The organism is Aeromonas sp. 11P (genome assembly GCF_051920165.1).
In the GTDB taxonomy this organism is placed as follows: Bacteria; Pseudomonadota; Gammaproteobacteria; order Enterobacterales; family Aeromonadaceae; genus Aeromonas; species Aeromonas veronii.
Window position 1 is genome coordinate 3,440,001 of sequence record NZ_JBQBDJ010000004.1, and the last position, 55,794, is coordinate 3,495,794.

The 55,794-nt window shown below is 60.4% G+C and carries 49 protein-coding genes, 6 tRNA genes, 2 rRNA genes, 1 pseudogene and 1 riboswitch (2 of these 59 running past the window's edge); of the genes and pseudogenes, 31 read left to right on the plus strand and 27 right to left on the minus strand.

The annotated features are described in order from the left end of the window. Both ACTG1P_RS15905 and rrf read left to right on the plus strand, forming a co-directional pair. Positions 1-1,667: ribosomal RNA gene (locus ACTG1P_RS15905) — 23S ribosomal RNA — on the plus strand; it begins 1,223 nt to the left of the window's first position. Between the two features lie 78 nt (positions 1,668-1,745). After that, positions 1,746-1,860, plus strand: a 5S ribosomal RNA gene (rrf, locus tag ACTG1P_RS15910). Positions 1,861-2,478: 618 nt separating this feature from the next. Here rrf and ACTG1P_RS15915 read toward each other — a convergent pair. Next, positions 2,479-2,566, minus strand: a tRNA-Ser gene (locus ACTG1P_RS15915). 197 nt (positions 2,567-2,763) lie between these two features. Between ACTG1P_RS15915 and ACTG1P_RS15920 the strand changes: the two genes are divergently transcribed. Then, entirely contained in the window at positions 2,764-3,513 is a 750-nt protein-coding gene (locus ACTG1P_RS15920; RefSeq protein ID WP_005340211.1) for a DsbA family protein, read from the plus strand. 296 nt (positions 3,514-3,809) lie between these two features. Then, complete coding sequence (locus ACTG1P_RS15925; protein WP_440001682.1) at positions 3,810-4,712, plus strand: TSUP family transporter; 903 nt, start codon at positions 3,810-3,812, stop codon at positions 4,710-4,712. Here the strand turns inward: ACTG1P_RS15925 and ACTG1P_RS15930 are convergent. After that, positions 4,627-5,442 carry a hypothetical protein gene (locus ACTG1P_RS15930; protein ID WP_440001683.1) on the minus strand — a complete coding sequence of 272 codons (816 nt, stop codon included), beginning with the start codon at positions 5,440-5,442 and terminating at the stop codon, positions 4,627-4,629. The genes ACTG1P_RS15925 and ACTG1P_RS15930 overlap by 86 nt on opposite strands. Positions 5,443-5,658: 216 nt before the next feature. Next, on the minus strand, positions 5,659-6,945 hold the full coding sequence (gene hemL, locus ACTG1P_RS15935; protein WP_440001684.1) for a glutamate-1-semialdehyde 2,1-aminomutase: 1,287 nt from the start codon (positions 6,943-6,945) through the stop codon (positions 5,659-5,661). 244 nt (positions 6,946-7,189) lie between these two features. On the opposite strand from hemL, the pseudogene clcA reads away from it, so the two are divergent. From clcA to erpA, 3 genes and pseudogenes are all read left to right on the plus strand, one after another. Continuing rightward, positions 7,190-8,573, plus strand: a pseudogene (gene clcA / locus ACTG1P_RS15940) (H(+)/Cl(-) exchange transporter ClcA). 91 nt (positions 8,574-8,664) lie between these two features. Continuing rightward, a complete protein-coding gene (locus ACTG1P_RS15945) occupies positions 8,665-9,360 on the plus strand; it encodes a DUF6776 family protein (protein WP_005343032.1) in 696 nt (231 codons plus the stop codon). 87 nt (positions 9,361-9,447) lie between these two features. Continuing rightward, entirely contained in the window at positions 9,448-9,798 is a 351-nt protein-coding gene (erpA, locus tag ACTG1P_RS15950) for an iron-sulfur cluster insertion protein ErpA (protein ID WP_005340225.1), read from the plus strand. Positions 9,799-9,936: 138 nt separating this feature from the next. Here erpA and nhaC read toward each other — a convergent pair whose 3' ends face one another. Continuing rightward, positions 9,937-11,346 carry a Na+/H+ antiporter NhaC gene (gene nhaC / locus ACTG1P_RS15955; RefSeq protein ID WP_440001685.1) on the minus strand — a complete coding sequence of 470 codons (1,410 nt, stop codon included), beginning with the start codon at positions 11,344-11,346 and terminating at the stop codon, positions 9,937-9,939. A gap of 301 nt (positions 11,347-11,647) precedes the next feature. Between nhaC and ACTG1P_RS15960 the strand changes: the two genes are divergently transcribed. Continuing rightward, entirely contained in the window at positions 11,648-11,857 is a 210-nt protein-coding gene (locus ACTG1P_RS15960; protein ID WP_005343034.1) for a hypothetical protein, read from the plus strand. Here the strand turns inward: ACTG1P_RS15960 and ACTG1P_RS15965 are convergent. From ACTG1P_RS15965 to rsmC, 9 genes are all read right to left on the minus strand, one after another. Beyond that, complete coding sequence (locus ACTG1P_RS15965; RefSeq protein ID WP_005343036.1) at positions 11,852-12,124, minus strand: late competence development ComFB family protein; 273 nt, start codon at positions 12,122-12,124, stop codon at positions 11,852-11,854. The genes ACTG1P_RS15960 and ACTG1P_RS15965 overlap by 6 nt on opposite strands. A gap of 109 nt (positions 12,125-12,233) precedes the next feature. After that, positions 12,234-12,319, minus strand: a tRNA-Leu gene (locus tag ACTG1P_RS15970). Between the two features lie 71 nt (positions 12,320-12,390). Then, positions 12,391-12,476: transfer RNA gene (locus tag ACTG1P_RS15975), tRNA-Leu, on the minus strand. Between the two features lie 46 nt (positions 12,477-12,522). Beyond that, positions 12,523-12,608 (minus strand) — tRNA-Leu (locus tag ACTG1P_RS15980). Between the two features lie 44 nt (positions 12,609-12,652). Further along, positions 12,653-12,738 (minus strand) — tRNA-Leu (locus ACTG1P_RS15985). Positions 12,739-12,791: 53 nt separating this feature from the next. Beyond that, positions 12,792-12,877: transfer RNA gene (locus ACTG1P_RS15990), tRNA-Leu, on the minus strand. 128 nt (positions 12,878-13,005) lie between these two features. Then, positions 13,006-14,466, minus strand: coding sequence for a glycogen synthase GlgA (gene glgA, locus ACTG1P_RS15995; RefSeq protein WP_440001686.1), 1,461 nt, complete (start codon positions 14,464-14,466; stop codon positions 13,006-13,008). After that, positions 14,456-15,673, minus strand: a complete 1,218-nt coding sequence (glgC, locus tag ACTG1P_RS16000) for a glucose-1-phosphate adenylyltransferase (RefSeq protein ID WP_440001687.1) — start codon at positions 15,671-15,673, stop codon at positions 14,456-14,458. The genes glgA and glgC overlap by 11 nt, the downstream gene beginning before the upstream one ends. Positions 15,674-15,824: 151 nt before the next feature. Beyond that, a complete protein-coding gene (gene rsmC / locus ACTG1P_RS16005; protein WP_440001688.1) occupies positions 15,825-16,853 on the minus strand; it encodes a 16S rRNA (guanine(1207)-N(2))-methyltransferase RsmC in 1,029 nt (342 codons plus the stop codon). A gap of 280 nt (positions 16,854-17,133) precedes the next feature. Between rsmC and dapA the strand changes: the two genes are divergently transcribed. Beyond that, the gene (gene dapA, locus ACTG1P_RS16010; RefSeq protein WP_440001689.1) at positions 17,134-18,006 is read left to right on the plus strand and encodes a 4-hydroxy-tetrahydrodipicolinate synthase; all 873 of its coding nucleotides are present in this window, start codon (positions 17,134-17,136) and stop codon (positions 18,004-18,006) included. A 56-nt stretch (positions 18,007-18,062) separates the two neighbouring features. Here the strand turns inward: dapA and ACTG1P_RS16015 are convergent, their stop codons facing one another. Further along, positions 18,063-19,031 (minus strand): CYTH domain-containing protein, encoded by a 969-nt coding sequence (locus ACTG1P_RS16015; RefSeq protein ID WP_440001690.1) that lies wholly within the window; start codon positions 19,029-19,031, stop codon positions 18,063-18,065. A gap of 169 nt (positions 19,032-19,200) precedes the next feature. On the opposite strand from ACTG1P_RS16015, the gene ACTG1P_RS16020 reads away from it, so the two are divergent. Further along, the gene (locus ACTG1P_RS16020; RefSeq protein WP_005340244.1) at positions 19,201-19,881 is read left to right on the plus strand and encodes a TIGR00153 family protein; all 681 of its coding nucleotides are present in this window, start codon (positions 19,201-19,203) and stop codon (positions 19,879-19,881) included. A gap of 25 nt (positions 19,882-19,906) precedes the next feature. Beyond that, positions 19,907-21,172, plus strand: coding sequence for an inorganic phosphate transporter (locus ACTG1P_RS16025; protein WP_005343043.1), 1,266 nt, complete (start codon positions 19,907-19,909; stop codon positions 21,170-21,172). A gap of 91 nt (positions 21,173-21,263) precedes the next feature. Here the strand turns inward: ACTG1P_RS16025 and ACTG1P_RS16030 are convergent, their stop codons facing one another. Together ACTG1P_RS16030 and metB are read right to left on the minus strand one after the other, a co-directional pair. Then, positions 21,264-23,720, minus strand: a complete 2,457-nt coding sequence (locus ACTG1P_RS16030; RefSeq protein WP_440001691.1) for a bifunctional aspartate kinase/homoserine dehydrogenase II — start codon at positions 23,718-23,720, stop codon at positions 21,264-21,266. Next, on the minus strand, positions 23,720-24,892 hold the full coding sequence (gene metB / locus ACTG1P_RS16035) for a cystathionine gamma-synthase (protein WP_139494965.1): 1,173 nt from the start codon (positions 24,890-24,892) through the stop codon (positions 23,720-23,722). The genes ACTG1P_RS16030 and metB overlap by 1 nt, the downstream gene beginning before the upstream one ends. A 205-nt stretch (positions 24,893-25,097) precedes the next feature. Between metB and metJ the strand changes: the two genes are divergently transcribed. The 3 genes from metJ (at position 25,098) to ACTG1P_RS16050 (ending at position 26,608) form a co-directional block, all read left to right on the plus strand. Beyond that, on the plus strand, positions 25,098-25,421 hold the full coding sequence (gene metJ / locus ACTG1P_RS16040; RefSeq protein WP_005340251.1) for a met regulon transcriptional regulator MetJ: 324 nt from the start codon (positions 25,098-25,100) through the stop codon (positions 25,419-25,421). Between the two features lie 41 nt (positions 25,422-25,462). Beyond that, positions 25,463-26,185, plus strand: a complete 723-nt coding sequence (locus ACTG1P_RS16045) for a helix-turn-helix domain-containing protein (RefSeq protein WP_440001692.1) — start codon at positions 25,463-25,465, stop codon at positions 26,183-26,185. Between the two features lie 84 nt (positions 26,186-26,269). Next, positions 26,270-26,608, plus strand: a complete 339-nt coding sequence (locus tag ACTG1P_RS16050) for a tRNA-binding protein (protein WP_108541080.1) — start codon at positions 26,270-26,272, stop codon at positions 26,606-26,608. 72 nt (positions 26,609-26,680) lie between these two features. Here ACTG1P_RS16050 and ACTG1P_RS16055 read toward each other — a convergent pair whose 3' ends face one another. Next, on the minus strand, positions 26,681-27,952 hold the full coding sequence (locus ACTG1P_RS16055) for an aromatic amino acid transport family protein (protein ID WP_071913476.1): 1,272 nt from the start codon (positions 27,950-27,952) through the stop codon (positions 26,681-26,683). 243 nt (positions 27,953-28,195) lie between these two features. Here ACTG1P_RS16055 and ACTG1P_RS16060 point away from each other — a divergent pair, with 243 nt between their 5' ends. Continuing rightward, entirely contained in the window at positions 28,196-28,393 is a 198-nt protein-coding gene (locus tag ACTG1P_RS16060; protein WP_440001693.1) for a hypothetical protein, read from the plus strand. On the opposite strand, the gene cysQ is transcribed toward ACTG1P_RS16060, so the two are convergent. Beyond that, positions 28,390-29,202, minus strand: a complete 813-nt coding sequence (cysQ, locus tag ACTG1P_RS16065) for a 3'(2'),5'-bisphosphate nucleotidase CysQ (protein ID WP_108572546.1) — start codon at positions 29,200-29,202, stop codon at positions 28,390-28,392. The two genes, ACTG1P_RS16060 and cysQ, sit on opposite strands and share 4 nt — an antisense overlap. Positions 29,203-29,239: 37 nt before the next feature. Further along, the gene (gene nudE, locus ACTG1P_RS16070; protein ID WP_206829812.1) at positions 29,240-29,848 is read right to left on the minus strand and encodes an ADP compounds hydrolase NudE; all 609 of its coding nucleotides are present in this window, start codon (positions 29,846-29,848) and stop codon (positions 29,240-29,242) included. A 144-nt stretch (positions 29,849-29,992) separates the two neighbouring features. Here nudE and yrfG point away from each other — a divergent pair, with 144 nt between their 5' ends. Continuing rightward, a complete protein-coding gene (gene yrfG / locus ACTG1P_RS16075) occupies positions 29,993-30,673 on the plus strand; it encodes a GMP/IMP nucleotidase (RefSeq protein ID WP_440001694.1) in 681 nt (226 codons plus the stop codon). 67 nt (positions 30,674-30,740) lie between these two features. Here the strand turns inward: yrfG and ACTG1P_RS16080 are convergent, their stop codons facing one another. From ACTG1P_RS16080 to ACTG1P_RS16095, 4 genes are all read right to left on the minus strand, one after another. Next, positions 30,741-30,953, minus strand: a complete 213-nt coding sequence (locus ACTG1P_RS16080; protein ID WP_005348798.1) for a hypothetical protein — start codon at positions 30,951-30,953, stop codon at positions 30,741-30,743. A 128-nt stretch (positions 30,954-31,081) separates the two neighbouring features. Further along, entirely contained in the window at positions 31,082-31,420 is a 339-nt protein-coding gene (locus tag ACTG1P_RS16085) for a DUF1294 domain-containing protein (RefSeq protein WP_440001695.1), read from the minus strand. Next, positions 31,417-32,007, minus strand: coding sequence for a sugar O-acetyltransferase (locus ACTG1P_RS16090; RefSeq protein ID WP_440001696.1), 591 nt, complete (start codon positions 32,005-32,007; stop codon positions 31,417-31,419). The genes ACTG1P_RS16085 and ACTG1P_RS16090 overlap by 4 nt, the downstream gene beginning before the upstream one ends. 86 nt (positions 32,008-32,093) lie before the next feature. Next, the gene (locus ACTG1P_RS16095; protein WP_440001697.1) at positions 32,094-33,356 is read right to left on the minus strand and encodes an MgtC/SapB family protein; all 1,263 of its coding nucleotides are present in this window, start codon (positions 33,354-33,356) and stop codon (positions 32,094-32,096) included. A 217-nt stretch (positions 33,357-33,573) separates the two neighbouring features. On the opposite strand from ACTG1P_RS16095, the gene ACTG1P_RS16100 reads away from it, so the two are divergent. From ACTG1P_RS16100 to ACTG1P_RS16150, 11 genes are all read left to right on the plus strand, one after another. Further along, positions 33,574-34,575 carry a sulfate ABC transporter substrate-binding protein gene (locus tag ACTG1P_RS16100; RefSeq protein WP_440001698.1) on the plus strand — a complete coding sequence of 334 codons (1,002 nt, stop codon included), beginning with the start codon at positions 33,574-33,576 and terminating at the stop codon, positions 34,573-34,575. A gap of 56 nt (positions 34,576-34,631) precedes the next feature. Then, positions 34,632-35,207, plus strand: coding sequence for an RBBP9/YdeN family alpha/beta hydrolase (locus tag ACTG1P_RS16105; RefSeq protein ID WP_058058574.1), 576 nt, complete (start codon positions 34,632-34,634; stop codon positions 35,205-35,207). Between the two features lie 271 nt (positions 35,208-35,478). Then, complete coding sequence (cysT, locus tag ACTG1P_RS16110; protein WP_040067348.1) at positions 35,479-36,318, plus strand: sulfate ABC transporter permease subunit CysT; 840 nt, start codon at positions 35,479-35,481, stop codon at positions 36,316-36,318. Continuing rightward, on the plus strand, positions 36,315-37,205 hold the full coding sequence (gene cysW / locus ACTG1P_RS16115) for a sulfate ABC transporter permease subunit CysW (protein ID WP_440001699.1): 891 nt from the start codon (positions 36,315-36,317) through the stop codon (positions 37,203-37,205). The genes cysT and cysW overlap by 4 nt, the downstream gene beginning before the upstream one ends. A 23-nt stretch (positions 37,206-37,228) precedes the next feature. Further along, entirely contained in the window at positions 37,229-38,296 is a 1,068-nt protein-coding gene (locus ACTG1P_RS16120; RefSeq protein ID WP_042053281.1) for a sulfate/molybdate ABC transporter ATP-binding protein, read from the plus strand. A gap of 123 nt (positions 38,297-38,419) precedes the next feature. Next, positions 38,420-39,367: an HTH-type transcriptional regulator Cbl gene (gene cbl / locus ACTG1P_RS16125; protein WP_040096707.1), complete on the plus strand. Its 948-nt coding sequence runs from the start codon at positions 38,420-38,422 to the stop codon at positions 39,365-39,367. A gap of 194 nt (positions 39,368-39,561) precedes the next feature. Next, the gene (locus tag ACTG1P_RS16130; RefSeq protein WP_040096709.1) at positions 39,562-40,773 is read left to right on the plus strand and encodes a threonine synthase; all 1,212 of its coding nucleotides are present in this window, start codon (positions 39,562-39,564) and stop codon (positions 40,771-40,773) included. Then, entirely contained in the window at positions 40,770-41,435 is a 666-nt protein-coding gene (locus tag ACTG1P_RS16135) for an amino acid ABC transporter permease (protein ID WP_043850026.1), read from the plus strand. Before ACTG1P_RS16130 ends, ACTG1P_RS16135 begins: the two co-directional genes overlap by 4 nt. Before the next feature lie 92 nt (positions 41,436-41,527). Continuing rightward, entirely contained in the window at positions 41,528-42,190 is a 663-nt protein-coding gene (locus ACTG1P_RS16140) for an amino acid ABC transporter permease (protein ID WP_440001700.1), read from the plus strand. Beyond that, the gene (locus ACTG1P_RS16145; protein ID WP_440001701.1) at positions 42,187-42,948 is read left to right on the plus strand and encodes an amino acid ABC transporter ATP-binding protein; all 762 of its coding nucleotides are present in this window, start codon (positions 42,187-42,189) and stop codon (positions 42,946-42,948) included. Before ACTG1P_RS16140 ends, ACTG1P_RS16145 begins: the two co-directional genes overlap by 4 nt. Next, entirely contained in the window at positions 42,945-43,781 is an 837-nt protein-coding gene (locus tag ACTG1P_RS16150) for a transporter substrate-binding domain-containing protein (protein WP_040067363.1), read from the plus strand. Before ACTG1P_RS16145 ends, ACTG1P_RS16150 begins: the two co-directional genes overlap by 4 nt. 150 nt (positions 43,782-43,931) lie before the next feature. Here ACTG1P_RS16150 and gbpA read toward each other — a convergent pair whose 3' ends face one another. Next, entirely contained in the window at positions 43,932-45,353 is a 1,422-nt protein-coding gene (gene gbpA, locus ACTG1P_RS16155) for an N-acetylglucosamine-binding protein GbpA (RefSeq protein WP_440001702.1), read from the minus strand. A 64-nt stretch (positions 45,354-45,417) separates the two neighbouring features. Then, a riboswitch (cyclic di-GMP riboswitch) is annotated at positions 45,418-45,503 on the minus strand. A 264-nt stretch (positions 45,504-45,767) separates the two neighbouring features. Continuing rightward, entirely contained in the window at positions 45,768-47,450 is a 1,683-nt protein-coding gene (locus tag ACTG1P_RS16160) for a methyl-accepting chemotaxis protein (RefSeq protein ID WP_440001703.1), read from the minus strand. A gap of 276 nt (positions 47,451-47,726) precedes the next feature. Between ACTG1P_RS16160 and ACTG1P_RS16165 the strand changes: the two genes are divergently transcribed. Next, positions 47,727-49,592, plus strand: a complete 1,866-nt coding sequence (locus ACTG1P_RS16165; RefSeq protein ID WP_440001704.1) for a M3 family metallopeptidase — start codon at positions 47,727-47,729, stop codon at positions 49,590-49,592. An 80-nt stretch (positions 49,593-49,672) separates the two neighbouring features. Here the strand turns inward: ACTG1P_RS16165 and ACTG1P_RS16170 are convergent, their stop codons facing one another. Continuing rightward, positions 49,673-49,909 carry a hypothetical protein gene (locus ACTG1P_RS16170; RefSeq protein WP_139442957.1) on the minus strand — a complete coding sequence of 79 codons (237 nt, stop codon included), beginning with the start codon at positions 49,907-49,909 and terminating at the stop codon, positions 49,673-49,675. Between the two features lie 306 nt (positions 49,910-50,215). On the opposite strand from ACTG1P_RS16170, the gene ACTG1P_RS16175 reads away from it, so the two are divergent. After that, positions 50,216-51,508, plus strand: coding sequence for a ferredoxin reductase family protein (locus ACTG1P_RS16175; RefSeq protein ID WP_440001705.1), 1,293 nt, complete (start codon positions 50,216-50,218; stop codon positions 51,506-51,508). A 6-nt stretch (positions 51,509-51,514) separates the two neighbouring features. Here ACTG1P_RS16175 and ACTG1P_RS16180 read toward each other — a convergent pair whose 3' ends face one another. Then, entirely contained in the window at positions 51,515-54,682 is a 3,168-nt protein-coding gene (locus tag ACTG1P_RS16180; protein ID WP_440001706.1) for a S41 family peptidase, read from the minus strand. 279 nt (positions 54,683-54,961) lie between these two features. Between ACTG1P_RS16180 and ACTG1P_RS16185 the strand changes: the two genes are divergently transcribed. Both ACTG1P_RS16185 and ACTG1P_RS16190 read left to right on the plus strand, forming a co-directional pair. Beyond that, positions 54,962-55,441, plus strand: a complete 480-nt coding sequence (locus tag ACTG1P_RS16185) for a L,D-transpeptidase family protein (RefSeq protein ID WP_005340284.1) — start codon at positions 54,962-54,964, stop codon at positions 55,439-55,441. A 120-nt stretch (positions 55,442-55,561) separates the two neighbouring features. After that, on the plus strand, positions 55,562-55,794 hold the start of the coding sequence (locus ACTG1P_RS16190) for an AzlC family ABC transporter permease (RefSeq protein ID WP_440001707.1). It continues 475 nt past the right edge of the window; only the first 233 of its 708 coding nucleotides appear in the window; its start codon is at positions 55,562-55,564; the stop codon falls past the right edge of the window.

Here is a 55,794-nt window from a genome sequence, read left to right on the forward strand (position 1 = left end):
AGATATCAGAAGTGCGAATGCTGACGTAAGTAACGATAAAGGGGGTGAAAAGCCTCCTCGCCGGAAGACCAAGGGTTCCTGTCCAACGTTAATCGGGGCAGGGTGAGTCGACCCCTAAGGCGAGGCCGAAAGGCGTAGTCGATGGGAAGCAGGTTAATATTCCTGCACGACTTGTAATTGCGATGGGGGGACGGAGAAGGCTAGGTGGGCCAGGCGACGGTTGTCCTGGTGAAAGTGCGTAGGTGGTGTTTGTAGGCAAATCCGCAGACACAACACTGAGACACGAGACGAACACACTACGGTGTGGAAGCCATTGATGCCCTGCTTCCAGGAAAAGCCTCTAAGCTTCAGATTACAAGTCATCGTACCCCAAACCGACACAGGTGGTCGGGTAGAGAATACCAAGGCGCTTGAGAGAACTCGGGTGAAGGAACTAGGCAAAATAGAACCGTAACTTCGGGAGAAGGTTCGCTCTTGACAGTGAAGTCCCTTGCGGATGGAGCAGTTGGGAGTCGCAGTGACCAGATGGCTGGGACTGTTTATCAAAAACACAGCACTCTGCAAACACGAAAGTGGACGTATAGGGTGTGACACCTGCCCGGTGCCGGAAGGTTAATTGATGGGGTTAGCGCAAGCGAAGCTCTTGATCGAAGCCCCGGTAAACGGCGGCCGTAACTATAACGGTCCTAAGGTAGCGAAATTCCTTGTCGGGTAAGTTCCGACCTGCACGAATGGTGTAACCATGGCCATGCTGTCTCCACCCGAGACTCAGTGAAATCGAATTCGCCGTGAAGATGCGGTGTACCCGCGGCTAGACGGAAAGACCCCGTGAACCTTTACTACAGCTTGGCACTGAACATTGAACCTACATGTGTAGGATAGGTGGGAGGCTTTGAAGGCGTGACGCCAGTTGCGCTGGAGCCGTCCTTGAAATACCACCCTTGTATGTTTGATGTTCTAACGCAGGGCCCTGAATCGGGCTCGCGGACAGTGCCTGGTGGGTAGTTTGACTGGGGCGGTCTCCTCCCAAAGAGTAACGGAGGAGCACGAAGGTTGGCTAATCCTGGTCGGACATCAGGAGGTTAGTGCAATGGCATAAGCCAGCTTAACTGCGAGACGGACAGGTCGAGCAGGTACGAAAGTAGGTCATAGTGATCCGGTGGTTCTGAATGGAAGGGCCATCGCTCAACGGATAAAAGGTACTCCGGGGATAACAGGCTGATACCGCCCAAGAGTTCATATCGACGGCGGTGTTTGGCACCTCGATGTCGGCTCATCACATCCTGGGGCTGAAGTCGGTCCCAAGGGTATGGCTGTTCGCCATTTAAAGTGGTACGCGAGCTGGGTTCAGAACGTCGTGAGACAGTTCGGTCCCTATCTGCCGTGGGCGTTGGATGATTGAAGGGAGTTGCTCCTAGTACGAGAGGACCGGAGTGAACGAACCTCTGGTGTTCGGGTTGTCACGCCAGTGGCACTGCCCGGTAGCTAAGTTCGGAATCGATAACCGCTGAAAGCATCTAAGCGGGAAGCGAGCCCTGAGATGAGTCATCCCTGACCCCTTGAGGGTCCTAAAGGGCCGTTGGAGACCACAACGTTGATAGGTGGGGTGTGTAAGCGCAGTGATGTGTTGAGCTAACCCATACTAATTACCCGTGAGGCTTAACCATACAACACCCAAGAAGTGTTTCGAGCCTTGTAACGAATACGAAACTACTTACATCAGCTTTCACAGATTGAAGAATTTGCCTGGCGGCCATAGCGCCGTGGAACCACCTGATCCCATGCCGAACTCAGAAGTGAAACGCGGTAGCGCCGATGGTAGTGTGGCATTCGCCATGCGAGAGTAGGACACTGCCAGGCACCCAATACAAGAAACCCCGCTCATCGAGCGGGGTTTTTTATTGGCTGCAATCCAGCAAATCGTCTGATATTCGACCTGACTTATCCCTTTCTGCTGTTTTTATTGCTACTCGCTATTGTTTTTCGGTTCAACGAATAGCCTGATGTTACGCTATTACTCTTTCTTCATGTAAAGGCTCCGTATGGTAGCTCTGGTGCCGTCATAACCCGTGAATCCCATGATCGTTTATACGTCATGATCTCTTGCTTGGGGTCTATGCTTCCTGAGTTAGCCGTTCCCTCTTTTTAAGCCGTAACCCCATCGTCCCTGCTTTTCTATGACTGTGTTAACCTGCCCTGACTTTATTCAGAAGAGGGGTTGTTGGCGGTACCAACATGCTGGAGCTGTGGTCGCTGCGTTGGTCGTTGTTGTTTGGGGCAATAAGGAATTGGGAAGGGATGCGCGCAGGAACGCAGAGGTTCGATGTTGGTAGGTGATCTTGTGGCAGCTATTTAGCCCGCAGGTGAGAAGGTCAAGACAGGTGTTGGAGAAGGCTAATGTGTTGAGAGCTATGAGGAATGACAAATCGCAGGCAAATAAAAAGCCCACACAACATGGTTGCATGGGCTCGGTATGAATGGCGGAGGAGGTGGGATTTGAACCCACGGATGGTCGCCCATCGCCGGTTTTCAAGACCGGTGCATTCAGCCGCTCTGCCACCCCTCCGCAGCAGTGCGGCGAATATTACCATGCTGATCCGGCTTGTAAATCCCTGTCCGGTTTGATTGCTGGTTAATTGCGCGAAATGACATGAAAAAGTGGCAATCAGGGCGCATCAAGCGCTTTTTTGGCCAGATAGCTTGACTTGAAAACAGACTCAACCACTATAGTGGCCTCTATCATATCCTCTGCAAGATAACGTTATGACTATTAAAAATGCCCTGTTTTGCGCGCTGGCTGGCGTGACCCTGCTGGCGACGCCAGTACATGCAAGCGAGCTGACCAAAAGCGATGTCGAGCAAATCGTTCGCGACTATCTGGTCAAGAATCCCGAGATCCTGGTCGAGATGTCCAATGCCCTGCGTGCCAAGCAGGAGAGCCAGCAGGCCGAGAGTGACAAGGCACTGATCAAGGCTCACTCCAAGCAGCTTTATGCCAATCAGGATCCCGAGATGGGGAATCCGAAGGCATCTCTGACCATTGTGGAGTTTTTCGATTACAACTGCGGTTACTGCAAGCGGGCCCATCCGCTGGTCAAGCAGCTGATGGCGGAAGATAAAGATATCCGTTACATCTACAAGCAGTTCCCCATTCTGAGCGAGTCCTCCTACTTCGCCGCCCGTGCTGCGCTGGCGGTCCAGCTGGGTCAGCCTGACAAGTACCAGGCGTTCCACGAGAAGCTCTATAGCCATCAGGGCCCGCTCGCTGATGAAGCACAGGTCAAGCAGTTGGCTGTGGCGGCCGGTGTAGACTGGAGCAAGGTGGAGGCCAAGATCAAGGATGGCAGCATTGACCAGAACCTCGGTACCAACCGTGCGCTGGCTGAAGCGCTCGGTATCTCCGGTACCCCGGCCTTCATCATCGGTGATCAGATCCTGCGCGGTGCCCCCCGTGATCTGGCCAGCCTGAAGGGGTTTATCAAGGACGTGCGTGCCGGCAAGAGCATTCAATAAGCGGTTGTCATGGTCGAGGCCCCTGCGCCCCGGCCAGATACAGAAAGAGGGTCGGTATCACTACCGGCCCTCTTTTTTATTATGTCCTTTGGCACAAGTGGTCGTCGCGAAAGGACCATAACAACGTGCTCAGGACCCGGCCTGTTGGCCTCAGTAACAAGTATTAGCAGAGTCGTTCGGAGTCTATTGATAAATATTTCGCCTTGCAGAGGCGTGTCGTGAGCATTGCTTAATTCCGGTCAAGATTTTTTCTGCCGCTTGCCTTAGAATCGCCGCCCGTTGCAGGAGAAACCCCTATGTTAGTTGATATTTTACGGCTGATTTTTATAGCCGGAGGCCTCGTATTCATCTTTATGCTGGTGCAAGCCTGCTGGCGGAAGAAGCAGAGTGGATCCTTTGAGGCGACGCCCTTCTGGCCGGTGGCGTTGATCGGTGGGGTTGCCAACTTCCTCGATACCCTGGGGGTGGGCAGCTTTGCGGTAAAGACCGCCTGCTACAAGCAGTTCAAGCTGATCGATGATCGGGTACTGCCGGGTACCCTCAATGGGCAGTGCGTGCTGCCGACCGTGACTCAGTCGCTGATCTTTATCGGTGCAGTAGCGGTGGAGCCGCTGACGCTGATCAGCATGATGATGGCCGCCGCAGCGGGTGCAGCTTGGGGCGCTCGCCATGTGGCCTCGTTTGATCGGCAGACCATCCGGTTGGTGATGGCCATTTCCTTACTGGTCGTCGCAGGGCTTATCTTTGCCGGTCTGCTGGGTCTTTTCCCTGTAGGCGGCGATGCGATGGGGCTCAGCGGCTACAAGCTGGCGATCGCCCTGCTCGGCAACTTCATCTTCGGGGTGCTGATGAATGTCGGTATCGGCCTGTTTGCCCCCTGCATGACGCTGGTCTATCTGCTGGGTATGAATCCGCTGGCGGCGTTTCCGATCATGATGGGCTCCACCGCCGTGCTTAGCGTCTTCTCCGCAGGCACTTTTATCCGCAAAGGGGCGTTCGATGCCAAGGCGGTGCTGGCGGTAGCCATCTTCGGTCCCATCGGTGTGGTGCTGGCAGCCATGCTGGTCAAATCCATGGATATGGAGATGCTGAAGTGGCTGGTTGCCTTTATCGTCATCTATACCTCCTGGACCATGTACGCTTCTTGGCGGGCGGCGCGTCGCTCCCCTGTGCAACTGGCGGTGGAGCGCGCAGGCTAGCTTGTACCAGTGCAGCCTCGGCCTTGGCTCCCAGAAAGACATAGAGGCCCAGCGCCAGTAACAATCCCACCGCACACCCCATCACCCCTACCGCTGGCCAGAGTAGCTCACTCTGGCCGAGCGATCCTTTGAACAGCAGCAACAGCCCCTCGATGGAGACCGCGATCAGAATGGCGGCGATAAAGCGGGTGATGGTACGGCGAATGGCGCTGTGGCGGAAGATATCCTTATGCAGCAGTACCTCCTCTTCCAGAATGGTCTTGCCCAGATCGAACACCGCCAGTGCCAGCGTCAGGAAGATGATGGCGCTAAAGGCGCCGAGCTGGTTCTGCTGCTCGCCGCACAATAGCTGGTAGAGCTGCTCCAGCCCGTGCCAGATGAGCGTCGCGACGATGAGAAACAGCGCCATGCTGAGCACCACATAGACCGCCTTGAACCAGGGCATGGCGCGGCGGCGCTCCCTGTCTCCCATCAACCAGCCAATCAGCTGATTCAGACAGACGGTGATCTCCCGTCCTTGCCCCTGCACGATAAGGTGTAGCCGGTTATGGGCCGCCGGTGCCGCAGGCTGGATGCACATCGGCCCCTGATAGTGGTCAATGCTGACCACAAAGGGATACCCCTTGAGCGAGGCAAGGGGGGCACTGAGCAGCCCCTGCAGTAGCGGGGTCAACTCCTCCTGATACTCCTGATAGCGCCGCAGCACATCGATGGGGCTCATCTCTGCCATATGGACCTCGGTGACGTGGGCTCTTGTGGTGAATGTGCAAATAGTGGGCCTGCTTTATGACAGGGATTGCGGGGCAAGTTGCACCAGAGAATGACAAATCGGTGAATGACGAGGGGGGAATGCACCAGAAATGGGCGTATTGCCGCCCTGTGTGGTGATGGAGGCTCTGTAATAGAAAAGGGCCCAGACGGGCCCTTTGCGACAACCAGCGGCGATTTAGCCAGCCAGCTTGGCGAAGCTGCGCTCGGCGGCGGCCAGGGTGTGTTCAATCTCCTTGTCGCCGTGAGCCAGTGACAGGAAGCCCGCCTCGTAGGCGCTCGGCGCCAGATAGACGCCCTCTTCCAGCATGAGATGATAGAAGCGCTTGAAGCGTTCCATATCGCAGCGAGTGACCTGCTCGTAGCGGGTGATTTCGCTCTCTTCGGTGAAAAAGAAGCCGAACATGCCGCCCACATAGTTGATGGCGAGCGGGATGCCGTGCTTGGCGGCGGCCGTTTTCAGGCCTTCTGCCACACGAGCGGTCTTGGCACTCAGCTGCTCATAGAGGCCCGGCTCCAGCAGCAGATCCAGCATGGTCAGACCGGCCGCCATGGCTACCGGGTTGCCGGAGAGAGTTCCCGCCTGATAGACGGGGCCGGTCGGGGCGATGTGCTGCATCACCTTCTTCTTGCCGCCGAAGGCGCCCACCGGCATGCCGGCACCGATGATCTTGCCAAGGGTGGTGAGATCCGGGTCGATGTTGTAGTGGCCCTGAGCGCCGCGCAGGGAGACGCGGAAGCCGGTCATCACCTCGTCCAGGATCAGCAGGGCGCCGAACTCGTCACAGATGGCGCGCAGACCTTCCAGGAAGCCCGGCACCGGCGGGATGCAGTTCATGTTGCCTGCGACCGGCTCGACGATGATACAGGCGATCTCGCTGCCGTACTGGGTGAAGGCTTCACGCACCGAATCCAGATCGTTGAAGACGCAGGTCAGGGTGTGCTTGGCGAAATCGGCCGGAATGCCCGGGCTGTTCGGTTGACCCAGGGTCAGGGCGCCGGAACCGGCCTTGACCAGCAGGGAGTCGGCGTGGCCGTGGTAGCAGCCCTCGAATTTGACGATCTTGTCGCGGCCAGTGTAGCCACGGGCCAGACGGATGGCGCTCATGGTGGCTTCGGTGCCGGAGTTGACCATCCGCACCTGCTCCATGGAGGGGACGATCTGGCGCACTTTCTCGGCCATCAGCACTTCGATCTCGGTCGGCGCACCGTAGCTCAGCCCCTTCTCAACGGCCTTGATGACGGCGGCCTTGATGGCAGGGTGGTTGTGACCCAGCAGCATGGGGCCCCAGGAGCCGATGTAATCCACGTAGGCCTGACCATCCACATCATAGAGATAGGCGCCATCGGCGTGATCGATGAAGCGGGGCGTGCCGCCGACCCCATTGAAGGCGCGGACCGGTGAGTTGACGCCACCCGGAATGGTCTGGCGGGCCTGTTCAAACAGCTGATCTGATTTTGACATGGATCATCCTTAATGGGATTTTGGTCGTCACACAAGGGATTGCAGCCGATTGAGACTCGGCAGGCCGGAGCATCAGGAGTATGCTTTGCGCTCTCGCCACCCGGACTCTCGGTCTGCTCCCGTGACAAAAATTTAACGGGCCGACTATAGCAGAAAGCCCCAGCCCTGGGCAGCCGAGCGACGCGCCGGGTGATCCTGATCTCAGCTAGCTGACGATATGGTTTTTCCAAGTTGGTGTAACAAGATGGCGCAACAAGCTCTCTCCTCTGAACCCGATACCTCTGCGCGGGGGCCGTTTTCCCGCATTATCCGGCAAGACAAGATGCCCTTGCTGGTGCTGCTGCTGGCTGCGCTGGTCGGCATCCTGGCCGGACTGGTGTGCGGCCTGTTCGAATCTGGTGTCCACTGGCTGGCAGAACAACGCATCGCCTTGCTGGCTGGCCGTCCCTGGTGGCAGCTCGGTCTGCTTGGCTTTAGCTTCAGCGCCTTGCTGGGACTTGTCGGCTACTTCCTCACTCATACCTTTGCCCCGGAAGCGGGTGGTTCCGGCATTCCCGAGATCGAGGGGGCGATGGACGATCTGCGCCCGGTACGGTGGTGGCGAGTGTTGCCGGTCAAGTTCTTCGGCGGCATCTGCACCCTGAGTTCCGGCATGGTGCTGGGGCGGGAGGGGCCTTCGGTACAGATCGGTGGCAACCTCGGCAAGATGGTGGCGGATATCTTCCGGTTGCCCAAGGAGCATGGCCATGCCCTGTTGGCCGCCGGTGCGGCGGGCGGTCTGGCAGCAGCCTTCAATGCGCCGCTGGCGGGCATCCTGTTCGTGATGGAGGAGATGCGACCGCAATTCCGCTACTCCTTTCTGGCCATCAAGGCGGTGGGGATCTCCGCCATCACAGCGACCCTGATGTTGCAGAACATGAAAGGGCAGGGGGCGGTGATCACCGCACTACGATGCGCCAGCCCTCAAGGCGCTCTGGTTGTTCCTCTTGATGGGAGTCGCCTTCGGGGTGTTGGGCTTTGTCTTCAACAAGCTGGTGCTGGCTTGTCAGGATGGTTATCTGGCGCTGCATCAGAACAAGCGCCACCGTTTCGTGGCCATCGGTATGCTGGTCGCCGGGACGTTTGGTGTGCTGTCGCTGTTTGCCCCCGCGGTGACGGGGGGCGGCACCGAGCTTATCCCCCACCTGATGGGGGATGAGTATGCGATGGCGACCCTGTTCCTCATCTTTTCGGTGCGGCTGGTCGCGACCCTCATCTGCTTCTGCTCCGGTGCCCCAGGAGGGGTGTTTGCGCCGACCCTGGCGCTGGGCACCCTGTTTGGCGTGGTGTTCGGCCATTTGTTTCATGCGGCGTTTCCGGAGCTTGGCATCGAGCCCGGCGCCTTTGCCATCGCCGGAATGGGGGCGCTGTTTGCTGCCACCGTGCGTGCTCCCATCACCGGTATCGTGCTGGTCACCGAGATGACCGACAACTATCAGCTGATCCTGCCGATGATGATCACCACGGTCGGTGCGACTCTGGTTGCCCAGTGGCTGGGTGGCCGACCGATCTATTCCCAGATCCTGGAGCGAACTTTACGGCTCGCCGCGCGTCAAAAGCGGGGTGATGGCAGCGCCACGGCCAGTTAATTTTTCCCTTTATCGCCTTTGGCCCCGGTCAGGGCGGTATAGTGAAGGGAGAGGCGCTGCCGTAAATGGCGTGATAACGGGATGAGGGGCTATGTCCAATCTATTGAAGTTATTGGTCGTGTTAGCCGTTGGCGGGCTCATCGGTTACTTTGTCGGTAACCGTCAGGAGCTGGCCCAGAGCAGTCTGTTGGTGGTACAGCAGGAGACGCTGGATCGTCAGGGCAAGGCCATCGGCCAGCTCAAGACCGAATTGGGGGTGAAAGATACCCAGCTGGCGACCCAGAAAGCGGCCTTCGAGCAGTTGCAGACCACCCTGAAGAGTCAGGAGGCGCAGGTGCAGGAGCTCAAGCGCCAGCTGGCCTTTTTCGAACGGATCATGCGCCCCACCGGCGAACAGGTGGGGGTGGTGATCGACAACCTGACCCTGCAGGAGACCAGCATTCCCGGTCGCTACCACTACCGTCTCGCCCTGACCCAGCCCGCCAAAAAGCGGGAGCTGTTTCGTGGTCAGGTGCAGATCCGGGTCGAGGGGAGTCTGGCTGACAAGCCGAAGACGCTAACCGGCCGCGATCTCGGGATGAAAGTGAGCGAGTGGCGCTATGCCCTGCGTTATTTCCAGCTGCTGGAAGGGAATTGGCAGTTGCCGGAAGGCTTTGTGCCGGATCGGATCCGTGTCACCATCAACAAGGACGGCAGGCAACCGGCGCAAGAGCTGCTGGTTGAGTGGGGCGAGGTGATCAAGCCGCTGGTCGCCGCACCGCCTGCTCCGGTTCCCGCGGCCGGTTAAACGTGGTGAATACTTGAACTGAATGGTCGGGTATTGGATAATTTCGCGGTTTCCATGTTTGTGGATCTAATGGTTGTGAGGTCAGTAATGAGTGCAGTAGCAGAAGCCCCGCTGCCCATCCAGATGACGGATGCGGCAGCCAACAAGGTGAAGAACCTGATCACCGAGGAAGAGAATCCCGAGCTGAAGCTGCGGGTATACATCACGGGTGGGGGCTGCTCCGGTTTCCAGTATGGCTTTACCTTTGATGAGAAGATCAACGACGGGGACACCGTAGTCGAGAAGAATGGCGTCACCATGGTGATCGATCCCATGAGCCTGCAATATCTGGTAGGCGGCAGTGTGGATTACACCGAGGGTCTGGAAGGCTCACGCTTCACCGTGACCAACCCTAATGCCACCACGACCTGTGGCTGTGGCTCCAGCTTCTCCATCTGATCGGCATATCGGTCTGATGAAACGGCTCTCGGCAACGAGGGCTGTTTTTGTTTGTGGTGATCAGTTAGCTCCATCAAACAGCATTTCTCTAAAACAACAAAGGCGCCTTGATGGCGCCTTTGTTGTTTGCAGAATGGCTTAGCGGGAGCTTGCCGCCGCGACCAGCGGGATCCGGTTCACAGCCTTGCCCATGTAGGCGAGGGTGATGGTCACAATGATGCAGGTGAAGCTCAGCCACATGTAGGGGAGGTAGTCGAGGGTGGCCACCCCCAGCACTCCGGCCATGAAGATGCCGTTGTCGCTCCAGGGCACCATGCCGCAGGTGAGGGTTCCGCCAAACTCGGCGTTGCGAGAGAGGTTCTTGCGTGCCAGTCCCAGTCGGTCGTAGTTCTTGGCCATGATCTTGGGGGTCAGGATCAGCGACACATACATGGCTGAGCCAAACACGTTGGCCAGAAACGCGGTACCGATGGTGTGGCTGGTCAGGCTGCCGACGCTATTGATGCGCTTCTCGAAGGCGCTGGCGATCACTTCCAGAATGCCGACCTTCTCCAGCAGGCCGCCAAACCCGAGACCGAAGATGATGACTGCGACCGAGCCCAGCATGGACTCCATGCCACCGCGACCGAGAATGTTGTCGATAAAATCGATGCCGGAGGTGATGGCAAACGGACTATAAGCCGAGTGCATTGCCTTGACCGGATCCATGCCCTGGAAGGCGATGGCCCAGATCAGGCCCAGCAGGGCGCCGAAGCTGATCACCGGGAAGGCTGGCTTGCGATTGGCCAACAGGCCCAGTACCAGCACCACCGGCACTATGGCCAGCGGGGTGATGTTGAACTGGTTGTCGAGGGCCTCCATCACCAGATTGACCTGCTCCAGGCTGACATTGCCCGAATACTGCATGCCCACCACGGTGAACAGCACGGCGGTGATGACATAGGAGAGCAGGCTGATGGGCAGCATCCCCTTGATATGCTCCACCACGTCGACGTTGGACATGGTCGAAGCCAGCACTACTGAGTCGGAGAGCGGAGAGAGCTTGTCACCGAAGTAGACGCCGGAGAGTACGGCACCGGCTACCAGCGGCGCAGGCACGCCGAGGCTGTGGCCGATCCCCATCATGGCGATACCGGCGGTGGCGGCAGAGCCCCAGGAGGTGCCGGTGGCCAGCGAGGTCAGGGAGCAGATGATCAGGGTTGCCAGCAGGAAGATGGACGGATGGATCACCTTGAGGCCGAAGTAGATGATGCTGGGGACGATGCCGCCGGCAATCCAGGTGCCGACCAGAGCACCGACGGAGACAAGGATCAGGATGGCCCCCATCCCCTTGGCAACGCCGTCAACGGCTGCCTGCTCCAGGGATTTGTAATCGTGGCCGAGTTTGATGCCAAGTCCCATGATGACGAACCAGGCGATGAACAGCGCCAGCTGGATCGGCAGATCGAGCACGCTGGTGAACGAGAATGCCAGGGCCAGGAAAATGGCCAGACAGACAAACACCTGTGCCATGCCCGGTAGTCGGATGTGGTTTTGTTGGTTTTGCATAGATACTTCCTAAACTCTTGCTCGCCAAGGTCACTCCCTCTCGTCCTGTGGATACATCGATCCCGAGGAGGCAACCCAAAAAGAGGCCGCAATCTACCACAAACCTGACGGGTTAAAGCCCCATCAAATTGGCAAAAATGCACATTTGATTGAAGAAATCACAAATTAGTTGATCTCATAACCCGTTTTTGAGCGGCCTGTTGACACAAAGGGTCACATACGAAGCTTTCCTGTGACGCCACTTGCATCCCCAACAGATGCAGATGATAATTATTATCAATTGTTGATTGGGGAGAAAACAATGCGCTGGATATTGCGGGGTATGATGTTGCTGGTGGCGGTGGCTGTACTCGCATGGGGTCAGGATAAAGAGTACGGCACCTGGAGTGTAGGTTTTCTGCTGGCTGCCTGGGTGATGCTGGAGCCCGGATTGCGCCCCGCCTTGATCTTGCTGCCAGTGGCCGGGTTGACCGGTATCGTTACCCTGCTCTGGCAGCAGCCCTGGTTATGAGCTTTTGACGGGAGCCTGCTTGATCTTCTGCTGTGCCACCTTGAGCGATTCGACCACCAGTTTCTCCATTTCGGTGCGCTTGGCGTCGGTCAGGAAGTAGATCATGTCGACATTGTGGCGAATATAGTGGGCGGGGAGCTGGTTGAGGGTGAGGCAGCAGAGGTCGGCCATCTGATCGCTGTTGAGCTTCTGCTGCAGCCCCTGTTTCTCAATCTCCTTGAGCACCAGATGTTCGTAAAAGTTGTGAATGTCGGTATCCAGTATCATATGCGTTCCTTGGCATGACGATGAGCGGAGAGTCGTAAAAAGCATAGCCATAACAAGGAGTAAAAACAAAAGGCCCATCACTTTCGTGATGGGCCTTTTGCGTAATGAATGGTGCGAAGAGAGGGACTCGAACCCTCACATCCGTGGGACACTAACACCTGAAGCTAGCGCGTCTACCAATTCCGCCACCTTCGCACACTGATTTTCTCCAGCTGGTTTTTAAATGCGGTTGGAGCGCATTGCTCTGTGTTTACATGTCAGAATCATGGTGCGAAGAGAGGGACTCGAACCCTCACACCCGGGGGGCACTAACACCTGAAGCTAGCGCGTCTACCAATTCCGCCACCTTCGCACATTCGGGTTTCCAGTCTGGATTTACATGCTGTCTGGATAAAGCATGGTGCGAAGAGAGGGACTCGAACCCTCACATCCGTGGGACACTAACACCTGAAGCTAGCGCGTCTACCAATTCCGCCACCTTCGCACATTGTGTTACCAGTTTTGATTTACATGCTGTCTGGAGAAGCATGGTGCGAAGAGAGGGACTCGAACCCTCACACCCGGGGGGCACTAACACCTGAAGCTAGCGCGTCTACCAATTCCGCCACCTTCGCACATTCGGGTTTTCTAGTTGGATTTACATGCTGCTGAATCAGCATGGCAGTATTGGTGCGAAGAGAGGGACTCGAACCCTCACATCCGTGGGACACTAACACCTGAAGCTAGCGCGTCTACCAATTCCGCCACCTTCGCATCACTGCGGAGGGGGATTCTATAGAGTTTTGGGGGAGCGTCAACAGCCAAAGGGGACTTTTTTCGCTGTTGACGCCCAAAGTGGCGCCAAGGGTACAAAACTTCAGCAATTAGCTGACGTCTGGCATTCAGTAACGGCCCAATGCGTTCTGATACATCCGTTCATACTGGGTGACTGAGTCAGGCCAGTTGAAGCGGGTGCTCATGGCATTGCGCTGCACCTTGGCAAAACGCTCTTTGTCCTGCAGGAAATAGAGTAGGCTGCGGCGCATGGTATCGAGCAGGATGGCGGCAGTCGGATCGTTAAAACAGAAGCCGGTGGCATGCTCGGGATCGGCATCCCAATCTACCACGGTATCTTTCAGACCACCCACGGCGCGCACCAGTGGCAGGGTACCATAGGCGAGACTGTACATCTGGTTGAGGCCGCAAGGCTCGAACAGCGAGGGCATCAGGAAGAAGTCGGCACCGGCTTCGACCAGATGAGCCAGCCGATCGTCATAGGTGTTGATGAAGGCGAGCTTGCCCGGATAATCCCGGGCCATGGTTTGCAGTTGCGTGGCGAGCGCAGGATCGCCAGAGCCGACGATCACCACTTGTACTTGATGGTGGAGGAATTTCTCCAGCGCAGGGAGCAGCAGGGGAACGCCCTTCTGCTCGGTCAGGCGGCAAACCATGCCGTAGATGGGCAAGTCCGCCACGGCCAGCCCCGCCTCCTGCTGCAGGCTCTCTTTGCAGATCTGTTTGCCAGCCATGTTGTCGATGCTGTAGGTCGCAGGCAGGAATTCGTCGAACTCAGGATCCCAGTCCTTGTAGTCGCAACCGTTGAGGATGCCGCAGAGATCCGCCGCCCGTTGCTGGAAGATATGCGCCATGCCGTGGGCGCCGAGGTGAGTCAGCAGCTCCTGGGCATAGTTGGGGCTGACCGCATTGATCTTGTCGGCGTAGAGCACCCCGCACTTGAGCAGATTGACGTGGCCGTAGTCGTAGTTGATACGGCGTTCGTAGTCGGCGATCTCGGGCATGGCCCAGAACTGCTCGCGGCCAAACACCCCCTGAAACGCCGCGTTGTGAATGCTGATCACGCTGCGGGTCTGCTGGAAGAAGGGATTGTGGGCGTGACGGGTTTTCAGCAGCAGTGGCAGCAGACCGGTGTGCCAGTCATTGCAGTGGGCGATATCCGGGGCAAAGCCGAGCTGCTCGCAGGCATGGAGGGTCGCGGCCGAGAAGAAGGCAAAGCGCTCGCCATTATCCGGATAGGCCTGATTGTTCTCGGCGTAGAGCTGGGGACGATCGAAATATTGCGGGCAGTCGAGCAGATAGACGCAGACGCCATCCAGCTCCATCTGGTAGATGCGATAACCGATATCCGGCAGCCCGGGGTGGGTTGGCAACCAGCGTGACGCCACCAGTCTGGCCTCATCCCGTCGCTTTATCGTCTTGTAGAAGGGCAGCATGATCCTGACATCATGTCCCTTCTGGGCCAGGTACATCGGCAGGGCTCTGGCGACATCGGCCAGGCCCCCGGTCTTTACCAGCCCCTCAACTTCCGAGGCAACAAACAGGATTTTCAGTGGGTTAATAGCCAACTCTTGCTCCCTTAGGTACCACCACGATACCGCCTTCGGATACGGTAAATCGCTCTCTATCGTGGTCGAGATTTTCACCGATAACGGTGCCGGGCGCAATTTCAACATTTTTATCAATGATGGCGCGCCGGATGGAGCAGCCTTCACCAATCTTCACATCCCCCAGCAGCACGGATTCACTGATATGGCTGCACGCGCCGATATTGCAGCGGAAACCAAGGATGGATCGCTGGATCTGGCTGCCCTGAATGAAGCAACCTGCGGAGATCAGCGAGTTGGCGATCTTCACCTTGCACTCGTCGCTGTCGATGAAGGTAGCAGGCGGCAGCGCTGGATAGTGGGTGTGCAGGGGCCACTTGCGGTTATAGAGGGAGAAGGGGGGATTGTCGGCCACCAGGTCCATGTGCGCTTGCCAATAAGAGTCGAGGGTGCCCACATCCCGCCAGTAGACGTTGGGTTTTTCGCCCGGGATCACGTTGGTGCTGTAGTCGTAGACATAGACCGGCGCCCTTGGGTAGAGGCTGGGGATCACATCTTTGCCAAAGTCATGGCTGGAGTTCTCCTCTGCGGCATCCCGCTTCAGCTCGCGGCAGAGCGCCTCGGTCTCGAAGATGTAGTTGCCCATGGAGACCAGGGCCTGGGTGGGATCGCCGGGAATGTGTTTGGGCTGTTTCGGTTTCTCCTGAAAGCCGATCATCCGCCCTTCGGCATCCACCTCGATCACCCCGAACGAGCTGGCTTCTGCAATCGGCATGCGCAGGGCTGCCACTGTCATGGCGGCATTTTTCTGCTTATGGAAGCTCACCATCTGGCTCACATCCATCTTGTAGATGTGGTCGGAGCCGAAGATGCAGACATGATCCGGTTCGGCCCGCTCGATAAAGCCGAGGTTCTGGTAGATGGCGTCGGCGGTGCCGTCATACCAGCGCTTGCCCATCCGCATCTGGGCCGGGATGGGATCGATAAAGCGGTCGGTGATGCCGACGATATTCCACCCCTTCTTCATGTGCAAGTAGAGGGACTGTGATTTGAATTGGGTCAGTACATAGATGCGCAGAAAGTCGGCGTTGACGAAATTGTTGAGGACAAAGTCGATTAGCCGGTAGCTGCCACCAAAGGGGACGGAAGGCTTGCTGCGGGTAGTGGTCAGAGGCTGCAGGCGAGTACCTTCGCCACCAGCCAGGATCATGGTCAATATGCCTGCCATCGTATTTCTCTCCCTGAATGAACAACATGAAAAGGCTTTCAAGGCTCGGCATAAAAACACCCCTAAAGGGGTGGTTTTTATCGTGCTCTTAGTACCTTACCAGATCCCGTATGGGGCTCTCTAGCTGTTTTCTTGTACTGCTTACACTTAATTACACTTTGCTCAGATAGACCTTGAATTTGGCATCACTGCTGATCACTTCAGTCCGTTTGAAGTGTGTCTCCAGTATAGGCTGGTAGCGCAAGAAGGCGTTGGCAACAATGGTCAGCGAACCATTTGGCAGCAAAAATTCCGGCGCCTTGGCCAGGAACTGCTCGGTTGCCGCATAGAAGGTTTTGAGACCCGCATGGAATGGCGGGTTGGAGACGATGTGCTGGAAACGGGTGGAGACATCCGAGTAGACATCGGAAGCGGTGACCTTGCCCTGCAGACCGTTGATCGCCAGGGTGCGGCGGCTCGATTCGAGTGCCAGTGCGCTGATATCCACCATGTTGACCCGCAGATCCGGATTGCGCTTGGCCAGTACGGACCCAATCACCCCGGCGCCGCAGCCGAAATCGAGCAATTCGCCCGTCATCGGTGGCACTGCAGCCAGCAGCATCTGGGTGCCGAGATCCAGCTCGGCGGCGCTGAAGACGCCGGGCAGCGCCAGCACGGTCAGTTCGGTATCACCGGCCTTGCACTGATAGCGGCCAAACCAGCTATCCAGATCGAACGGGGCGACCGGTTGGCTCAGCTCACCGTGATAGAGGGAGCAGCGGCGGGCCGAATCGCGCTTGATCGGTTTTTCGCCATAGGGGGCCAGCAGCTTGTCGGCGCCATTGATGCCGCCGCGGTTTTCACCGGCGAGGAACAGATCTGCACCCGCTTCCAGCAAGGGGGTCATCATGGCCAGCAGATATTGTGCCTCGGCCTTGGCCTTGGGCATCAGCAGCAACAGGGCATCGAAGCGGGGGGCGCCACCGAGCTGGTGGTCGAACAGGATAGCCTCGCCGAGGGCGGCCTGCTGGCTGCGGTAGTAGCAGTAATCGGTGGTAAAGACGGTCAGGGTTTGGGCCAGAGTGGCCAGCTGGCGGGGGTAGTCATCCTCCAGCGCGCCGCAGACAAGTAGCCGCTTGCCGACAAAGAGGACTTGGTTTCGTTCCAGCATCTGGCTGACGGCACTGATAGGGCTGCTCATCGGGTCTCTCCACGCAATTTTGGGCGGCCATTATACATAGCCCCTTTCGCCTTGACATTTATGCCGTGTTCCCGAAATATGCCTAGACACCATTTTTTGACCAGAGATGACGAAATGCGGTTCAACGGGTTGAAACGAAAGCACAAAAAAAGCCTGAAATTCGGGCCTGCTGACGTTCGCGCGTAACCTCTCATCCCTGAGAAGATTCAAACCCCGGTTGCGCACATCGAACCGGGGTTTTTTATTGCCATATGAGCGTCAAACCGGAGAAGGAGATCCCATGTTTCAAGGTTCAATCGTTGCGTTGATTACCCCGTTTCGACAGGGAAAGCTGGATGAAGAGGCGCTGCTGCGTCTGGTGGAGTGGCATATCGAGCAGGGTACTCACGGCATTGTGCCGGTCGGTACCACGGGTGAGAGCCCGACCCTGACCCACGACGAGCACTGCCGGGTGGTGGAGCTGGTGGTCAAACAGGTCGCTGGTCGCATTCCGGTGATTGCCGGAGCGGGTTCCAACAATCCGGTCGAGGCGATCGAATATACCCAGTATGCCGAGCGGGTCGGTGCAGATGCCACCCTGCATGTGGCCGGTTACTACAACCGCCCCAATCAGGAGGGGCTCTACCACCACTTCAAGGCAGTGCACGACGCAACTACCAAACCCATCATCGTCTACAACATTCCGCCGCGTGCAATCGTTGACGTGCAACCGGCGACCCTGGCCCGTCTGGCCGAGCTGCCGCGCATTGCCGGGGTGAAAGACGCGACTGGCGATCTGGCCCGCCCCTGGACCGAGCGCCAGCTGATCAAAAAGCCCTTCGCCTGGCTCTCCGGTGAGGATGCCACTGCCGTGGCCTACAACATCGGCGGCGGTCAGGGCTGTATCTCGGTGACCGCCAACGTGGCGCCCAAGCTGGTGGCCGAGGTGCAGAACCTCACGCTGGCTGGCAAGTGGCAAGAAGCGCGTGAGCTGCAAGACAAGCTCATTCCGCTCCATCAGGCGATGTTTGCCGAGCCAAGCCCCGCTGGTGCCAAATATGCCGCTTCCCTGCTCGGTTTCTGCAGCGAGGAGTGCCGCCTGCCGGTGATGCCACTGTCGGAAGCGACTCGCGAGCGCATTCGCAGCGCCATGCAGCAGCTCAACCTGCTGTAATGCAAAACGGGTGAGCCAAGGCTCACCCGTTTTGTTTTCTGTATCAGATGGGCCGCTCAGCGTGTGCTGTGCAGCCAGTCGGCGATAGCCAGCTGCAGTGCGACATAATCCGCTGAGAGGAAGAGGTTGCCCAGCTCGGCGGGCCACTGGCGATCAGAGATCGGCGCGGCTTGCAGATGTGCCAGCAGGCTTGCCAGCTCTGAACCCCAAGGGGTCGGCTGCGTCAGCTCGGCCGCCCGACGTTCAATCAGCGCAATCCCTTCACACAGGGCGGCGAATGCTTGCTGTCGAATGGTTTCATTCTGCGGATTTTCCAGCCAGAGCTGCTCGTGATGCTGCCAGTGACTCAGGCCAGCGGCGATGGCGGTTGCCACATCCATGGCTTCGCTGGTGGCCAGAGATTGCAGGGCCAGCGGCTTGCCGAGCCCGGCGAGTCGATAACCGCGCTGTGCCTTGGATTGCGCCCCCAGACGCACGCCACCCAGCCGGGCGAGGCGCTGCGCCAGTGCAAACAGCGCCTTGGTATCGCCCGACTTGAGCTCCAGTTCCAGCTCGTTGATCGCTGTGCGCCCCTGACTGCCGACTATCTCCCCCTGATCCCAGGCCAGCTCGATCTCGGCACCCTCTAATGTGATGAGCCAGTGGCGGCGCAGGAAGTCGGTACTGAATTGTGCGACCAGCTGCTGCTGGATGCGGTCACGTTCTGTCACATCGGGCCAGATTTCTGCGGGAAAGGAGCTCAATGTCGGCAGATCGCCACCAATAGGCGCATTGTATTCGGGTCTGGCATGCAGGCCACCCACCGCCAGGCCGCGGCATTTGATGGTCTGTTCGGCGTAGGCATCGCAGCGGCGAATGCGCAACCCCATGTCCAGGCGACGCAGGTCGAGGGTCGGCGTGTCGAAATAGACGTTGCCGAGCTGCTGTTGTGATGATTCTTTAATATCAAAAGAATTCAACAGGTTGGATAAATCTGCCGCAATGTCGCGGGCGACAAAAAACTTTATCTCGATCTCAGTTTGCATACTCATTCCGGGCTGGCAGGCAACTTTGGGGGGCAGGAATCGGGTCGCGGGGATATAATGCCCGCGAAACGACTAGATTAATTCGCGGTTTAATTGAGGGCGCAGTTCGGTTAACATGCGCGCCTCATAAAATCGTATCGAGTGTTTTTTCACCGACACAGGTTTGGCCATGCCAGTAAATACTATTTTGGGGCTTTTTGCCAAGTCCCCCATCAAGCCGCTGCAGAAGCATATCGTCAAGGTTCACCAGTGCTCCCAGCAGTTGGTTCCCTTCTTTGACGCCGTTGCCGAAGACCGTTGGGAAGATGCCGAGAAGATCCGGCAGCAGATCGCCCAACTGGAAAAAGAGGCAGATACCCTCAAGCGTGAAATCCGTCTGAAACTGCCTCGCGGCCTGTTCCTGCCGGTTGCACGTACCGACCTGCTGGAGCTGTTGACCCAGCAAGACAAGATTGCCAACCGTGCCAAGGATATCTCCGGCCGCATGCTTGGTCGTCGCATGGAGTTCCCCGCCGAAATGCGGACGGATTTCATGGCTTACCTCAAACGTTGTATTGATGCGACCGCTCAGGCCGAGAAAGCGATCGGGGAGCTCGACGAGCTGCTCGAAACCGGCTTCAAAGGACGGGAAGTGGAAATGGTTGCCGAGATGATCCATCAGCTGGATCTGATCGAGGACGATACAGACACCATGCAGATCGGACTGCGCCAACAGCTGCAAGCTGTTGAGCACAATTACAATCCGATCGATGTGATGTTCCTTTACAAGATCCTCGAATGGGTAGGTGACCTGGCAGATCAGGCCGAGCGCGTAGGCGCCCGTCTGGAACTGATGCTGGCTCGTTCGTAATCGACTGACTGGGTAAACACTACTAATGGACATTATCGCGAATTACGGCACCACTCTGGTGCTCGTGGCGGCCTTGTTCGGCTTTTTGATGGCTTGGGGCATTGGCGCGAATGACGTGGCCAACGCCATGGGGACATCGGTCGGCACCAAATCCCTGACCATCCGTCAGGCGATCATCATTGCCATGATCTTCGAATTTGCCGGTGCCTATCTGGCCGGTGGCGAAGTGACGGCCACCATCCGTAACGGCATCATCGACAGCAATGCGTTTGTCGATAGCCCGGATCTGTTGGTGCTCGGCATGATCGCCTCCCTGCTGGCGGCAGGAGCCTGGTTGATCCTCGCCTCCTACTTCGGCTGGCCAGTCTCCACCACTCACTCCATCATTGGCGCCATCGTCGGTTTCGCCGTGGTGAGCATTGGCCCGGAAGCGGTGCAGTGGAGCAAGTTTGGCGGCATCGTCGGCTCCTGGGTCATCACCCCGGCTATCTCAGGTGTCATCGCCTACTTCATGTTCATCAGCGTGCAGAAGCTTATCTTCAACACCGATGATCCCCTGAACAACGCCAAGCGCTATGTGCCGTTCTACATGTTCCTGACTGCGCTGGTGATCTGTCTGGTGACCATCAAGAAGGGGCTGACCCACGTCGGTCTGCACCTGAGCGATGGCGAGGGCATTCTGCTCTCCATCGCCATCTCCATCGCAGTGGCGTTTGCCGGCTGGATCTACATTCGCGGTCAGAAGTACAACCCGCAGGATGACAGCAAGATGCACTTCGCCAACGTGGAGAAGGTGTTCGGCATCCTGATGGTGATCACTGCCTGTGCCATGGCCTTTGCCCACGGTTCCAACGACGTTGCCAACGCCATTGGCCCGCTCTCTGCGGTGGCCTCTATCGTGGCTTCCGGTGGCGAGATTTCCAGTCAGGCTGCCATTGCCTGGTGGATCCTGCCGCTGGGCGGTATCGGTATTGTGATCGGTCTGGCGACCATGGGCGAGAAGGTGATGGCGACGGTCGGTACCGGCATCACTCACCTGACCCCGAGCCGTGGCTTCGCCGCCCAGCTGGCGACCGCCGCGACAGTGGTGATTGCCTCCGGTACCGGTCTGCCCATCTCCACCACCCAGACCCTGGTCGGTGCTGTGATGGGGGTCGGTCTGGCGCGCGGCATTGCGGCGCTGAACCTGGGGGTACTGCGCAACATCGTGGTCTCCTGGATCATCACTCTGCCTGCCGGTGCCATCCTGGCTATCGCGATCTTCTACGTGCTGCAGGCCTGCTTCTCCTAATCGAAGCTGCATTCAGCAAAAAGCCCGAGTCATCGACTCGGGCTTTTTATTGTCGCGGGAGCTGAGGTGCAGCTCCCTTTGCATATCAGCCTTAGAGGCTGGCGCAGATCTGCCACAGATCGTACTGGATAGCGGCGGCGGTCACTTCCCGACCCGCCCCCGGCCCCTGGATCACCAACGGGTTGGTGCGGTAGCTGTCGCTCTCGATGGCGAAGATGTTGTCGCACGGCAACAGGTTCGCAAACGGGTGGTGGGGCTCCAGCGCCTCCAGTCCGACCCGCGCCTTGCCGTCATGCTCGAAGCGGGCCACGTAGCGCAGTACCTTGCCGAGGCGCTTGGCCCCTTCGAAGGCGGTCTGGATCGGGCCATCCAGCTCTTTCAGGCGATCCATGAACTGATCGGCGGTCACCTTGCGCAGCGTGACGGGTACCAGATTCTCCAGCTCGATATCGGCGGAGTCGAGCTCGAAGCCCGCCTCCCGCGCCAGAATAAGCAGCTTGCGTCGCACATCCTGACCAGAGAGATCTTCGCGGGGATCCGGTTCGGTCAGGCCGTGCTGCCACGCCTCGTCCACCAACTCGGAGAAGGGGCGGGTGCCGTCATACTGCTGGAACAGCCAGGAGAGGGTGCCGGAGAAGATGCCGGAGACCCCCTGAATGCGGTCGCCGCTCTGGCGCAGCATCTGGATGCTGGACTGGATTGGCAGCCCGGCGCCCACGGTGGCGTTGTAGCGCCACTGCACCTGATGGTCGCGACAGGTCTGCTTGATGCGCTGGTAGAACTCGCTGTCGGCGGCACCGGCAAACTTGTTGGCGGCGATGATGTGAATGCCGAGCTGGGCAAAGTCCGGGTAGTAGCGGCTCACCGTCTCGCTGGCGGTCATGTCCAGTGCAATCAGCGCATCGAAGCCATGCTGCTCAAGCTGGGAGAGCAGCTCCGGCCAGATCAGCGGTTTGGGGGCGAAGTTGTCCTGTACCTTGAGGAGGTTGAGCCCCTCTTCATCCAGCAGGCCCCCTTCCGAGCTGAACACTCCGTAGAGGGTGAGCGCCAGATTGAGCTCATGTTCGAGCCGTGCCTTTTCACGGGCGTAGAGGCTCAGCCAGTGGCCGCCGATATTGCCCTTGCCGAACACCACCAGTCCGACCCGGGTCGGGCGGCTGAAGAGGGCGCTGTGCAGGGCGATGAGCAGCGGCTCCAGCACTACCTGACGCAGCACGGCCACCAGACTCAGGCCATCTCGGGCCACCTGTACGAACTCCAGCGGTTGATCTGCCAGCAGCTGATAGAAGCGGTGACACTGCTCCGCGTTGTCGGTGACACCGGCGCCGACCAGCGCCACCAGACTGAACCCCTCTTTCTGGATGAGGCTGGTGAAGCTCCCTTGCAGCTGGAAGTCGCGCAGCAGCTCGAAGGCGCCTTGTGCCACCTCGAGGGTGTAGGCGAGGCGCAGGATCCGGCGATCCGGCTGGCGCTGCAGGGTGAGCGGGTTGAGGCGGTGACGGGCCAGATGGGCCTCGATGGTGGCCACCGTCTGCTCATAGTTGGTCTGCGGCAGCACCTTCAGCTCGATGAGGGCGATCTGATCCACCGAGGAGACGATGCGGGCGCCACCGGAGCGGGGGGCGCGGCGCAGGATGTGGGTGCAGCCCTCGTCCGGGTTGTAGCTGCAGCGCAGGGTGAGGCGTTGGCGGCTGTCGGCCACCGGTTGCAGGGTGCGCGAGTGCAATACCGAAGAGCCAAGGCGGGCCAGCTCGTTGGCTTCCGCGAGGCTCAGGCGTTCCAGCAGACGCGCTTCTTTCACCCGACGCGGGTCGGCGCTGTATACCCCGGCCACGTCGCTCCAGATGGTGGTGGATTCGCCGTCCGCCAGCAGCGCCAACAGGCTGGCGCTGTAGTCGGATCCATTGCGACCGAGCAGCAGGGAGCGTCCCTCCATGTCGGCGGCGATAAAGCCGGTTACCACGATGCAACCGGCATGCTCCGCCAGTCGCGCCTTGAGCAGTTCGCTGGAGAGGGCGGTATCCACCTTGACCAGAGCGCCATCCTCGGCGCGCAGGAAACTGCGGGCGTCGAGCCAGATAGCCTTGTCGCCGCGGCTGGTGAGCAGGGCTGCCAGCAGGCGCGCCGACCACACTTCGCCAAAGGCGAGCAGTCCGTTGCGGGCGAAGCGGTCAAACTGTCCTTCCAGCGTTTTGGCGATCAGCTGCATGTCGTCGGCCAGCTGCTTGCTCAGATCGAGCTGCAGTTCACCCTCCAGCAGGCCGTCGATCAGGCTCTGCTGATAGGCCTGCAGGGCAGAGATGGCTTCACCGGCGGCTTCGTCCCCCGCTTCGGCCAGCTCCACCAGCTGGATCAGCCGGTTGGTGGTCTTGCCGGCGGCAGAGACCACGATCAGTTCATCCCCGCCCACCTGTTGTTCAACGATACTGGCGACCCGGCGATAACAGACCGGATCCGCCAGACTGCTGCCACCAAATTTGTGGACGTGACGTCGCTTCAATCCTGCTTCTGCTGCCACCGCGATCTCTCCTTGTTGCTGCTGTTCCATTACTTCGCTACCTGTTCTGCCTGCTGCGCCTGTTCAAAAGCCTGAGCCAGATCGGCCACCAGGTCTTCACCGTGTTCAATACCGACCGACAACCGCAGCAGCTGGGCGCTGATGCCTGCTGCCTGCTGCGCCGCCGGGGTCATGGCCCTGTGGGTCATGCTGGCCGGATGGGCCACCAGACTCTCCACCCCGCCGAGGGACTCGGCCACCGAGAAGAGGGTGAGGGCCGCGAGGAAGGCGCGAATGCCCGCCTCGCTGCAATCGAGTTCAAAACTTAGCATGGCGCCGAAGCCGGACTGTTGACGGCGCGCAATATCGTGGCCCGGATGGCTCGACAGGCTGGGGTGATAGATGCGTTTCACCAGCGGCTGCTGTTGCAGGAAGGCGAGGATGCGGTCGGTGTTCTCCTGATGGGTGCGCAATCTGGGCGCCAGAGTGCGCAGGCCGCGCAGGGTGAGGTAGGAGTCGAACGCCCCGGAGGTGAGCCCCAGACAGTTGGCCCACCACACCAGCGACTCGGCCAGTGCTGCCTCCTTGGCAATCGCCACTCCGCCCACCACGTCGGAGTGACCGTTGATGTACTTGGTGGTGGAGTGCACCACCACGTCGGCACCAAGTGCGAGCGGCTGTTGCAGCAGGGGGGAGAGGAAGGTGTTGTCCACCACCACCTGTGCACCCACCTCGTGGGCGGCGCTGGCAATGGCGCTGATATCCACCACCCGCAGCAGCGGGTTGGAGGGGGTCTCGACCCATACCAGCGCAGGCTTTTGCGCCAGTGCGGCGGCCAGTGCGGCCTCGTCACCCTGATCGACAAACTGCACCCGGTAGTGGCCCTTGGCCGCCAGATACTCAAACAGACGCCAGGTGCCGCCGTAGCAGTCGTGGGGGGCGAGCAGCAGATCCCCCGCCTTGAGCAGTGCTGTGGTGACCAGATGGACGGCCCCCATGCCGGTGCCGGTAACCACGGCGCCTGCGCCCCCTTCCAGCGCCGCCAGCGCGTCCGCCAGATTGGTGCGGGTCGGATTGCCGGAGCGGGCATAATCGTATTGACGGGGCTCGCCAAAGTCGGCAAAGGTGTAGTTGCTGGAGAGGTAGATGGGGGGCACCACGGCACCGTGCTGCTGGTCTGTCTCAATCCCGGTGCGAACCGCCAGGGTGGCCTTGTGGGTCATATCACTCTCCTTGATGTCTCTTCACACGCTGGCATCTTGCTGCCACGCGCCATCCCGCCATTGCGGGCTCATGGACAACCACACTACGCCAGCTTAAAAAAGCCGTCAACACTTCCAGACGTCTAAATGGCTTTGCTGTTGGATTGCCATTAATTTCCTTAAGGGTTAAAATCCGCGCTCACGGCTAAATGAGAACAGGTGAGTCATGGGAACAGAGTGGAACGGCGACTACGTCAGCCCCTACGCGGAACACGGTAAGAAGAGCGAACAGGTCAAGAAGATTACCGTCTCGATCCCGCTCAAGGTGTTGAAAGTGTTGACCGATGAGCGCACCCGCCGTCAGGTGAACAACCTGCGTCATGCGACCAACAGCGAGCTGCTCTGTGAAGCCTTCCTGCACGCTTTCACCGGCCAGCCGCTTCCTTGCGACGAAGACTTGCGCAAGGATCAACCGGACAGTGTCCCGGCCGAAGCGCGCGCCATCATGGAAGCGCTGGGCAAAGAGATCGAAGATTTCGACAAGGAATAACCCCCAATGACGCGGCCCTGGCCGCGTCATTGCTATCTGTCATGTCCCGCTTCAGCCTGCGCCACTATCACCACCACGTTTGCAGCCATAGTCACGACTTTGCCCAGCTGGTGATCCCCCTCGACGGCCCCCTCGAGATCGAGGTGCAGGGTCGGGGGCGCAGGCTTGCCCCCGGTTCTGCCAGCGTCATCGCTCCCGGCGAGCGGCACGACTACGCTGCCGATCCCGCGCTTTCGTTTCTGGTGCAGGAGAGCGACTGGCTGCCCGGCGATCTGGCGGCCCGCCCCTTTATCGAGCTGGATGAGCCCCAGCGCCACTACCTCGCTTTTCTGCACCGCATGGTGGCCGAGGGGCGGCAGGTGGCGGGCATGGAGCAGGTGTGGCTCTCCCTGCTGGCTGAAGGGCAGGGGATGCAGAGCACTGCCACCCCGCGTCTTGCCGCTCGCATCCTCAAGGTGCAACGCCATATCGAGGCCAACCTTGCCTCCCCGCTGACCAATCAGCAACTCGCCGCCATCGCCTGTCTTGGCCAGAGCCAATTCAAGCTCGCCTTTCGCCAGCAGTTGGGGGTGAGCGTCTCCCACTACATTCGCAGTCGACGCATGGCGCTGGCGCGTACCCTGCTTGCCGGCACGCAACTGCCCGTTGGCGAGATTGCCAGCCGCTGCGGTTACCAGAATCAGGGGGCCTTCGGCGAGCGCTTCCTGGCCGAGACCGGGCTCACTCCGTCCCTCTGGCGCCAGCAAAACGGCCGCCTGCCGTAACGAAACGGCTGATCGCCGAAGACGGGATGCTCTCTTTGGGTCATGCTGCGGGTTATGCAAGGTGCACGATAAACAGGAGCCGAAATGGAGACGATTAGCTGGCAGGATTTCGAGATGGTGGAGCTGAGGGTGGGCACCCTGGTGCGGGTCGAGCCGTTCCCCGAGGCGCGTAAACCGGCCTACAAGGTGTGGGCGGATTTTGGCCCTGAACTGGGGGTTCGCAAGAGCAGCGCCCAGATCACCGCCCTCTACCAGCCAGAGCAGCTGGTGGGCCGCCAGATCATCGCTGTAGTCAACTTCCCGACCAAACAGATAGGGCCGTTTCAGTCGGAGTTTCTACTGACCGGTTTCTACCGGCCGGATGGCGCTGTAGTGATGGCCATTCCCGAGCAGGCGGTGGAGAACGGCGCCAAGCTGGGCTGAGCTCACTCCCGAACAGAGACAAGAGAGGCGACCCCGGGGTCGCCTCTCTTTTTTGTTTTCTGCTGCGAGTCGTTACTTCAACAGGCTGAAGATCAGCGCCGATACCGCCAGCGAACCGGTCAGCAGGATGAAGCCGTTGGTCCAGCCGTGACGGAAGCGGGCCAGCGCCTCCACCTTGTAGATGGCAATCACCGGCATGATGAACAGGATCATGGCGATGACCGGGCCGGAGAGGGTCTCCATCAGCCCCAGAATGCCCGGGTTGATGACAGCGGCACCCCAGATAGAGAAGAACATCAGGGCGATACCGACTTTGTCTGCCTTGGCCAGCGGCAGGCCGGTGGGCTTGGCGATCAGGCTTTTCAGGCTTTCGCGGGCACCGAGGAAGTGGCCGAGGAAGGAGGAGCTGATGGCGATAAAGGCAATAAGCGGCCCCAGAGTCACGATCACCGGGTTGTCGGTGATGTTGGCGAGATAGGAGAGCACAGAGACGTTCTGGGCCTTGGCTTCAGCCAGCTGGGCTGGCGAGAGGCTCAGCACGCAGGAGAAGACGAAGAACAGCACGAAGCCCACCAGCATTACTGTGGTGTTGCGCAGGATCAGGCCGCTCTTGGCTTCCGCCTGCTCGCCATATTCACGGCGCTGCACGTTGGCAAAGCCGGAGATGGCTGCGGCGTGGCTGAAGGCGAACACGGTGACCGGCAGCGCCAGCCAGACGGTATTGAGGAAGCTTACCCCTTCAAACGCGGTCACTTCCGGCCACTGCCACTGGGGAATGAGGTAGCAGGAGAGCGCCGCCAGAATGGCCGCCAGCGGATAGACCATAAAGGCGAAGGCGCGCAGCATCGCTTTCTCACCCGCCAGCATCACGGCGATCATGGCAAACACCAGCACGCCGGAGAGCATCACCCGATCCGGGGTCGCCATGCCGAGCTGGTTGACCATAAAGCTCTCCACCGTGTTGGTCAGCCCGACCCCGTAGATGAGCAGGATCGGGAAGATGGAGAGGAAGTAGAGCGCCGAGATGAGGCGACCGGCCATCTTGCCGAAATGCTCCTCCGCCACTTCGGTGAAGTCGGCATGGGGGCGTGACGAGGAGAGCACGAAGCGCGCCAGCCCGCGGTGGGCCAGGAAGGTCATGGGGCCTGCCAGTACCGCGACGATGACGAGAGGCCAGATCCCGCCCAGACCCAGATTGATGGGCAGGAACAGGATACCGGCGCCAACGGCGGTGCCAAACAGACTGATGACCCAGTGGGTGTCGTGACGGCGCCAGCGGGTGGTGCTGGCAGTGGTGGAGCAGGAACCGGATAGCTCCTTGGTAGCCTCTACAGATAAACTCATTACTAATTCACTTTTTGTTAGTGTTTTAATCTGAGTTCATTGTGGTTTATCGGGATTTAATTCTCAAAAAGCGAGACTGAAACATATCACTGCCATTGCGGGGTTTAGCCAGCGAGATTGGGAATGGAATCTGGTTCACAGAATTGAACAAAACTGATATTTGTGATTTTTGTGAAATATAAAACCAAAATTTGATCTACTATCATTTTTTTATTTTGGCTAATCAGGTGTTTTCAGGATTACGTGAAAAATCGCACCATTTCTCGCCGACCGATTGTGATGTTTCACTATCATTATGCCGCTTTGCCAGCGTATCACGCTGTTCAAGAGCGCCTTGACCAGCTGATCACACCGGCCATCACCCGGGGCAACTTCCCTGAAAAAGCAGGCGGCCATCGGGCCGCCTGCTTGTCTGGTGTGATGATATTGCTACTCGCCTAGTGGGCCAGAATGCTACCCCAGGCGAGATCCGGATCTCCCATCACGATAAAGTCAGGGTTCTCCAGCGATTCGGTTTCGTTGTAACTGAGTGGCTGCAACGCCAGGCTGAGGATGCGGCCACCGGCTGCCTCGACGATGCACTGGGCGGCGGCGGTATCCCACTCGCCGGTGGGGCCGAGCCGCACGTAGCAATCGGCTGCCCCTTCCGCCACCAGACAGGATTTGAGGGAGCTGGAACCAAGCGGGATCAGCTCGTAGTTGATGGCCGGGTTGAGGCGGCGGGTGAGCTTCTCCAGCTTCTGGCGACGGCTGATAGCCACCACCAGCGAGTCGGGCTGGTCATGCTCGTGATGCATGGCGCTGATGGGCAGTACCTCGCCATTCACCTCCTTGAAGGCGCCGTAGCCGCGCACCGCCCAGTAGAGCACGTTGGACTCGGGAGCGTAGATGACCCCGAGCACCGGCACATTGTCCCGCACCAGGGCGATCAGGGTGGCAAAGTCGCCGCTGCCCGCGATAAATTCGCCGGTGCCGTCGAGGGGATCCACCAGCCAGTACTGCCGCCAGTTGGATCGCTGGCTGAAGGGGATGTCGGCCGCCTCTTCGGTCAGCACGGGAACGTGGGGTGTGAGCGCCGAGAGCGCCTGCTTGAGGTAGGCATCGGCAGCAAGATCGGCACTGGTGACCGGGGTCGCATCCTCCTTCAGCTGACGCTCGAACTGACCGCCGTGATAGATGTCGTGAAGGATCCTTCCGGCTTCGCGGGCAATCTCCTTGACCCCCGGCACCCAGGCCAACAACTCCTGCATCTCGTTATCCTCTGTCTGTTAACTGCCCGTCTGCGGGCTACTCTGCCTGCTCCGCCAGCCACTTTTGGGCCAAGAGCAGGGCACTGATGCTGCGCGACTCGGTGAAGTCGGGTCGCGCCAGCAATTCGTCGATCCGGTTCAGCGGCCAGGGGATCACTTCCAGCGGTTCGGGTTCATCGCCGATCCGCTGCTCGGGGAAGAGATCCCGCGCCAGTAAAATGTCCATCCGACTGGAGAAGTAACCGGGCGCCAGCGACACCTGTTTGAGCAGGGTCAGGCTGTTGGCGCCAAAGCCCGCCTCTTCCATCAACTCCCGGTTACCCGCCTCGAAGGCATCTTCGCCCGGGTCGATCAGCCCTTTGGGAAAGCCCAGCTCGTAGGAGTGGGTGCCGGCGGCATACTCGCGCACCAGCAGCAGGGTGTGGGCATCGAACAGCGGCACCACCATGACGGCGCCCCGGTTGCCGCCGCGCATCCGCTCGTAGACCCGCTCTTCGCCATTGGAGAATTTGAGGTGTAGCGATTCCACCTTGAACAGTCGGCTCTCGGCCACGATGTCGGCCTTGAGGATCTCCGGCTTGCTCTTGGGGTGATCCAGTTGGTCGGCAGAGATGTGCTCGGGTTTGCTCTTGTGGTGGTCGCTCATCGGACGCTGGCTGCTCGTTAAAAAATCGTGCTTCAAGAGTAAACGACTCTCACACCGAACACCACGGGCCAGGGATGGCAAAGGGGGAGGAAAAATCCGTTATACTGCCGCCCCGTTTTCCGAGATCCGCGATCAAGAGGCCCGATGCCACACTCCCGCTCCACCACCTTGCCATGGCACCAGATAGATACCGTCTTGCTCGATATGGATGGCACCCTGATCGATCTGCATTTTGACAACCACCTCTGGCAGCAGCTGGTGCCGGAGCGTTACGCCGAGCGGCTCGGTCTGTCGCTGGATGAAGCCAAAGCGCAGATCGATGTCCACTATCACGCCGTCAACGGCACCCTCAACTGGTACTGCGTGGATTACTGGAGCGAGACCCTGGGGCTCGATATTCGCGCCCTCAAGCAGGAGCTGCTGGCGAAGATCCAGTGGCGTCCCCATGCCATCCCCTTTCTGGCCGAGCTGCGCGCCGCGGGCAAGCAGCTGGTGCTTTTCACCAACGCTCATCCCGCCAGCCTGTCGGTGAAGGATGCGCAGCTGGGACTGAGCGAGCATCTGGATCTGATGGTGAGTACCCACGAGCTGGGCTGGTCGAAGGAGAGCCAGCAGTGCTGGCAGGCGCTGGCACAGCGGCTGGCGTTCGATCCGGCCCGCACCCTGTTTGTGGATGACAGCGAGCGGATCCTGCGAGCCGCCGCTGATTATGGCATCGGCTATCAGCTGGCGATCCAGAATCCGGACAGCTGCAAGCCGGAGCAGAGCATCACCGCTTTTCCGGCGATCCGCGACTATGCGGAGTTGCTGCCGCTGGCAATCTGAATCTGCTGAAACGAGAGAGGGCTGCATCATGCAGCCCTCTCTGTATATGAAATCTGGCGGTGGAACATCACAGCTCCCGGAACGGGCGCCGCTTCTCCTCTTCGATGACGATCGCCTCCAGATTGGCGACCCGCTCTTGCAGCTCCCGAATGACCAGATCCTGCTTGCCGAGGCGGTCGGTGATACGGGCATCCCCCATCTGGTAGCGAGCCCGCTTGCCGAGGTATCCGAACAATACGCTGATAAATACGATCAGGACTATGCCTGTCCACATGGTCATGTCACGACTCCTTGTCGTTATAAATACAGTCGTCATAAACGGCGAAAACGCTGATGAGATCTGCTCTGTTTTCTCACAGCCGCCGGGCGGCCGCAATGGGGCCTATTGTCCCTTTGTGATGCAGTTGGCTATTGCTGCCAGAGAGGGCGGCCAAGCCAGAGTGCCCACAGGGTGAGGTGCAGCAGCACGATAAACCAGAAGACCAGCCGGTAGCTGCGCTTCTGGGTCTTGTGACGCAACCACTGGCGGGCCACCAAGGCGCCCGGCCAGCCGCCGCACAGCTCCAGCAGATGGAGCCTCGATTCGGGAATGCGCCACTCACCGCGCACTGCCTGCCGCTTGTCCCAGGCGTAGGCCGCCAGCGTCAGCAGGCTCATGGTGAGCAACACGGCCAGCGGCCACCACTGTTGCTCGCCGAGGCCGAGCCAGAGGGCGGCGCCCAGTGGCAGCAGTGCCAGCGACATCATTGGGCCAGCTCCCAGCAGCGCTCCTCATCCTGCTTGAGGGTACGGATCACCCTGGCCGGATTGCCCACCGCCACTGAGTCGGCCGGGATGTCGCGGGTGACCACGGCGCCTGCGCCAATGATGGAGCGCGGCCCTATGGTGACGCCGGGGCAGATGATGGCGCCGCCGCCAATCCAGCAGTCGTCACCGATCCGCACCGGTTTGTTGTAAGCGGTCCAGTTACGTCGCTCCAGATAGTTCATGGTGTGGGTGGCGGTATAGATCTGCACGTTGGGGGCCAGCAGCACATGGCTGCCGATGTGCACTTCGCCCACGTCGAGAATGGTGACGTTGAAGTTGAAGAAGGTCTTCTCGCCGATATGGATGTTGCGGCCAAATTCGCAGGTAAACGGCGTGCTGATCCAGCAGGAGTGCGGGCAGTGGCCAAAGAGCTCGCGGCAGATCTGCTGGCGCAGAGGGCCATCGCCCGCCGATGAACCATTGAGCCGGGCCAGCAGCGCCTGACCGCGGATCCGGTCGTTGGCTATCTCCTCGCTCTGGCTATCCAGTGCCCCGCCTGACAGTACCTTGTCCCAGTCGCTCGCCATTACTACCTCCTCATGCTGCAAGAGCAGGCAGTATACGTGACTGTCAGGGGCGCCGTCAGTCTGTCACTTGTTGCAGGTGATCCCCGTCAACCTGCGGGCCAGACGAGGGGCAGGATCAGCAGGGCCGAGACGAAGTAAGGGAGCAGCACCCGCAGTCCCAGCCGGCGGCCGCCGATGCCAAGGGCCAGCAACCCCTTCACCAGCGAGTTGACCAGCCCGGCTAGCAGGATTCCGCGGGCCGCCACCTCCAGCGCCAGCTCCTTGTGGGAAAGCTGGGAGAGCGACAGCGTGATGGCGTCCACATCGGTGATCCCCGACACCAGCGACAGCAGATAGACCCCGGAGTTGCCCACCTTGTCTTGCAGCAGAGTTGCCATAAAGCCGATCAACGCCAGCAGTAGGCCGAACTTGATGGCGGTGGCCAGATCGAGCGGGTTGCTGGTTTCCGGCTGCACCGGGCCGTCGGTCAGCTCTTCGCGCTGACGCCAGAACCAGAACGCGAAGCCGTAGACAGTGGTGGCCAGCAGCAACAGGGGGGCGACGAGGCGCATCGCCAGTTCGCTGTGAATGAGCAGCACCAGTACCAGCAGCCGTAGCCACATGGTGGCCCCCGCCAGCAGGATGCCGGTAGCCAGCAGCCGCTCCAGCCCGCCCTGCTCCTTGTTGAGGCGAGCGAACTGCAGGGTGAGAGCGGTGGAGGAGGCCAATCCCGCCAGTATGCTGGTGAGCACCAGCCCGGCGCGGGTGCCGAGCAGGCGTACCGCGAAGTGGCCGCAGAACGAGATGCCGGCGATCACCACCACCATCAGCCAGATCTTGAAGGGGTTGAAGGCATCGAGGGGCCCCATCTCTTCGTTGGGCAGTACCGGCAGCAGCACCAGCGAGATGAGCAAAAAGCGCAGGGTGGCGTGAAATTCGGTTTCGCTGAGAAACAGCATCCCCTGCTGGATCTTGCCCTTGAGCCCCATCAGCAGGGCCGCCAGCACGGCGCAGGCGACCGCCTCGCTCGGGCTCAGCAGCACCGACATCAGCCCCAGCAAATAGGTGAGCAGCATGGCTACCGAGCTGGTGAGGCCAAACTCCCCCTGCCAGCGCTGGGCCAGCCAGACCGAGAGGCCGCAGCCGATCACCACCGCCAGCAGGCCGAGCAGCGGCAGCCAGGGGCCCAGGGTGGGCAGCAGCAAACCGCACACCCCGCCGAGCAGGCCGATAAGGCCGTAGGTACGCATCCCGGCGATGCGCTGGTTATCCCCCAGTTGGCGCACCTGCCAGCCCCGCTCCAGTCCGATGATGAGGCCGATGGCCAGCGAGACCAGGGCGCCATTGACGGGCTCTCCATTGATCCACATAACGACTTCCTTTTCGTCATCTGTCTGCCTTGTTCCCATGATGGCACAGCGAGCAAGGGGCCAGAGGGGCATGGCTCACAGAGTCTGCGTCCGTCTCCCGGTGCGGGTGGCTGAGTTGATATGAGCAAAAGAGATAAGCAAAGAGTTATTTCTTTCTTCTGGGTATAACAACTCCACGGCATGCTGTCCTCAACCCAACAAGATATGGAGAATCACCATGAAACTGCGAATGACCGCCCTGACCCTGCTCTCCCTGCTGGCATTTGGCCAGGCCAATGCCGCCGAGATCCGCCTGCTCAACGTCTCTTACGATCCGACCCGCGAGCTGTTTCAGGAGTACAACGCCGCCTTTGCCAAGGAGTGGAAGGCGAAGACCGGTGACGACGTGGTGGTGAGCCAGTCTCACGGTGGCTCCGGCAAACAGGCCCGCGCCGTGGTGGATGGGCTGGAAGCCGACGTGGTATCGCTGGCGCTGGCCTACGATGTCAACGCCATCGCCAAGGCGGGGCTGACCGCTGCCGACTGGCAGAGTCGCCTCGGCAACAACGCCTCGCCCTATACCTCCACCATCGTCTTCCTGGTGCGCAAGGGCAATCCCAAGCAGATCAAGGATTGGGATGATCTGGTGCGCAAGGATGTGGCCATCGTGACTCCCAACCCCAAGACTTCCGGCGGGGCTCGCTGGAACTATCTGGCCGCCTGGGGCTATGCCCTGAAGAAGAGCGGCAGTGAAGAGGGGGCCAAGCAGTTTGTTGGCGATCTATTCAAGAACGTGAAGGTGCTGGACTCAGGCGCTCGCGGTGCCACCACCAGCTTTACCGAGCGTGGTCTCGGTGACGTGCTGCTGGCGTGGGAGAACGAAGCCCTGCTGGTGCTTGGTCAGGCGGGTGCCAGCGACAAGTTCGAGCTGGTGGTGCCTTCGGTCTCCATTCTGGCAGAGCCGCCAGTCGCGGTGGTGGACAAGGTGGCCAAGAAGCACGGTACCGAAGCTGTGGCCAAGGCCTATCTCGATTATCTCTACTCTGACGAGGGGCAGCATATCGTCGCCAAACATCACTATCGCCCCAGCAACCCGGCGATCCTGAAGGAGACGGCAGCCCAGTTCCCGCAGCTTGCCTTCTTTACCGTCAAGGATCTGGAAGGGGATTGGGAGAAAGTCCAGAAGAAACACTTCGCCCAGGGCGGTCTGTTTGACCAGATCTATCAGCCGGGTCGTTGATAGCTTCGTTATCCATCACTGAACTGGCCCCTGTGCCAGCCGATAGGAGCACCAAGATGAACAAGATCCTCCTGGTTCCCGGTCTGCACAACAGTGGGCCGGATCACTGGCAGAGCCGCTGGCACGATCATTTTCCCCAATGGCAGCGGATGACCGGGCTACCGTGGGACAAGCCGGACCTCAGGGTCTGGAGTGCCAAGCTGGCGAGCAAGCTGAAACGTCGCCGCAGCCGGGTCCATCTGGTGGCCCACTCTTTCGGCGCCCTGACCGCCATCGCGGCGGCCCGCTTGCAGCCGGAGAAGGTGGCCTCGATCTTTCTGGTGGCGCCCGCCGATCCCGCCCGTTTTGGCATTGCGGATGAGGCCTTGGCCGGGCCGCTGCAGGTGTCGGCCCAGCTGGTGGCCAGCCGCAATGATCCCTGGATGAGCTTTGAACGCGCCGAATACTGGAGCCGTCAGTGGCAGGTGCCGCTGTTCGATGCCGGTGAGGCGGGCCATATCAATGCCCAGTCAGGTCATGGGGACTGGCATCAGGGGCTGCATTTGCTGGGGGCACTCTACCGCCGTGGTGAGCTGGTAGTGGCACCGGTCAAGACCGCATCGCCCCGGCCGGTCGTACTGGGCTTTCGCTAGGTATCTGTGAAGTGGTTGGAGGGTTGGCGAGCGCGCTGTTCGCTGGCTACTCCATGCCCCCGTTCTTTGAATGCTCCGCTCCGTATTGCTCCATTTCTTAGGTCTTTTATTTATATAAAAGACCTTTTTTTATTTGGATCGCTCTAAAAGCCTTGTCCCACCGTTGTTAGATAAAAAAGTAATTAGCAAAGTCGCAAATGGTGTTTGTTGCCGATGAGGGGAGTGAGCAGAATCACCATATCGAAAATTCTTCATAACAGATGGATGTGTTATGCGATTTGGTTCTTATTCTGTCCTGCCCGGTTTTGGCCCCACCTTGGGGTTCAGCCTGCTCTATCTGGGCCTGCTGGTGCTGTTGCCGCTCTCGGCCCTGGTGCTGTTTGCGATCAACAACCTGACCGCCGCCGAGTTCTGGCAGGTGATCGGTTCACCCCGGGTGCTCGCCTCCTTTCGCCTGAGCTTCGGTGCGGCCTTTGTCGCGGCGCTGCTCAACAGCCTGTTTGGCCTGATCCTGGCCTGGATCCTGGTGCGTTACACCTTCCCCGGTCGTCGTCTGGTGGATGCGCTGATCGACCTGCCATTTGCCATGCCGACCGCCGTTTCCGGCATCGCCCTGTGCGCCATCTTCGCCCCCAACGGCTGGATCGGCCAGTTGCTGGCGCCGCTCGGCATTCAGCTCGCCTACAACCCTATCGGGGTGGTCATCGCACTCACCTTTATCGGATTGCCGTTTGTGGTGCGTACCCTGCAGCCGGTGCTGCGGGAGGCTGAAACCGAGCAAGAGGAGGCGGCCGCCAGCCTCGGCGCCGATCGCTGGCAGACCTTTCTGCGGGTGCTCTGGCCGACCCTGGTGCCTGCCCTGCTCACCGGTTTTGCGCTGGCGTTTGCCCGTGGGGTGGGGGAGTACGGCTCCGTCATCTTCATCGCCGGCAACCTGCCAATGGTCTCGGAAATCGCGCCGCTGATGATCATGAGCCACCTGGAAGAGTATGACTACGCAGGTGCCTCCGCCATCGCCGTGGTGATGCTGCTGATTTCGTTCATTTTGTTACTGCTAATCAACAAGTTGCAGGCCTGGAGCTGGTCTCGCATCGGAGGGAGCCGGATATGAGTTCATCTGCTATCGCCATTGAGGCGGCCTCTGTGGAGGCGACCCCCGCTCGCAAGGCACCGGTCGTGATCCGTGAACCCCAGTGGGTCAAGTGGCTGCTCATCACGGTCGGTTTGGGCTGGTTTGCCGCCCTGTTGCTGCTGCCGTTGGCCACCGTCTTTATTCAGGCGCTGACGCAGGGGCTCGCCTTCTTCTGGCACGCCATCAGCGAGCCGGATGCCTTGAGCGCCCTCGGTCTCACCGCGTTGGTGACCCTCTGTGCGGTTCCACTCAATCTGCTGTTCGGGATTGCGGCGGCCTGGGCTATCGCCCGCTTCCGCTTCCCTGGTCGGCAGCTGCTCATCACCATCATCGATCTGCCGTTCTCGGTGTCGCCGGTGATCGCCGGTCTGATGCTGGTGCTGCTGTTTGGCAGCCGCGGCTGGTTTGGCGACTGGCTGAGCGAGCACGACATCAAGATCATCTTCGCGACGCAGGGGATCATTCTGGCCACCACCTTCATTACCGTGCCCTTCGTGGTGCGCGAGCTGCTGCCCCAGATGGAGGCGCGCGGCCCGGAAGAGGAGGAGGCGGCCATCATGCTGGGGGCGAGCGGTCTGCAGATGTTCTGGCGCGTCACCCTGCCCGGCATTCGCTGGAGCCTGATGTATGGCCTGCTGCTCTGTACTGCCCGCGCGGTCGGGGAGTTTGGCGCCGTGTCGGTGGTTTCCGGTCATATTCGCGGCCAGACCAATACCCTGCCGCTGCATATCGAGATCCTCTACAACGAGTACCAGACCGGCGCCGCCTTTGCGGTGGCAAGCCTCTTGGCTCTGTTCGGGATCTTCACCCTGCTGGGGGAAACCCTGTTGGCCCGGCTGCGTGCACAGCCCACCAAATCTCACTGAATCACCGTTTTAAAGAGGCAGCCATGAGCATTCAGGTTCAACAACTCAACAAGCATTTCAATCAGTACGCGGCGCTGGCAGACATCAACCTCGACTTTCACGACGGTGAGCTGGTGGCGTTGCTCGGCCCCTCCGGTTGCGGTAAGACCACGTTGCTGCGGATCATCGCCGGGCTGGAGCAGGCCGACAGTGGCAGCGTCATCATCCGCGGTGAGGACGCCTCGGATCTGCATGTGCGAGAGCGTAACGTCGGCTTCGTGTTCCAGCACTACGCCCTGTTTCGCCATATGACGGTGTTCGAGAACGTGGCGTTTGGCCTGCGGGTCAAACCGCGCAGTGAGCGCCCGGCCGAGGCGGCTATTCGCGCCCGGGTCAAGGAGCTGCTGGATCTGGTGCAGCTCAGCCATGTGGCCGAGCGTTATCCGACCCAGCTCTCCGGCGGTCAGCGTCAGCGGGTTGCGCTGGCCCGCGCGCTGGCGGTGCAGCCCAAGGTACTGCTCTTGGACGAGCCCTTCGGTGCCCTCGATGCGCAGGTGCGCAAGGAGCTGCGCCGCTGGCTGCGCGAGCTGCACGACGAACTGCACGTCACCAGTCTGTTCGTGACTCACGACCAGGAAGAGGCGCTGGAGGTGGCGGATCGGGTGGTGCTGATGAACGCCGGACGGGTCGAGCAGATCGGCACCCCGGCCGAGGTCTACGACCAGCCCGCCAGCTCCTTCGTCCACAGCTTCCTTGGCAGCGTGAATCAGTTCCGCGGTCGGGTGGCGGAGCAGGGATTCGGTGTCGGCGAGCAGCTGCTCGGCGGGCCGTCGGCTTCTCATCTGGCCCACGGCAGTGCCGCCATCGCCTATGTCCGTCCCCATGAACTGGAGATCTTGCCAGCCGATGCGCCGGGCGGGATCCGCGCCACCATTACCCGCCTGCTGCCCATGGGGCCGCGCATTCGGGTGGAGCTGCGCGGTGACGGTGAGACCAAAGGGGCTCACTATGAGGCGGAGCTGACCAAGGAGGCGGCCAAGCTGTTTGCCCCGGGTCAGGGGGTGAAGCTGGTGGCCAGACAGGCGCAGTTCTATCCCGACTATCAGATTTGATGCTGTGTTGCGGGTGGTGTGGCCGCCCGGTTCAGGCGCTCTGCCGGGGCATGATCCGGCCAAATAACAAAAATGAGAGGGGCGAGCAGATTGTGTCGTCCACTCTTCGCAGGAGGCGACAAGGTGAATTTTCAGCAGTTACGAATTATCCGGGAGGCAGCGCGGCGGGATTACAACCTGACCGAGGTGGCCAACGCCCTATTTACCTCGCAATCCGGGGTGAGTCGCCATATCCGCGAGCTGGAAGAGGAGCTCGGTATCGAGCTCTTTATCCGCTACGGCAAGCGGCTGCTCGGTATGACCGAGCCTGGCAAGGAGCTGCTGGTGATTGCCGAGCGCATTCTCAATGACGCCAACAACATCCGCAAACTGGCCAGTACCTTTGCCAACCGCGACTCGGGCCGCTTGCTGGTGGCGACCACCCATACCCAGGCCCGCTATGCCCTGCCGCGGGTGGTGAAGGCGTTTCGCGAGCAGTTTCCGCTGGTACAGCTGGAGCTGCGTCAGGGCAGCCCGGAGGAGATTGTGCGGCTGGTGCAGACCGGCGAGGTGGATATCGGCATCAGCAGCGAGCAGCTCGACAAGAGCGAAGGGGTGGTGGCATTTCCCTACTACCGCTGGCACCACAATATCGTGGTGCCCGAGCAACATCCGCTGGCAGGTGAGCGGGATCTGACGTTGGCGGCGCTGGCCAACTGGCCTATCGTCACCTATCAAGCCGGGTTGACCGGGCGGGTACGGGTGGATGAAGCCTTTGCTGCGGCTGGTATCGAGCCGCAGATCCTGTTGACGGCGCAGGACTCCGATGTCATCAAGACCTATGTCGAGCTGGAGATGGGGGTCGGCATACTGGCCGACATGGCGTTCGACACCCAGCGCGATCAGGGGCTGGTGCAGCTCGATGGCAGCCATCTGTTTGCTCCCCACACCGCCTGGATTGGCCTCAAGCAGGGGCAGTTCCAGCACAACTTTGCCTGGCAGTTTATCCAGCTCTGCAACCCCGAGCTGGCGCTGGCGGATATTCAGGCCCGCGCCATGGGCAGCGAGCCCGCCCTCGACTTCCAGATTTGAATCGGAAGAGATGACAGAAGGGGAGCCAATGGCTCCCTTTCTTTATTGCTGGCAGATGAGATTGCCAGCGAAAACAGACGGCTTCATATGAATTTTTTCACTTAGGTTTGCCAGTTAATTTTGTTTGTTATCCGGTACTTGGGTTGCAGGATGGAATAAGTGACTGACCAAAGTCGATCCATTCAGGATAAAGCATGCCGTATAGCTACCTATCACATCTGCGTTGCAGCAAGAGTGGCGAGATCCATGAGGCTGACCAGCCCTGGCAACTGAGCCGGGCAGGTGCGCCACTGCTGGCCAGCTACGATCTCGATGCGCTGAAGCGAGCATGGCACCCGGCGGCATTGCTGGGGCGCCCGGCCAGCCTGTGGCGTTATCACGAGTTGCTGCCGGTACGGGATCCCGCCCACGTTGTGACGCTGGGGGAGGGATTCACCCCACTGCTACGGCTGCCTACGCTGGGCAAGCAGATCGGTATTCCGGATCTCTGGATGAAGGATGAGAGCGTCATCCCCACCGGATCTTTCAAGGCTCGTGGTGCAGCGGTGGGCATTTCCCGCGCGCGTGAACTCGGCGTCACTCACTTCGCCATGCCGACCAACGGCAACGCAGGCGCTGCATGGGCGCTCTACGGTGCCCGTGCCGGACTGCGCAGCACCATCGTTATGCCGCAGGCAGCCCCCGCCATCACTCGACTGGAGACCTCTCTCGCCGGTTCCCGTCTATATCTGGTGGATGGCCTTATCAGCGACGCCGGTCGTCAGGTGGCGCAGGCGGTAGCGGAGCAATCCCTGTTTGACGCCTCAACCCTGAAGGAGCCCTACCGGATTGAGGGCAAGAAGACCATGGGGCTGGAGATTGCCGAACAGCTGGGCTGGACCCTGCCGGATGTGATCATCTATCCGACCGGTGGCGGGGTCGGCCTCATCGGTATCTACAAGGCGCTGCGCGAGCTGCAGGAGCTGGGCTGGGTCAAGGGCGCGTTGCCCAGACTGGTCGCGGTACAGGCAAGTGGCTGCGCGCCCATTGTGCAGGCGTGGCAACAGAGAGCCACCGAATCGAGCTTCTGGCCCGACTCCCAAACGCTGGCGTTCGGCATCAATGTACCCAAGGCACTGGGGGATTTTCTGGTGCTGGACGCCCTCTATCGCACCGAGGGTTGCGCCATCGCGGTGGATGACAAGGCCATCCAGAGCGAGATCCGCCAGCTTGCCTCTCGCGAAGGCAGTTTTGTCTGCCCTGAGGGGGCCGCCGCGTTTGCTGCTGCTCGTCAACTGCGCGAGGCTGGCTGGATCCGTGGGGGAGAGCAGGTCGTGGTGCTCAATACCGGTACCGGCATCAAGTACCCGGATGCGATCACTGTGCTGCCCCAGCGTCTGCAGCGTGACGGGAGGATCCCGGCATGAATCTGGATCTGCCCTTTATCGTCACAACGCTGCCCGCCTTCGGCAAGGCGGTCTGGGTCACCTTGCAGCTGGGAACCATAGTGATCCTCACTTCGCTGGCGGTCGCCCTGCTCAACGTCGCCCTGCTGAGCCTGCACAAGCGGCCGCTCAGCGCCCTGATCCGCGGGTATGTCGAGCTGGCCCGCAACACGCCGCTGCTTATCCAGCTCTTCTTCCTCTATTTCGGCCTGCCTGCGCTCGGCTTGTCGCTCTCCGGGTTTACCACCGCGGTGATTGCCATGACCTTCCTTGGCGGTGGTTATCTGACCGAGGCCCTGCGTGCAGGCATTCAGGCGGTGCCCGCCAGTCAGCTGGAGGCTGGCAGGGCTATCGGGCTTTCTCGCTGGCAACTGCTGCGCCACGTGCAGTTGCCCCAGGCCTGGCTCGCCAGCCTGCCCGCGCTGTTTGCCAACTTCATCTTCCTGCTCAAGGAGACGACGGTGGCTTCGGCGGTGGCGGTGCCAGAGCTGCTCTACACCACCAAGAATTACATCGCCCTCTACTACAAGACCTACGAGATGCTGGCGGTGCTGACATTGATGTGCGTGCTGATCTTCCTGCCGCTCTCCCTCGCTCTGCGCGTCGTTGAAAGGAGGCTGCAACATGGTCAGTTCGGTCACTGAATCATTAATGCAGGCGAGGATCCCGATGTGGGCACTTATCTTCCAGCTGCCGCAGTCATTCGCCACCGAGGCGCAGGAAAGGAGGGCTCAATATGGCCAGTTCGATCTCTGAGCAGCTGACGCAGGCGCTGCCACTGTTGGCGGTGGGTGCGGGTCAGACCCTCGCTATCTCGCTGCTGGCCATCCTGCTTGCCACCCTCGGCGGTGTCGCTTACGGCGTGTTGGCACAACAGGGCGGCCGGTTGGTGCGGGGGCTGCTGCGGCTTTATCTCGAGCTGTTTCGGGTGGTGCCGGTGCTGGTGTGGCTCTATCTCTTTTTCTTCGGGTTGCCGATCTTTTTCGGCCTCGATATTCCGGCCTTCTGGTGCGCCGTGCTGGTACTCGCCCTCTGGGGCGCCAGCGAGGTGGGAGAGGTGGTGCGCGGTGGCCTCAACTCCCTCGCCCGTGGTCAGCAGGAGGCCGGCTTGGCGCTCGGGCTCTCGACCTGGCAGATCTATCGCCATGTGTTGCTGCCACAGGCGTTGCAGCGGCTGACGCCGCCGACCATCAACATCTACACCCGCATCATCAAGACCAGTTCGCTGGCGGTGCTGATCGGGGTGGTGGAGGTGATCAAGGTGGGCCAGCAGATCATCGAGCGCACCTATGGCTCGCTGCTTATTTACGGTCTGCTGTTTCTGTTCTTTTTTCTGGTCTGCTATCCGCTCTCGCTCGCCTCGCGCCGGCTGGAGCAACAATGGGGTAATGCGGTATGACACCTCTGCTTGAACTCGGTTCTGTCAGTAAACAGTTCGGCCCGAATCTGGTGCTGGATCGGATCAGCCTCAGCGTGCGCGCCGGGGAGGTGATCGTCATCCTGGGGCCAAGCGGCTGCGGCAAGAGCACACTGCTGCGCACTCTCAACGGGCTCGAGCCCATTCAGGGGGGCGAGATCCGCTTCGATGGTGTGCTGCTGGATGGTGCCACCGACTGGCAACGAGTGCGCCAGCGGATCGGCATGGTGTTCCAGAGCTATCACCTCTTCCCCAACCTGACGGTGCTGGAAAACGTGCTGCTTGGCCCCCTTCAGGTGCAAAAGCGGGAGCGGGCAGAGGCGCTGCTGCAAGCCGAGCCGCTGCTGACCCGCATCGGCCTGTGGGAGCGGCGCCATGACTATCCGCGCCAGCTTTCCGGCGGCCAGCAGCAGCGCATAGCCATCGTGCGGGCGCTGTGCATGAACCCGCAGGTGATGCTGTTTGACGAGGTAACCGCCGCCCTCGACCCCGAGATGGTGCAGGAGGTGCTGGAGGTGATCCGCGATCTCGCCGGCAGCGGCATGACCCTGCTTATCGTCACTCACGAGCTGGCCTTCGCCCGGGCGGTGGCGGATCGCATCGTCTTCATGGATGGCGGCCACATTCTGGAGCAGGCCGCCCCCCACCAATTTTTCGACAATCCCAGGAGCCAGCGTGCGCGCCAGTTCCTCGCCAAGTTTTCTTATACAAATGTCATCAAACGAAAGGAGTCAGCATGAAAAAAATCACCTCGGTTCTGCTTAGTGCCTTATTGGGACTGGGTATCGCCAGTGGCGCTGCCCATGCGGCGGACGGTTCCCTCGACAAGATCAAGGCGCGGGACAAGCTCATCGTCGGTGTCTTCACCGACAAGCCGCCTTTTGGCTACGTGGACGAGAAGGGGAACTACGTCGGTTTTGACACCGATCTCGGCCGCCGCTTCGCCAAGGATCTGCTGGGGGACGAGAACAAGATCGAGTTCGTGGCGGTGGAGCCAGCCAGTCGCATCCCCTTCCTGCAGAGCGACAAGGTGGATCTGATCCTCGCCAATATGACGGTGACGCCGGAGCGGCGCGAGGTGGTGGATTTCACCAACCCGAACCTGCGAGTGGCGGTACAGGTGCTGGTGCCGGAAGGGAGTCCGGCCAAGAAGCTCGACGATCTGGCCAGCAAGACCCTGATCGTGACCACCGGCACCACGGCCGACATCTGGCTGACCCGCAACCACCCAGAGTGGAAGGTGCTCAAGTTCGAGAAGAACACCGAATCCCTGCAGGCGCTGGCCCAGGGCCGTGGCGATGCCTACGCCCAGGACAATCTGGTGCTGTTCAGCTGGGCCAAGGAGAATCCGGGCTATCGGGTACTGCCCGAAAAACTGGGCTCGGAAGATCCCATCGCCCCGGCGGTGAAGAAGGGCAATATCGAGCTGCGTGACTGGGTCAACGATCGTCTCGCCAAGCTGGGTGAGGAGAAGTACCTGCTGAAACTCTATGACCAGTATGTGCGTGACAAGCTGAGCCCTGATACCGACCCGAATGATGTGATTGTCGAAGGAGGAAAATGGCAGGGTTAATGGACAAACCCTGTTTTGAAGAGTGTGTTGAGTGTGTGAAGTAAGTGAAGAGTGAGGTCTTGGTTCCGTTGGTATGCAAACCGCAAGGTTTGATTTTTCCGGGCGTCCCCTGCTAGAGAGGACGCCCTTTTTTATGTGCCCAAGCGTGGGTTAGTGCACTTCATCCCACGCCATCTGCCAGTGGGAGCCGATGCCCGGCTCGTACTGGGTGGCTGTGGTGGTCCACTGCTGGCAGTAGCCGCTGTAGGGGAAGGGCTTGCACTGATAGACCTTGCCATTTTTCGGCTGCTGCACCTTGGTGCCGGCGGCATAGGATTTGAGCGAGTTCGGGAAGACGAAGTCGTATTCGCCGCTGCTCTGCTCCTTGAACATCAGATCCATGGTCTGCTGGATGGTCTCGCCGCCCGCTTTCGGAGTGGCCTTGATCACCAGCTGGTGGTGACCAGCCTTGAGCCCTTCCAGCGCCATGGTAAAGGTGTGGCTGCTGTCCTTGATGTCAGCACTGCTTTCACCCTTGGCGACGCCGCCGTGGTCATAGAGGGTGTTGGTGACGGCCAGATCGCCCTGTGCGGTGACGGTGAAATCGAGGGTTGCCTTGCCGTTGTCCAGCACATAGTCGCTGGCCAGACCGCTGACGCTGATGCTGTCCACTACCGGCGGCTGCAGCTGTTGCAGGTCAATCTCGACTCGATCCAGTTTGCTGTCTCGATGCAGATAGACGGGGTTCATACCGTAGATCGGATTGAACTGGCCATCGGCTCCTTGCTGACCGGCGCGGATCAGGCTCTGCTCGGCGTTGATCTTGCTGGCGAGGGCATGAGCCCAGCTGTTCTTCTGGCCCTGCTCGGCGGTGGTGATGGTCAGCACGGTCTGCAGATCGGGGCGCTCGCCGTTGGCATCGAATACCCGGGTCATCGCCTTGTCACCCACCGCGAGATCGATGGAGGGGTAGATGGTGCCTGCCTGGCTCCACTCCAGCGGCGGCTGGCTGCCATCTTTGAACTTGGCGTCGATGATGTTGTAGAAGCTGTTGCTGGTGTCGCCCACTTCCCACACGCCGAGGATCACTTGATAACCGGTGCGCTCCGGCAGGACACAGTTGTGGGTCACCTGCTTGGGCGGCTGCACCATGTTGCCGTCGATGACGCAGAATGGGGTCAGGTCGAACGAGGCGCGGGTGAGCGGCTGGTTGGGGTTCCACTCCTGCTTGGTGAGGTAGTAGCGCCAGTTGCGGGTGACGTGGTTGGCAGTGAAGGTCCAGCTGATGGCGAAGGGGCCGGGCTGTACTTCACGCTTGGTCCAGCGGTCGCTGGTCTGGATGTTCAGCTCGCTCCAGCGCGGGCTGCCCGCCGAGGCGATTTGGCCATCCTGCGGGCCGCTTTGCGGGAAGCCTGATGGGCCCTCCACGCTCTGGGGCTCCCACTGCACACCGCCACACTGGCTGTTGCCGCCGGTCTTGCACAGGTAGTTGCGGCTCTCTGGCTGGCTGATGTAGCCATGAGCCAGGGCGCTGCCGCTGACCAGCAGGGCCAGCACCGCCGCAATGTGATTGAGTTGGATTTTTGCTGCCATACATTCCTCTGTTCGATAGATGTGGGCGTCAGTTGGCCGGGGAGATCCCCGATGCACACTTGCGTGTGGCAACCCCGCTATCCTGGACAAAACGTCTGTAGACCGGAGGCTTTGCGTCCCGACCTTTCGGTCAGTTTGCCAAATGACTAGATAGTTACTGATGGGCCAAATGTTCGGCCATCGGCATTGTGCACCGCATTGATTAATTATTTGAAGTTAAATGTTTAAATTCGCCATTCAATGGCGCGAAAATCAATCTAACCAACTGTTTTCAAATCACTCTCTTCATCCTGAATTGTGCTTAATATCGTTGAATATGCCGATAAGGTGCATGCTGATTGCGTGTTGTTGGCGTAAAAAAACCTGCCAGCAGAGCTGGCAGGTCGAGTGACAATGCGACACGGATTGACGCCATCAATGGCGGGCGCGCTGCTCTCCGGAGGGGGGAGATACGGGAGCCATCATCGGCGCAGTGGAGGACTCCTTGCCCAGTTTGAACACTGCAAGCCGCTCATCCAGACTGCGGGAAAGACCGGCCAGCAGCTCGCTCTCCTGCGCCAGTTGCGAGGCGGACTGGGACATCTCCAGCGCCGAGTCGTTGATGCCGCTGACGTTGCGGTTCATATCCTCGGCCACCATGCTCTGCTGCTCGGCGGCGGTAGCGATCTGGGTCGCCATGTCGCTTACATGCTGGATATGGTTGACGATCAGGGTGAGATCCTGGCCCGCCTGCTGGGACTGGTTGACGCTGCTCTCCGCCAGTTTGCGGCTGGTATCCATGGCATTGGCGGCGGTGACGGCCCGTTGCTGCAGCTGGGCAATGGTGCTTTGGATCTCTTCGGTAGACTGGCGAGTCCGGCTGGCCAGCTGGCGTACCTCGTCGGCCACCACGGCAAAACCGCGGCCTTGCTCGCCAGCCCGTGCTGCCTCGATGGCGGCGTTGAGGGCCAGCAGGTTGGTCTGCTCCGAAATGGCGCTGATGACGGCGGTCACTTCGCTGATCTGCATCACTCCCTCTTTAAGCTGGTTGACCTGCTGGGTGGCCTGCTCCACCTCGGTGGCCAGTGCCTTGATGCCGTGCACGCTGGCATGAACGTCGCGGTTACCGAGCCCGGCTTCTCCGGTCGCTTCTTGGGTATCCCGCGCGGTATTTTCGGCGTGCCCTGCCACATCGGAGATGGTGGCGCTCATCTCGTTCATGGCGGTAGCGAGCTGGGCCAGCTGATCCCGCTGGCTGGTGACCGCCTGATTGGTCTGCTCGGCAGAGGCTGCGATGCGCAGGGCGGCATCCGCCACGTTGCGGGCCCCCTGGCTGGCTTCCAGCAGGGCGTGACGGATCGCATCGAGGCTCTGGTTGGTGCAGCGGGCGACCACTCCCAGCTCATCCTTGCCCTGTACCGGGATGCTTACCACCAGATCCCCCTTGGCGACCCGTTGCATGGCGTTGTTGATCTGGCTGAGGGGGGAGACGATGGAGTGGGTGATGCGCCAGCCCAGCAACCCCATCAGCAGGATAACGATGGCGGTGGCGGTCCCCATCTTCATGTACTGGGCCCAGATGGTCTGCTGAATATCTTGCAGTAGCATGCCGGAACCGAGGATCCAGCCCCAGGGCTGATAGCCGGATACCATGGAGAGCTTGTCGGCGGTTTCGCCCGATGGGCCGGTCCAGACATATTGCAGGGTACCTTGCTTGCCACTGCGGGCGATATCGACCATCTGTTGCCAGAACTGTCCTGCGGTGGCACCCGTCCCTTCTCCCATGGTCTGGCCGACCAGTTCGGGCCGGATGGGGTGAACCAGCATCTTGCGGTTTTCGTCGATGACAAACAGGTAGTTGTTGCCATCAAAGCGGGTGTTGGTCAGCAGCTTGCGCGCCTCCTGCTGGGCCTGCTCTGCTGGCAGGGTACTGGCCAGAAACTGGATCTGGCTCATGGTCTGGCCCAGCACCGCATTGAGCCGGGCCTCTCGCTCGCTCATCAGATTGCGCTGGAGCGCGTTGGCCGAGATAAGCAGCAGCGAGACAAAACCGACAAACGCCAGCGTGAGCAGCAAAATCAATTTGCGGCTCACGGTGATATCACCGAGCTTGAACATGACTAAATCCTCGTTTCCCTGTTGATCTTATGTGGCTCTGTACCGCGGCAGCCAGCTCGTAAAAGTTAACAACTCATTTACTTTCAGTCTCTTGCCGACCTTTCTCAAATGAGCGTTTTAACATCAGTATAGTCAGCAGACAGCAACCCCCACTTTTTGGTAGCGTGTTGATGCGCATCCCTGCGCAATTTTTGCCAAAGAGTGTGAATGGTTTGGCATTTCATCAAAAAAAGGAGTGGGCCCCGCTGCGGGTGACCCCATAACAAGAGGGAATTTATGAGTTCCATTGCCAGGAATTACTTCAACCAGCTCAACGCCGACTACCTGCAGGTACACAGGCGCAAGGAGGATCTCTTCTGGTCCACCTATATGGGCACCAGCGATGATCAGGCCGGTTTCACCGTGGCCGAGCAGGCCTATAAGGCCTTTTGTGCCAATCCGGCCCGTCTGCCCGCATTGCGGGAAATGCTAGCCCAAGCCGACGAGGATGATCTCAAGCGTGGTCTGCAAGGCTGGATCGCCTTCTTCGAGTGCAATGTGATTGAAGATCCCGCTGCGGCTGCCCTGATGGATGAGCTGGTGGCTGCCGAGGCTGAGCTGTTCGCCCGCCGCAAAGGGCTGAAACTGACCCTGCTGGATGAGCAGGGCCAGCAGGTGGCTGGCAGCCTGCCCGCCGCCAGCACCTCCCTTGCTGCCAGCCCGAACGTGGCGGTGCGCCAGAGCGCGCTCGCCATGTTCCGCACCCTGGAGCAGTGGGTGGTCGGCAACGGTTTTCTCGAGGTGGTGGCGATCCGTAACCGCTTTGCCCGCGCCATGGGCTATCGCAATTACTTCGACTACAAGGTGCGCAAGAACGAGCAGATGAGCCCGGAGCAGCTGTTCGCCATCCTCGACGACTTTATCGCCCGCACCGACGCTCGGTTGCAGCAGAGTCTGGAAGAGCTGAAGGTTGCCAAGGGGGAGGCGGCCCTGCTGCCCCACAACCTGCGTTACAGCGTGAGCGGCGACGTCACCCGCCAGCTCGATCCTTACGTGCCCTTCTCACGGGCGTTGCGGGATTGGGTTGAGAGTTTCCGTCGGCTCGGCATCCAGTATCGCGGGGCGACTCTGACGCTGGACTTGCTGACCCGGGAGGGGAAATACGAGAACGGCTTCTGCCACGGCCCGGTACCGAGCTTCTTCCAGCAGGGGGAGTGGGTGCCGGCGGTGGTCAATTTCACCAGCCTGGCCGATCCGGCGCAGGTGGGCAGCGGCTGGAGTGGCCTCAACACCCTGTTCCACGAGGGGGGCCACGCCGCACACTTTGCCAATGTCACCGGCAACGCCCCCTGCTTCTCACAGGAGTTTCCGCCTACCTCCATGGCTTATGCCGAGACCCAGTCGATGTTCTGCGACAGCCTGCTGGACGATGCCGACTGGCTCAAGCGCTACGCCAGAAATGCGGCGGGAGAGGCTGTTCCTGATGCCCTCATCAAGGAGATGATCGAAGCGCGTCAGCCGTTTCGTGCCTTGAACGAGCGCCAGCTCGCGCTGGTGGCCTACTTCGAACGGGATCTCTACGCCATGGATGAGGCCGAACGCACTCCCGAGGCAGTGTTGGCGCTGGCCCGCAAGTGGGAGCGCAAGATCCTCGGTGTCGAGAGCCCGCGCCCGCTGCTGGCCATTCCGCACCTCCTTAATCAGGAGTCGGCCTGTGCCTATCACGGCTACCTGCTGGCGCTGATGGCGGTGGAGCAAACCCGCGCCTACTTCCTCAAGCGTGATGGCTACCTCACCGACAACCCGCGCATCGGGCCGGATCTGGCTGCCCACTACTGGGGGCCGGGCAACGGCATGACTCATGATGAGACCCTGCGCAGCCTGACTGGCGAGGGATTCAGCGCAGTGCCGCTGGCCGAAGCGTGTAACCTGAACGCCGCCGACGCGTGGCAACAGGCGCAAGCCTGCATGGCCGCCGCGCAGCAGCGCCCCGCGGCGGGTGAGGGAAGCCCGCTCGATGCCCATATCCGGGTGGTACACGGCGCCGAGCTTATTGCCGACAACAGCGAGTCGGAAACCCGCATGCTGGCAGATTTCGAGGCGTGGATTACCCGGTGCTACTTTGCTGGAGATGTCAGAGAGGCGCTGAGCTGCGTGCAGTAAGTGATGTGATGAAGGCAGGCTTGATATGAATAGGCAATTGGCAGGAGGGGCGACCTTCCTGCCATTCTTTTTTTCATTATTCACGATTCATCAATGACTTTATTTCCGCAATTTTCACAGATGGCGTGGCGTTCAAAGCGATCCATGTTGGCCAGAAAGGGGCCGGCGGCCCAGCCGGTAATGAAGTCCTTGATAAAAGCTTTGCGCTTTTGCGCCGGTGTCAGCTGCTGGCCAAAGGATTTGTCGACCAGTACCACGACATGGTTGGTTTCGCGCTGACAACTCGGGCAGACGCGTTGTTCGGTGGATGAAAGCAAGGGGGATCTCCTTGTCCAGAAGAGTGGGCGGCAGGTTTTCCGCCGCAGATATGTAACATCCCCATTTGATTCCTTCTGCTGGCAGGTCGTCAATCACGGCAGAGGTGGATTGTGCGCCATCTCCTGTGAAGAGGGGCGAGCCAACAAGGGTGATCACGAGGGGCCAGTCGGCCCCTCTTTTGTTTCCGTTTGTCACAAATTGCCACACAAGCTTCCCCCTCTGGCAAAGTCTTGTGACCGGACGGGGTTGTAATGGAACCATGAGCAGGGGTGAGGCCCTGCCACGATGGAACCAGGGAGCATGTTATGACGAGTAAACGGGTGTGGTGGCTGTTGCCGCTGCTGGCGGTCGGGGTCTGGTGGCTCGGTTATGCGGGGGATGCCAACGGGGTGTGGCCCTGGCGCCATGAGATGTTGCTGCTGACGGGCCTGCTGGGGATGGCCTATATGGCCATTTCGCTGTTGCTGGCGTTGCGTCTGCCGCGGCTGGAGGTGTGGTGTGGCGGTCTGGACCGGATGTTGCGATTGCACCGTCAGACGGCCATCGGCGGCGCATTGGCACTGACCGTTCACTGGCTGCTGGTGGAGGCGCCCAAGTGGGCGGTCTCGGCGGGTTGGCTGAGTCGTCCCGCGCGGCGTGGGGCCAGCGGTGCTGGGGCTGGTGCAGGTAATGGCATCTCGCTCCATGCCCTTGGCAATACCCTGGGTGAGTGGAGTTTCTATCTGCTGATCGCACTGGTGGTGGTGAGCTTGTTGGCGCTGGTGAGTTATGGCCGTTTTCGGCTGATCCACCGGCTGGCGCCGCTCATCTATTTGGCGGGGTGGGGACACGGGCTCTGCCTGTTGCCTCAGGTGGGGGCCATGACCCCGGTGGGGGTATCAATCTGGCTGGTTGGCGGGATAGGTGCCATTGGCGCCCTCTACTCCCTGCTGGGGCAAGTGGGAGCACGGGATCGCCATCCGGGCCGGGTCATTGCGGTGCGGGCGTTGGCGGATCACACCAGCGAGCTGACCATGCAGCTGGAGCGGCCGCTTGCCCATTATCGCCCGGGCCAGTTTGCCTTTTTCGAGTTTGACACCAAGGAGGGGCCGCACCCCTTTACCCTGGTGCGGGTGTCGGCGGATCGGCGCCAGCTGGTGATCGCGGTGCGGGCGCTCGGGGATCATACCCGTCAGCTGGTGGCAGAGGCGCGCGTCGGGGATGAGGTGGTGGTGACCGGCCCCTATGGTGCCTTTGTCGCCCCGCAGAGAGGAGGCCGAGCCCTCTGGCTGGGGGCCGGGATCGGCATCACGCCGTTTGTGGCCTGGCTAGAGGGACTGGCTGCCCGTGGCGAGCGGGGCGAGGGGATCACCCTGATCCAGTGTGCGCCGGATCTGGCGGGGGCTGTCTACCACCGACGGTTGGCCGAGCTCTGTCATCGCACCGGCGTGCGCTATCAGCTGCATCTGGACAAGGTGGCCGGGCGGCTGGAACTGGCTCGCATCGCGCAGGATGCGCCCGAGCAGGTGTGGTTTTGCGGGCCGGAGAGGATGGCAGATGCCCTGACCCGGCTGTTGCCGGACGGGCATCTGCATCGCGAGCTGTTTCGCTTTCGTTGAGCGCAGTTATTTGGTGCTGGCTGGCAACTGCTTGAGGGCGGCTTGTACCGCCGCTTCCAGCTGCGGGTCGCGTCCGGCCACCATGTCGACGGGGGTGAGGGGCACCTGCAGATCCGGGATCAGCTCCTGATTCTCGTAGAAGGTGCCGTCCGGCTTGCGCAACCCCAGGGTCGGAATGCCATAGGAGAGGCCCGGGATCAGCCGGGAGTCGTGGCTGTAGACCATGGTGCCGGTGCCGGGCACCGGATCGCCGACGATGGGGCCGACCTTGAGGGCGCGGTAGTACTCGGGAAAGGCGGAGCCTTCCGAGTAGCTGGCGGCGTTCACCAGCACCACCGAAGGCTTGGTCCACTGGCGAGTGGCGGCGTCGGTTTCACCCTTGCCTTGACGGGGCCAGCTGCTGGCCATCCCCTTGGTGCTGCCGCTGCCGGTCAAAAACTCCACCAGGGTATTGGCGAGATAGCCGCCGCTGTTGAAGCGGACATCGACGATCAGCGCATCGCGATTGCGCTGTCTGCCGAGGGCATCCGCCACCACCGCATCGTAGATCTCGCTATTCATTGCCGGCAGATAGACGTAGCCGACCCGTCCTCCGCTCAGCCTGGCCACCAGCTCCCGCCGTTTCTCAATCCAGCGATCCTGTTGCAGCTGGTACTCCTGCTGCTTGTCGATGGCGGTGAGCACTACCTCGTCAGTTTGCTTGTTGCCCTCCTGCTGGAAGGTGAGGGCGAGCCGAGCACCGGCCTGATGGTTGAGGGCCCGATCCAGCTCGGCCAGATTGGCAATCGGGACGCCGTTGATTGCGAGCAGGCGGGCGCCCGGGGCGATATCGCTCTCCTGATCCAGCGGGCCGCCAGAGAGCAGGGCGGTGAGCATCACCCCTTGCTCGCCATCCTGCCAGTAGCCGCCGAGGCTGGCGGTCTCGTCCGCCATGCGCGGGAAGGGGGCGGGGCCGCTGCCCCAGGTGTGGGAGACATTGAGCTCGCCAGCCAGCTCTGCCAGCAGGTTGCCAAAGTCCCGCGGGTTGCCGATGCCCGGCAGCAGGCGGCGGTAAGCGGCGACATAGCTATCCCAGTTCACCCCGTTCATATCGTCCAGATAGAACTCGTCCCGGGTGAGCCGGGCGATCTGATCGAAGGCGGCGGTCATGCGTTCCTGCCAGCGGCTGGTGGGCTGCAAGGCGAAGGGGGCGCTGGTGGTCTCGCCGGAGTCGAGGTGGATCCGGGTGATCTCCCCATCCTGCACCAGGGTAGCCAGGGTGCCCTGCTGGTTGAGGCTTGCCAGCGCTGGGCCGGGCTGCTCGCCAAACAGTTTGCTGGTTTTGCCCTTGCGCAGATCCTGGCTGTAGCCCTTGATCTCGCTCTCGCTGTTGACCCCCATCTCCTCTACCAGATAGATCACTTGGTCGCCGATGATGCGGCTGGCGATCAGGGTGCCGGTGGGTTGCAGCAGCAGCGCTTCGCGATGGTTGAGACGATCGATCTCAAAGCCGTATCCCCCTTTCGGCGGCTCCAGTTCGGCAATCGCATCGGCTCTGGCGGCGCGGCTGCTGTAAATGCCGAGCAGGTTGGTGACGAGGGGCTCGCCATCGGGCCCCAGTGCGCCAAATCGGGTCGATTGCCAGTAGAGGATGGCGCCATCCTGGCTCCAGCCCGGTTGCCCATCCTGATAGCCGTTGAGGCTGACATTGACCGGTTTGGCCTTGGGATTGGTCGTATCGATCACCGCGATCTCCTGCTCTGCCGCATCGGGGCGGAAGGTGAGCGCCAGATGGCGGGAGTCGGGGGCAAAGGCGAGATGCACCTCGTGGCGCGACGGGTTGAAGCTGGCAGGTACCAGCTCCCGCTGCTTGTTGCTCGCCAGATCCAGCAGATGGATGGCCTGGCCATCCACCACGAAGGCGAGCTGTTTGCCATCGGGGGAGAGCACCGGACGGCTGATCCCCTTGCCGGGAATCGCCAGCAGCAGACTCTCGGTCAGAGTGCCGGGTTCGCTGAACAGCAGATCCGGATCCCCCTTGCGCAGGCGATAGAGGGCGGCGTGCCCCTGCTGCTCCGACAGATAGATGAGGGCGCGGCCCTGCTCGGCGAAGAGGGGGCTGGATTGCTCGCTCGGATCGCGGGTCAGCTGACGCACCCGCTCCCGCTCGGGGTCGACGGCAAACAGGTTGCCCTCGCTCACCAGGATCAGCTCGTCCGCCTCTTCGCTGACCAGCGCTTCGTCTGCCAGGGTCAGGGCCTCGCTCGCCTCATCCGGCGCGCTCGCCACTTGCGGGGTGAGGGTCAGCTTGCGTGGCTCGCTGCTATCGGCATCGAGGCGATAGAGCTCGCCCAGCCATGACCAGACCAGATCGCCATTGCGAGAGGCGCTGAGCCCCCGCACCGGATGGCCCTGATAGTGGGTCAGCTGTTGCTCCTTGCCGCTGGCAAGATCCCGGCGCCAGACGTTGAAATCGCCGCTGCGCTCGCTCAGGTAAAAGAGGGTATCTCCCTTGTCGCTCCAGACCGGATCGGTGGCCGCCACCCGATCTTCGGTCAGCTGCTTGTGCTGCTTGCCATCAAACAGCCAGAGACGGGGCACCGCGAACGAGTGCTGATGCTTGCGAAAGGGTTGATCCGCCGCGGGCATCTGATAGGCGAGCCGCTCCCCGTGGGGACGGGCGAGGGTCGCAGGCAGCGGCAGATCGGCCTGCAAGGTGCCGCCGGTGATCGGGGTCCAGTAGAGCTCGCCCCATTGGTAGCCTTCCGCGACAAAATGGTCGGCATCGGGCGCCCCCAGGCGCTGGCTGCTCAGCAACAGCCGTTTGCCATCGGCGCTGAAGGCTTGCGGCAGATCGGTGCGTGAATCGCGGGTGAGGCGCACCATCTCGCCGCCGTTGGCAGGCACCACGAACACATCCTCGTTGCCGTAGAGATTGGCGGCAAAGGCGAGCTGTTTGCCATCCGGCGACCAGATTGGCCGCTGGCTCAGGTAGTCGCTGCCGGTGAGCGCCGTGGCGGGGCCACCCTCGGCACTGGCGACAAAAATGCGCCCCTGCCAGGTGAAAGCAAGCTGCTTGCCATCGGGGGAGAGGGCGGGCTCGCGCAGCCAGAGTGCATCGGCGGCGACACTGGCAGGCAACCAGAGCAGGAGTGGCGAGAACAGCAGGGTGGCGAGGCGGCACGAAGAGCGCATGGCATGATCCTGTTGGGGAGTGGAGTGGTATCTTCGCCGATCATTGCCCTGGGTGCCAGCGCGATAATTTTTGGTATCTTGTTGTTTTAACTGTTAATTACCAATGCCAAATGACAGCGTTCAAGGAAGATGGCCTTGCTGCGGCAAGATATGTTTTGCCGGGCATATTGAGTATTGATGGCGATCCAATATCATGGCGCTCGCTCGCCGCTCGGCGGGCATCGTTCAGATGATCTGGTAACAAGAAAAGCCCGCACCAGAGGCTTGTCGAGGGATGGAATGAGAGCCGTATTACTGTGTTTGTTGGGGCTTTGGCCCGCATTGAGTTTTGCCTTGACCGAAAAAGCCGATTTGGTGGTGGTCAAGAAGTCGACCTATAGCCTGACCCTGATGAAGGATGGCAAAGAACTGAAGCGCTACTGGATTGCTCTGGGCCCGGCGCCCAAGGGGCACAAGCAGCAGGAAGGGGATCAGCGTACGCCGGAAGGGCGCTACACCCTCGACTACAAGAAGACCAATTCCGGCTACTACAAAGCCATCCATATCAACTATCCGAACTTGGATGACATCAAGCGCGCCAATGAGCTGGGTGTTCGTCCGGGTGGCATGATCATGATCCACGGCCAGCGCAACAGCATTGGCAACCGCAGGGTTCAGCCCTCCAACTGGACCAATGGCTGCATCGCCATGCTCAACCACGAGCTGGATGAGGTGTGGGACGCTATTGACCCGGGTACGCCCATCGTCATCGAGCCCTGATCCCCTTGTGCACGCCCGCGACTCCGCGGGCGTTTTATTTCCCGCCAGTGATGACGTGACAGCGCTTGCTGTCCCGTGCTAGTTTTTTCGGCTCGCTTTGGCTGTGACAAGGAAGATCACATGATGTCAGTAACGAGCTTGCCCGAGCGAACGGGGATGCTCTGGTGGCGTGCCAAACTGGATATGCTCCCGCTCTCCATTTCGGTGATCCCCTGGGGGATCCTGTGTGGCGCTTTGGCGTTGCAGGCAGGGCTGAGTCCGCTTCAGGCTCAGCTGATGTCGTTGCTGGTCTACGCCGGAGCCGCCCAGCTCTCTGCCACGACCCTGTTTGGGGCGGGCACGCCCCTGCTGCC

What these genes read in the sequence shown, in the direction of transcription:
- metJ (WP_005340251.1), top strand. Translation starts at nt 25,098, where the DNA reads ATGGGAACAGAGTGGAACGGCGACTACGTCAGCCCCTACGCGGAACAC.
- erpA (WP_005340225.1), top strand. Translation starts at nt 9,448, where the DNA reads ATGAGTGCAGTAGCAGAAGCCCCGCTGCCCATCCAGATGACGGATGCG.
- yrfG (WP_440001694.1), top strand. Translation starts at nt 29,993, where the DNA reads ATGCCACACTCCCGCTCCACCACCTTGCCATGGCACCAGATAGATACC.
- glgC (WP_440001687.1), bottom strand. Translation starts at nt 15,673, where the DNA reads ATGGCAGGCATATTGACCATGATCCTGGCTGGTGGCGAAGGTACTCGC.
- ACTG1P_RS16105 (WP_058058574.1), top strand. Translation starts at nt 34,632, where the DNA reads ATGAACAAGATCCTCCTGGTTCCCGGTCTGCACAACAGTGGGCCGGAT.
- ACTG1P_RS15945 (WP_005343032.1), top strand. Translation starts at nt 8,665, where the DNA reads ATGTCCAATCTATTGAAGTTATTGGTCGTGTTAGCCGTTGGCGGGCTC.
- ACTG1P_RS16130 (WP_040096709.1), top strand. Translation starts at nt 39,562, where the DNA reads ATGCCGTATAGCTACCTATCACATCTGCGTTGCAGCAAGAGTGGCGAG.
- cysW (WP_440001699.1), top strand. Translation starts at nt 36,315, where the DNA reads ATGAGTTCATCTGCTATCGCCATTGAGGCGGCCTCTGTGGAGGCGACC.
- ACTG1P_RS16050 (WP_108541080.1), top strand. Translation starts at nt 26,270, where the DNA reads ATGGAGACGATTAGCTGGCAGGATTTCGAGATGGTGGAGCTGAGGGTG.
- ACTG1P_RS16175 (WP_440001705.1), top strand. Translation starts at nt 50,216, where the DNA reads ATGACGAGTAAACGGGTGTGGTGGCTGTTGCCGCTGCTGGCGGTCGGG.
- ACTG1P_RS16145 (WP_440001701.1), top strand. Translation starts at nt 42,187, where the DNA reads ATGACACCTCTGCTTGAACTCGGTTCTGTCAGTAAACAGTTCGGCCCG.
- ACTG1P_RS16015 (WP_440001690.1), bottom strand. Translation starts at nt 19,031, where the DNA reads ATGCAAACTGAGATCGAGATAAAGTTTTTTGTCGCCCGCGACATTGCG.
- ACTG1P_RS15920 (WP_005340211.1), top strand. Translation starts at nt 2,764, where the DNA reads ATGACTATTAAAAATGCCCTGTTTTGCGCGCTGGCTGGCGTGACCCTG.
- ACTG1P_RS15925 (WP_440001682.1), top strand. Translation starts at nt 3,810, where the DNA reads ATGTTAGTTGATATTTTACGGCTGATTTTTATAGCCGGAGGCCTCGTA.
- ACTG1P_RS16150 (WP_040067363.1), top strand. Translation starts at nt 42,945, where the DNA reads ATGAAAAAAATCACCTCGGTTCTGCTTAGTGCCTTATTGGGACTGGGT.
- cysQ (WP_108572546.1), bottom strand. Translation starts at nt 29,202, where the DNA reads ATGCAGGAGTTGTTGGCCTGGGTGCCGGGGGTCAAGGAGATTGCCCGC.
- ACTG1P_RS16090 (WP_440001696.1), bottom strand. Translation starts at nt 32,007, where the DNA reads ATGGCGAGCGACTGGGACAAGGTACTGTCAGGCGGGGCACTGGATAGC.
- ACTG1P_RS16140 (WP_440001700.1), top strand. Translation starts at nt 41,528, where the DNA reads ATGGCCAGTTCGATCTCTGAGCAGCTGACGCAGGCGCTGCCACTGTTG.
- ACTG1P_RS16180 (WP_440001706.1), bottom strand. Translation starts at nt 54,682, where the DNA reads ATGCGCTCTTCGTGCCGCCTCGCCACCCTGCTGTTCTCGCCACTCCTG.
- metB (WP_139494965.1), bottom strand. Translation starts at nt 24,892, where the DNA reads ATGACCCACAAGGCCACCCTGGCGGTTCGCACCGGGATTGAGACAGAC.
- nudE (WP_206829812.1), bottom strand. Translation starts at nt 29,848, where the DNA reads ATGAGCGACCACCACAAGAGCAAACCCGAGCACATCTCTGCCGACCAA.
- ACTG1P_RS16120 (WP_042053281.1), top strand. Translation starts at nt 37,229, where the DNA reads ATGAGCATTCAGGTTCAACAACTCAACAAGCATTTCAATCAGTACGCG.
- ACTG1P_RS15930 (WP_440001683.1), bottom strand. Translation starts at nt 5,442, where the DNA reads ATGGCAGAGATGAGCCCCATCGATGTGCTGCGGCGCTATCAGGAGTAT.
- ACTG1P_RS16055 (WP_071913476.1), bottom strand. Translation starts at nt 27,952, where the DNA reads ATGAGTTTATCTGTAGAGGCTACCAAGGAGCTATCCGGTTCCTGCTCC.
- ACTG1P_RS16020 (WP_005340244.1), top strand. Translation starts at nt 19,201, where the DNA reads ATGCCAGTAAATACTATTTTGGGGCTTTTTGCCAAGTCCCCCATCAAG.
- ACTG1P_RS16025 (WP_005343043.1), top strand. Translation starts at nt 19,907, where the DNA reads ATGGACATTATCGCGAATTACGGCACCACTCTGGTGCTCGTGGCGGCC.
- dapA (WP_440001689.1), top strand. Translation starts at nt 17,134, where the DNA reads ATGTTTCAAGGTTCAATCGTTGCGTTGATTACCCCGTTTCGACAGGGA.
- ACTG1P_RS16080 (WP_005348798.1), bottom strand. Translation starts at nt 30,953, where the DNA reads ATGACCATGTGGACAGGCATAGTCCTGATCGTATTTATCAGCGTATTG.
- ACTG1P_RS16165 (WP_440001704.1), top strand. Translation starts at nt 47,727, where the DNA reads ATGAGTTCCATTGCCAGGAATTACTTCAACCAGCTCAACGCCGACTAC.
- rsmC (WP_440001688.1), bottom strand. Translation starts at nt 16,853, where the DNA reads ATGAGCAGCCCTATCAGTGCCGTCAGCCAGATGCTGGAACGAAACCAA.
- cysT (WP_040067348.1), top strand. Translation starts at nt 35,479, where the DNA reads ATGCGATTTGGTTCTTATTCTGTCCTGCCCGGTTTTGGCCCCACCTTG.
- ACTG1P_RS16160 (WP_440001703.1), bottom strand. Translation starts at nt 47,450, where the DNA reads ATGTTCAAGCTCGGTGATATCACCGTGAGCCGCAAATTGATTTTGCTG.
- ACTG1P_RS16085 (WP_440001695.1), bottom strand. Translation starts at nt 31,420, where the DNA reads ATGATGTCGCTGGCACTGCTGCCACTGGGCGCCGCCCTCTGGCTCGGC.
- ACTG1P_RS16045 (WP_440001692.1), top strand. Translation starts at nt 25,463, where the DNA reads ATGTCCCGCTTCAGCCTGCGCCACTATCACCACCACGTTTGCAGCCAT.
- ACTG1P_RS16185 (WP_005340284.1), top strand. Translation starts at nt 54,962, where the DNA reads ATGAGAGCCGTATTACTGTGTTTGTTGGGGCTTTGGCCCGCATTGAGT.
- ACTG1P_RS16100 (WP_440001698.1), top strand. Translation starts at nt 33,574, where the DNA reads ATGAAACTGCGAATGACCGCCCTGACCCTGCTCTCCCTGCTGGCATTT.
- ACTG1P_RS15965 (WP_005343036.1), bottom strand. Translation starts at nt 12,124, where the DNA reads ATGATACTGGATACCGACATTCACAACTTTTACGAACATCTGGTGCTC.
- ACTG1P_RS16135 (WP_043850026.1), top strand. Translation starts at nt 40,770, where the DNA reads ATGAATCTGGATCTGCCCTTTATCGTCACAACGCTGCCCGCCTTCGGC.
- nhaC (WP_440001685.1), bottom strand. Translation starts at nt 11,346, where the DNA reads ATGCAAAACCAACAAAACCACATCCGACTACCGGGCATGGCACAGGTG.
- gbpA (WP_440001702.1), bottom strand. Translation starts at nt 45,353, where the DNA reads ATGGCAGCAAAAATCCAACTCAATCACATTGCGGCGGTGCTGGCCCTG.
- hemL (WP_440001684.1), bottom strand. Translation starts at nt 6,945, where the DNA reads ATGTCAAAATCAGATCAGCTGTTTGAACAGGCCCGCCAGACCATTCCG.
- ACTG1P_RS15960 (WP_005343034.1), top strand. Translation starts at nt 11,648, where the DNA reads ATGCGCTGGATATTGCGGGGTATGATGTTGCTGGTGGCGGTGGCTGTA.
- ACTG1P_RS16030 (WP_440001691.1), bottom strand. Translation starts at nt 23,720, where the DNA reads ATGGAACAGCAGCAACAAGGAGAGATCGCGGTGGCAGCAGAAGCAGGA.
- ACTG1P_RS16095 (WP_440001697.1), bottom strand. Translation starts at nt 33,356, where the DNA reads ATGTGGATCAATGGAGAGCCCGTCAATGGCGCCCTGGTCTCGCTGGCC.